This window comes from Oceanobacter kriegii DSM 6294 (assembly GCF_000422845.1).
GTDB lineage: Bacteria > Pseudomonadota > Gammaproteobacteria > Pseudomonadales > Oceanobacteraceae > Oceanobacter > Oceanobacter kriegii.
On the sequence record NZ_AUGV01000008.1, the window covers coordinates 57,672 to 115,342 of the forward strand.

53 protein-coding genes (2 of these 53 cut by a window edge) are annotated in these 57,671 nt (G+C 54.5%); 26 read left to right on the forward strand and 27 right to left on the reverse strand.

The window, feature by feature from the left end; translation table 11 throughout:
- Positions 1–413, forward strand: partial view of a HupE/UreJ family protein gene (locus G516_RS0106640; RefSeq protein WP_028292990.1) — the 3' portion only. It extends 283 nt beyond the left edge of the window; 413 of the gene's 696 nt are visible here — the last part of the coding sequence; its start codon lies beyond the left edge, outside the window; its stop codon occupies positions 411–413.
- 15 nt (positions 414–428) lie between these two features.
- Positions 429–1,004, forward strand: coding sequence for a hypothetical protein (locus G516_RS0106645; RefSeq protein ID WP_051219020.1), 576 nt, complete (start codon positions 429–431; stop codon positions 1,002–1,004).
- A 270-nt stretch (positions 1,005–1,274) separates the two neighbouring features.
- Here G516_RS0106645 and G516_RS24625 read toward each other — a convergent pair whose 3' ends face one another.
- Complete coding sequence (locus tag G516_RS24625) at positions 1,275–1,439, reverse strand: RSP_7527 family protein (protein ID WP_156878974.1); 165 nt, start codon at positions 1,437–1,439, stop codon at positions 1,275–1,277.
- A 703-nt stretch (positions 1,440–2,142) separates the two neighbouring features.
- Between G516_RS24625 and G516_RS0106655 the strand changes: the two genes are divergently transcribed.
- Together G516_RS0106655 and pta are read left to right on the forward strand one after the other, a co-directional pair.
- The gene (locus tag G516_RS0106655; protein ID WP_028292992.1) at positions 2,143–3,360 is read left to right on the forward strand and encodes an acetate kinase; all 1,218 of its coding nucleotides are present in this window, start codon (positions 2,143–2,145) and stop codon (positions 3,358–3,360) included.
- On the forward strand, positions 3,360–5,588 hold the full coding sequence (gene pta, locus G516_RS21380; protein ID WP_084644915.1) for a phosphate acetyltransferase: 2,229 nt from the start codon (positions 3,360–3,362) through the stop codon (positions 5,586–5,588). The genes G516_RS0106655 and pta overlap by 1 nt, the downstream gene beginning before the upstream one ends.
- Before the next feature lie 146 nt (positions 5,589–5,734).
- Here the strand turns inward: pta and G516_RS0106665 are convergent, their stop codons facing one another.
- The 4 genes from G516_RS0106665 to G516_RS24630 all read right to left on the reverse strand — a co-directional run bounded on the left by G516_RS0106665 (position 5,735) and on the right by G516_RS24630 (position 9,220).
- On the reverse strand, positions 5,735–7,045 hold the full coding sequence (locus G516_RS0106665) for a TRAP transporter large permease (RefSeq protein WP_028292993.1): 1,311 nt from the start codon (positions 7,043–7,045) through the stop codon (positions 5,735–5,737).
- On the reverse strand, positions 7,045–7,596 hold the full coding sequence (locus tag G516_RS21385; protein WP_051219021.1) for a TRAP transporter small permease subunit: 552 nt from the start codon (positions 7,594–7,596) through the stop codon (positions 7,045–7,047). Before G516_RS21385 ends, G516_RS0106665 begins: the two co-directional genes overlap by 1 nt.
- A 7-nt stretch (positions 7,597–7,603) precedes the next feature.
- On the reverse strand, positions 7,604–8,611 hold the full coding sequence (locus tag G516_RS21390) for a TRAP transporter substrate-binding protein (protein ID WP_036535045.1): 1,008 nt from the start codon (positions 8,609–8,611) through the stop codon (positions 7,604–7,606).
- Positions 8,612–9,058: 447 nt separating this feature from the next.
- Entirely contained in the window at positions 9,059–9,220 is a 162-nt protein-coding gene (locus tag G516_RS24630) for an RSP_7527 family protein (protein ID WP_156878975.1), read from the reverse strand.
- Between the two features lie 579 nt (positions 9,221–9,799).
- Here G516_RS24630 and G516_RS0106685 point away from each other — a divergent pair.
- Positions 9,800–11,197 carry an aldehyde dehydrogenase family protein gene (locus G516_RS0106685; RefSeq protein WP_028292994.1) on the forward strand — a complete coding sequence of 466 codons (1,398 nt, stop codon included), beginning with the start codon at positions 9,800–9,802 and terminating at the stop codon, positions 11,195–11,197.
- Between the two features lie 165 nt (positions 11,198–11,362).
- Positions 11,363–11,773, forward strand: a complete 411-nt coding sequence (locus G516_RS23775) for a PH domain-containing protein (protein WP_051219022.1) — start codon at positions 11,363–11,365, stop codon at positions 11,771–11,773.
- Here G516_RS23775 and G516_RS23780 read toward each other — a convergent pair.
- The 5 genes from G516_RS23780 to G516_RS0106725 form a co-directional block, all read right to left on the reverse strand.
- Complete coding sequence (locus G516_RS23780; protein WP_169449504.1) at positions 11,755–12,420, reverse strand: TetR/AcrR family transcriptional regulator; 666 nt, start codon at positions 12,418–12,420, stop codon at positions 11,755–11,757. The two genes, G516_RS23775 and G516_RS23780, sit on opposite strands and share 19 nt — an antisense overlap.
- Before the next feature lie 149 nt (positions 12,421–12,569).
- A complete protein-coding gene (locus tag G516_RS0106705; protein ID WP_169449505.1) occupies positions 12,570–13,298 on the reverse strand; it encodes a TorF family putative porin in 729 nt (242 codons plus the stop codon).
- Positions 13,299–13,591: 293 nt separating this feature from the next.
- Positions 13,592–14,905 carry a phosphotriesterase gene (locus G516_RS0106710; RefSeq protein ID WP_169449506.1) on the reverse strand — a complete coding sequence of 438 codons (1,314 nt, stop codon included), beginning with the start codon at positions 14,903–14,905 and terminating at the stop codon, positions 13,592–13,594.
- A gap of 11 nt (positions 14,906–14,916) precedes the next feature.
- Positions 14,917–16,404: a M28 family peptidase gene (locus G516_RS0106715; RefSeq protein ID WP_028292998.1), complete on the reverse strand. Its 1,488-nt coding sequence runs from the start codon at positions 16,402–16,404 to the stop codon at positions 14,917–14,919.
- Positions 16,405–16,778: 374 nt separating this feature from the next.
- Positions 16,779–18,128, reverse strand: a complete 1,350-nt coding sequence (locus G516_RS0106725; RefSeq protein ID WP_028292999.1) for an alanine/glycine:cation symporter family protein — start codon at positions 18,126–18,128, stop codon at positions 16,779–16,781.
- 497 nt (positions 18,129–18,625) lie between these two features.
- Here G516_RS0106725 and G516_RS0106730 point away from each other — a divergent pair, with 497 nt between their 5' ends.
- From G516_RS0106730 to G516_RS0106740, 3 genes are all read left to right on the forward strand, one after another.
- Positions 18,626–19,879: an ABC transporter substrate-binding protein gene (locus G516_RS0106730; protein ID WP_036535050.1), complete on the forward strand. Its 1,254-nt coding sequence runs from the start codon at positions 18,626–18,628 to the stop codon at positions 19,877–19,879.
- 135 nt (positions 19,880–20,014) lie between these two features.
- Complete coding sequence (locus G516_RS0106735) at positions 20,015–20,488, forward strand: NYN domain-containing protein (protein ID WP_028293001.1); 474 nt, start codon at positions 20,015–20,017, stop codon at positions 20,486–20,488.
- Between the two features lie 188 nt (positions 20,489–20,676).
- Positions 20,677–21,204 (forward strand): hypothetical protein, encoded by a 528-nt coding sequence (locus tag G516_RS0106740; RefSeq protein ID WP_156878976.1) that lies wholly within the window; start codon positions 20,677–20,679, stop codon positions 21,202–21,204.
- A 79-nt stretch (positions 21,205–21,283) separates the two neighbouring features.
- Here G516_RS0106740 and G516_RS0106745 read toward each other — a convergent pair whose 3' ends face one another.
- On the reverse strand, positions 21,284–22,027 hold the full coding sequence (locus G516_RS0106745; RefSeq protein ID WP_051219023.1) for a DUF5020 family protein: 744 nt from the start codon (positions 22,025–22,027) through the stop codon (positions 21,284–21,286).
- 654 nt (positions 22,028–22,681) lie between these two features.
- Here G516_RS0106745 and G516_RS0106750 point away from each other — a divergent pair.
- The 4 genes from G516_RS0106750 to G516_RS0106765 all read left to right on the forward strand — a co-directional run bounded on the left by G516_RS0106750 (position 22,682) and on the right by G516_RS0106765 (position 27,082).
- Positions 22,682–23,479, forward strand: coding sequence for a hypothetical protein (locus G516_RS0106750; protein WP_028293004.1), 798 nt, complete (start codon positions 22,682–22,684; stop codon positions 23,477–23,479).
- 64 nt (positions 23,480–23,543) lie between these two features.
- Entirely contained in the window at positions 23,544–24,521 is a 978-nt protein-coding gene (locus G516_RS0106755; RefSeq protein WP_245582629.1) for a substrate-binding domain-containing protein, read from the forward strand.
- Entirely contained in the window at positions 24,518–26,035 is a 1,518-nt protein-coding gene (locus tag G516_RS0106760) for an ABC transporter permease (protein ID WP_028293006.1), read from the forward strand. The genes G516_RS0106755 and G516_RS0106760 overlap by 4 nt, the downstream gene beginning before the upstream one ends.
- A 15-nt stretch (positions 26,036–26,050) precedes the next feature.
- Positions 26,051–27,082: an ABC transporter ATP-binding protein gene (locus tag G516_RS0106765; RefSeq protein WP_028293007.1), complete on the forward strand. Its 1,032-nt coding sequence runs from the start codon at positions 26,051–26,053 to the stop codon at positions 27,080–27,082.
- A gap of 239 nt (positions 27,083–27,321) precedes the next feature.
- On the opposite strand, the gene gpt is transcribed toward G516_RS0106765, so the two are convergent.
- The 5 genes from gpt to G516_RS0106790 all read right to left on the reverse strand — a co-directional run bounded on the left by gpt (position 27,322) and on the right by G516_RS0106790 (position 33,670).
- Positions 27,322–27,822: a xanthine phosphoribosyltransferase gene (gpt, locus tag G516_RS0106770; RefSeq protein WP_028293008.1), complete on the reverse strand. Its 501-nt coding sequence runs from the start codon at positions 27,820–27,822 to the stop codon at positions 27,322–27,324.
- A gap of 169 nt (positions 27,823–27,991) precedes the next feature.
- On the reverse strand, positions 27,992–29,365 hold the full coding sequence (locus tag G516_RS0106775; protein ID WP_036535054.1) for an 8-oxoguanine deaminase: 1,374 nt from the start codon (positions 29,363–29,365) through the stop codon (positions 27,992–27,994).
- 556 nt (positions 29,366–29,921) lie between these two features.
- Positions 29,922–30,848 (reverse strand): ABC transporter permease, encoded by a 927-nt coding sequence (locus G516_RS0106780; RefSeq protein WP_028293010.1) that lies wholly within the window; start codon positions 30,846–30,848, stop codon positions 29,922–29,924.
- Between the two features lie 6 nt (positions 30,849–30,854).
- Positions 30,855–31,985, reverse strand: a complete 1,131-nt coding sequence (locus G516_RS21405; protein ID WP_211225075.1) for an ABC transporter permease — start codon at positions 31,983–31,985, stop codon at positions 30,855–30,857.
- A complete protein-coding gene (locus G516_RS0106790) occupies positions 31,985–33,670 on the reverse strand; it encodes an ABC transporter ATP-binding protein (RefSeq protein WP_084644917.1) in 1,686 nt (561 codons plus the stop codon). The genes G516_RS21405 and G516_RS0106790 overlap by 1 nt, the downstream gene beginning before the upstream one ends.
- Before the next feature lie 187 nt (positions 33,671–33,857).
- Here G516_RS0106790 and xdhA point away from each other — a divergent pair, with 187 nt between their 5' ends.
- Genes xdhA through G516_RS0106830 form a run of 7 tightly spaced genes read left to right on the forward strand, consistent with a single transcriptional unit; the run spans position 33,858 to position 42,278 of the window.
- Entirely contained in the window at positions 33,858–35,408 is a 1,551-nt protein-coding gene (gene xdhA, locus G516_RS0106800; RefSeq protein WP_028293012.1) for a xanthine dehydrogenase small subunit, read from the forward strand.
- Positions 35,401–37,887, forward strand: coding sequence for a xanthine dehydrogenase molybdopterin binding subunit (xdhB, locus tag G516_RS21410; protein ID WP_084644918.1), 2,487 nt, complete (start codon positions 35,401–35,403; stop codon positions 37,885–37,887). The genes xdhA and xdhB overlap by 8 nt, the downstream gene beginning before the upstream one ends.
- Entirely contained in the window at positions 37,884–38,822 is a 939-nt protein-coding gene (gene xdhC / locus G516_RS21415) for a xanthine dehydrogenase accessory protein XdhC (RefSeq protein ID WP_051219026.1), read from the forward strand. Before xdhB ends, xdhC begins: the two co-directional genes overlap by 4 nt.
- Complete coding sequence (gene uraD, locus G516_RS0106815; RefSeq protein ID WP_028293013.1) at positions 38,819–39,322, forward strand: 2-oxo-4-hydroxy-4-carboxy-5-ureidoimidazoline decarboxylase; 504 nt, start codon at positions 38,819–38,821, stop codon at positions 39,320–39,322. The genes xdhC and uraD overlap by 4 nt, the downstream gene beginning before the upstream one ends.
- Positions 39,323–39,348: 26 nt before the next feature.
- Positions 39,349–39,708, forward strand: coding sequence for a hydroxyisourate hydrolase (gene uraH / locus G516_RS24950; protein ID WP_028293014.1), 360 nt, complete (start codon positions 39,349–39,351; stop codon positions 39,706–39,708).
- A 1-nt stretch (position 39,709) separates the two neighbouring features.
- The gene (guaD, locus tag G516_RS21420) at positions 39,710–41,062 is read left to right on the forward strand and encodes a guanine deaminase (RefSeq protein ID WP_051219027.1); all 1,353 of its coding nucleotides are present in this window, start codon (positions 39,710–39,712) and stop codon (positions 41,060–41,062) included.
- A gap of 1 nt (position 41,063) precedes the next feature.
- Complete coding sequence (locus G516_RS0106830; protein ID WP_028293015.1) at positions 41,064–42,278, forward strand: urate hydroxylase PuuD; 1,215 nt, start codon at positions 41,064–41,066, stop codon at positions 42,276–42,278.
- A 128-nt stretch (positions 42,279–42,406) separates the two neighbouring features.
- Here G516_RS0106830 and G516_RS0106835 read toward each other — a convergent pair whose 3' ends face one another.
- The 4 genes from G516_RS0106835 to G516_RS0106850 form a co-directional block, all read right to left on the reverse strand.
- Positions 42,407–42,703: a type II toxin-antitoxin system RelE/ParE family toxin gene (locus tag G516_RS0106835; protein ID WP_028293016.1), complete on the reverse strand. Its 297-nt coding sequence runs from the start codon at positions 42,701–42,703 to the stop codon at positions 42,407–42,409.
- Positions 42,704–42,741: 38 nt separating this feature from the next.
- A complete protein-coding gene (locus G516_RS0106840) occupies positions 42,742–42,978 on the reverse strand; it encodes a type II toxin-antitoxin system ParD family antitoxin (protein ID WP_028293017.1) in 237 nt (78 codons plus the stop codon).
- Positions 42,979–43,254: 276 nt separating this feature from the next.
- Complete coding sequence (locus G516_RS0106845) at positions 43,255–43,902, reverse strand: TetR/AcrR family transcriptional regulator (protein ID WP_028293018.1); 648 nt, start codon at positions 43,900–43,902, stop codon at positions 43,255–43,257.
- A 294-nt stretch (positions 43,903–44,196) separates the two neighbouring features.
- Positions 44,197–45,591, reverse strand: a complete 1,395-nt coding sequence (locus G516_RS0106850) for a uracil-xanthine permease family protein (RefSeq protein WP_028293019.1) — start codon at positions 45,589–45,591, stop codon at positions 44,197–44,199.
- A 478-nt stretch (positions 45,592–46,069) separates the two neighbouring features.
- On the opposite strand from G516_RS0106850, the gene pip reads away from it, so the two are divergent.
- Positions 46,070–47,023 carry a prolyl aminopeptidase gene (pip, locus tag G516_RS0106860; RefSeq protein WP_028293020.1) on the forward strand — a complete coding sequence of 318 codons (954 nt, stop codon included), beginning with the start codon at positions 46,070–46,072 and terminating at the stop codon, positions 47,021–47,023.
- 115 nt (positions 47,024–47,138) lie between these two features.
- On the forward strand, positions 47,139–47,747 hold the full coding sequence (locus G516_RS0106865; protein ID WP_028293021.1) for a Fic/DOC family protein: 609 nt from the start codon (positions 47,139–47,141) through the stop codon (positions 47,745–47,747).
- Positions 47,748–47,753: 6 nt separating this feature from the next.
- Here G516_RS0106865 and G516_RS24635 read toward each other — a convergent pair whose 3' ends face one another.
- Positions 47,754–48,047 carry a hypothetical protein gene (locus tag G516_RS24635; protein ID WP_156878978.1) on the reverse strand — a complete coding sequence of 98 codons (294 nt, stop codon included), beginning with the start codon at positions 48,045–48,047 and terminating at the stop codon, positions 47,754–47,756.
- Positions 48,048–48,117: 70 nt separating this feature from the next.
- Here G516_RS24635 and G516_RS0106875 point away from each other — a divergent pair, with 70 nt between their 5' ends.
- Together G516_RS0106875 and G516_RS0106880 are read left to right on the forward strand one after the other, a co-directional pair.
- Positions 48,118–48,660 (forward strand): HugZ family pyridoxamine 5'-phosphate oxidase, encoded by a 543-nt coding sequence (locus G516_RS0106875; RefSeq protein WP_084644919.1) that lies wholly within the window; start codon positions 48,118–48,120, stop codon positions 48,658–48,660.
- Positions 48,661–48,686: 26 nt separating this feature from the next.
- Positions 48,687–49,388, forward strand: coding sequence for a hypothetical protein (locus G516_RS0106880; protein ID WP_028293023.1), 702 nt, complete (start codon positions 48,687–48,689; stop codon positions 49,386–49,388).
- Positions 49,389–49,486: 98 nt separating this feature from the next.
- Here the strand turns inward: G516_RS0106880 and alc are convergent, their stop codons facing one another.
- The gene (gene alc, locus G516_RS0106885) at positions 49,487–50,497 is read right to left on the reverse strand and encodes an allantoicase (protein WP_036535057.1); all 1,011 of its coding nucleotides are present in this window, start codon (positions 50,495–50,497) and stop codon (positions 49,487–49,489) included.
- 10 nt (positions 50,498–50,507) lie between these two features.
- The gene (puuE, locus tag G516_RS0106890) at positions 50,508–51,446 is read right to left on the reverse strand and encodes an allantoinase PuuE (RefSeq protein WP_028293025.1); all 939 of its coding nucleotides are present in this window, start codon (positions 51,444–51,446) and stop codon (positions 50,508–50,510) included.
- Positions 51,447–51,720: 274 nt separating this feature from the next.
- On the opposite strand from puuE, the gene G516_RS21425 reads away from it, so the two are divergent.
- Positions 51,721–52,257: an ureidoglycolate lyase gene (locus G516_RS21425; RefSeq protein WP_084644920.1), complete on the forward strand. Its 537-nt coding sequence runs from the start codon at positions 51,721–51,723 to the stop codon at positions 52,255–52,257.
- Positions 52,258–52,447: 190 nt separating this feature from the next.
- Here G516_RS21425 and G516_RS0106900 read toward each other — a convergent pair whose 3' ends face one another.
- The 4 genes from G516_RS0106900 to G516_RS0106915 form a co-directional block, all read right to left on the reverse strand.
- Positions 52,448–53,440: an isopenicillin N synthase family dioxygenase gene (locus tag G516_RS0106900; protein ID WP_036535060.1), complete on the reverse strand. Its 993-nt coding sequence runs from the start codon at positions 53,438–53,440 to the stop codon at positions 52,448–52,450.
- A gap of 129 nt (positions 53,441–53,569) precedes the next feature.
- The gene (locus tag G516_RS0106905) at positions 53,570–54,658 is read right to left on the reverse strand and encodes a BMP family ABC transporter substrate-binding protein (RefSeq protein ID WP_028293027.1); all 1,089 of its coding nucleotides are present in this window, start codon (positions 54,656–54,658) and stop codon (positions 53,570–53,572) included.
- Positions 54,659–55,097: 439 nt separating this feature from the next.
- On the reverse strand, positions 55,098–55,445 hold the full coding sequence (locus G516_RS0106910; RefSeq protein WP_051219028.1) for a cupin domain-containing protein: 348 nt from the start codon (positions 55,443–55,445) through the stop codon (positions 55,098–55,100).
- 113 nt (positions 55,446–55,558) lie between these two features.
- Positions 55,559–56,938: a flavin-containing monooxygenase gene (locus tag G516_RS0106915; RefSeq protein ID WP_028293029.1), complete on the reverse strand. Its 1,380-nt coding sequence runs from the start codon at positions 56,936–56,938 to the stop codon at positions 55,559–55,561.
- A 401-nt stretch (positions 56,939–57,339) separates the two neighbouring features.
- Between G516_RS0106915 and G516_RS0106920 the strand changes: the two genes are divergently transcribed.
- On the forward strand, positions 57,340–57,671 hold the 5' portion of the coding sequence (locus G516_RS0106920) for a membrane-bound PQQ-dependent dehydrogenase, glucose/quinate/shikimate family (RefSeq protein ID WP_028293030.1). It continues 2,113 nt past the right edge of the window; 332 of the gene's 2,445 nt are visible here — the first part of the coding sequence; its start codon is at positions 57,340–57,342; the stop codon falls past the right edge of the window.

Genomic DNA, 57,671 nt, shown 5'->3' on the forward strand with positions numbered 1-57,671 from the left:
TGAGTGGTGTGCTGGCCAATATTCAACTCAATGCTTATCTGATCGACGCCATTATCGGTTTGTCGGTGTTCTACAAAGGCTTCGATAATCTGGGCGGCTTCAAGCGTTTGTTGGGTTTTCAGCCCGACACCCGTTTGATGGTGCTGATGTTCGGGCTGTTTCACGGCTTTGGTCTGGCGACCAAGTTGCAGGAGTTTCACATTCCCGAAGACGGCCTGTTGGAAAACCTGATCGCGTTCAATCTTGGCGTTGAACTGGGTCAGTTTGCTGCGCTGGCATTGGTGGTGTTGCTGTTGTCTGCGTGGCGACAGTCGCCGTCTTTTGGTCGCTTTGCGGTCGTCACTAACTCGGCTTTGATGGCCTCTGGCGTGATGCTGGCGGGGTTTCAATTAACCGGCTATTTCACCCAATAACAGGAGCGTCTTGATATGAATGCTGAGATTCATAATGAGGTAAACACAGCGCAGGTTTCCGCAGCCACGCTGTGGAAAGCCACTGCCGCTGCCATATTGGTGGGACTGATTGCCTTGTTTACGGTGATTTTACCGGCCGAATACAATATCGACCCGACCGGTGTCGGCAAGGCGCTGAATCTGACGGCGCTTTCTCCAGAGGCGCTGGAGGCAATGCAAGCGGCGCAAGCACAGGGCGCTAGTCATGCCGAAGGGGGTAACAAGCCGGCCGATACCCGTAAGTCCGTTCAATTAACGCTGATGCCCAATAGCGGATTGGAATACAAAATGACCATGCAGCAGGGCGCTCAGGTCGACTTCCGTTGGATCAGCAGTAGCAGCCAGGTGTACGTCGATATGCACGGTGAGCCCAAGGGTGATACCAGCGGGTATTTCAAAAGCTACGTGGTGGGGCGTTCCACCGAGATGAAAGGCAGCTTTATCGCGCCCTTTGAAGGCAGTCATGGTTGGTACTTCAAAAACGAAACCGATGAGCCTGTACTGGTGCAGCTGATGTTTCGGGGTGACTACGAGAATCCGCACTTGCTGTGAGGCCATACCATTCAGGTGGCAACCAGGTCTGGTTCAAATATTCAGCAAAAAGTGGGGCTTGGAAACGTTTGTATGGATCAGATGTGTGGATCAGGTGTTTGAAGCCGGGTGTTTCAGAAGTGGCTTTTAAGAAGGTCTAGCAGGAGGGGATGTTACGTAGGTCTTGCGAGGATATTACCGCCCCAGGTTGTGCCTGACAGCAAGGAAGAATTGTTGTTGGTTCCTTGAAGTCGGCCGATGACCTGCGGGTAAACAGTCGTTGGTCAGCTCTTAGTGAGCGGCAGCCAGCTTGTCTGCTTTTTTGGAAGTCAGAGCAACTTTGATCTTGGCGAACAGGGAAGAAAAGATCTCAGCCAGGTAAGCATCACGAGCAGCTTTTGCGTCGGCGATAGCCTGGTCAACGTCGATGTAGTATTCGGTGTTTTCAACTTTCATATAGGTCATCCTTTGGATTGGGTCTGTGTTGCTGATGGGTGCCATAGTAGGCATCGGGGTCTTCAGAATAAAGCGACTCTTTTTCACGGTAATGATTAGAAAATCTAACCATTCAGGTTTTTCACCTGCTCTCTTTCGAGAATCAAATCTCATTTCCCGACTTTCAAAAGCTACATAAGCCCCATTAATACGGGGTTTGTGCCATCTCTGCTGTATTTTTGATCAAATGGGCAGCTGTTCCGGGCTGTCATCAAAATGCCAAAAATAATTGGCTTTTAATGTTACATATTGAGGAAATCGATCTGTTCCTGACAGGCAATCATAAAAAGTCAGCCTCCCTGCCTGCTGATTATTCCGTGTACGAAAGTTGCAAAAGCCCTTGTTTCTTTGGGTGTTAGACTAAAGTCTATATTTTCCCGATCCAAAGCCGTACAATCCGCCGCCACGAAGCCACAGCTCACATCGGCGTGACGCTGCGGTGCCGGAACCAGCCTATAACAACGACTCCCACCTGGTTTTCTGATCAAGAACAGCACCTGTTGCAGTTTTGAGCTTGCGCTCAGTGTTCTTGCATCTCCCCAAGCAACCTTAATTGGCCAAGGCTCAACGTTCGCCGAGGGAACGCTCCACGCGCACGGAAAGCATTTGAATTTAGTTTCGGGCACCCATGCATGCCCCCGACATACAAAGGTTTAGGTAACCCATGTCTACCTCACTGGTACTGGTGATTAACTGCGGCAGTTCTTCTATCAAATTCGCCGTGATCGACCCTCAATTTGGTGATGAAGTCTTAACCGGTCAGGCTGAGCGTCTGTTCAGCGAAGGTGCCGAGATTGCGTTCAAGCAAAACGGCGAGAAAACCCGTGTCAGCCTGCCGAATGCTGGCCATGATGAAGCGCTGGTTGCGGTGGTGGAGTTTATCCAGCAGCAGCCAGGTCTGGGTGAAAGCATCAAGGCGGTTGGTCACCGTGTGGTGCATGGCGGCGAATTCTTCCGCGAATCCATGCTGATTACCGACGAAGTGGCCGACAAGATTGGCCAGTGCAACCACCTGGCACCGCTGCACAACCCGGCCAACCTGGCGGGTATTGAAACCGCCCGTAAGGTATTCCCGGACCTGCCACACACCGCTGTGTTCGACACCGCGTTCCACCAGTCCATGCCAGCCAAGTCCTACATCTACCCGCTGCCGTACAAACTGTACGAAGAGAATGCGGTACGTCGTTACGGCTTCCACGGCACCAGCTACCGCTACGTTTGTGTACAGGCAGCGACCATGTTGAAGCGTCCTCTGGAAGACAGCGCCATGGTTATTGCCCACCTGGGTAACGGTGCATCGGTATGTGCGGTGAAGAACGGCGAAAGCATGGAAACCTCCATGGGTATGACGCCAAACGAAGGCATCGTGCACGGCACCCGTTCCGGTAGCATCGACCCAAGCATTCATGAATATCTGGCCAAACAGCTGGATATGAACATCGACCAGATCAACGACATGCTGTGGAAAGAGAGCGGCCTGTTGGGTATTTCCGGTTTGAGCAACGACTGCCGCACCATCGAAGAAGCCGCTGAAGAAGGCCACGAGCGTTCCCAGCTGGCACTGGAAATCTACAGCTACCGTCTGGCCCGTACCATTGCCTCCATGGTGCCAGCACTGGGCCGTCTGGACGGCGTGGTGTTCACCGGTGGTATTGGTGAAAACTCCGACGTAATCCGCGCAGAAACCCTGCGTCAGTTGCAGTTCCTTGGCATTGATGTGGACGCTGCGCGCAACAAGGCCACCATTCGTGGCGGTTCCGGTGAAATCACCACCGACGCCAGCCCGGTGAAAGCCCTGGTGGTTCCAACCAACGAAGAGCTGATGATCGCCCAGGATGCTGTGCGTTTTGTTGAAGCTGCACAACCGGTTGGAGCTGAGTAATGGCACAGGCATTAATGCTGGCTCCGGCCGGTATCGGCGTTGGCCTGAAAACCGCGGTATTGGGCTTGTTCCATGCCATGGACCGTCAGGGCATCAAGGTTCATTTCTTCAAACCGATCGCTGAAAACCAGACCGATGCCGGTGCCGAAGACCGCACCGTCGCCCTGCTGCAAGGCAGCTGCGAACAGCCGATTGGTCAGCCGCTTTCCATGCGTGAAGCCGAGCATCTGGTGTCTTCCGGTCGTGGCGATGAGCTGCTGGAAGAAATCGTTGCCCGCTACGAGCAGTCGCGCCCACAAGGCAGCGAAGTGGTGTTGATTGAAGGCGTGATTCCAACCGCCAACCAGCCATACGCCACTCGTATCAACAAGGAAATCGCCAAGGCGCTGGACGCCCAGGTGGTTCTGGTTGCTGCTCCGGCCGCTGATTCGGTTGAGTCGTTTGAAGACCACATCGAAATCACCGCCGCTGCGTACGGTGGCGTGCGCAACAAGCGTTTGATCGGCTGCTTGCTGAACAAGCTGGGCGCACCGTTGGACAACAATGGCCGCAGTCAGCCAGAGCTGACCGACTACACCGGTAGCCGTCAGAGCCTGACCGCTGAAGAAATGAGCGAGCAGAGCACCATCTTCGGCGACCACTTCCCGGTACTGGGTGAAATCCCGTGGCGTGATGGCATCAACGCCCCGCGCATCAGTGACGTTGCCAAACACATGAACGCCAGCGTGATTAACGCCGGTGACATGGACAGCCGTCGTGCCCGCCGCGTCATCATGTGTGCTCGCACCGTGGCCAACGTCTTGGAAGAACTGCGTCCGGGTACTCTGGTCGTGACCCCAGCCGACCGTGACGACGTGATGCTGGCCGCCGGTTTGGCCGCCCTGAACGGCGTTGAGCTGGCAGGCCTGATCCTGACCGGTGACCGCGAACCTGATCCACGCGTGATCGAACAGTTTGGCGCTGCCAACAGCACCTTGCCGGTACTGAAAGTGCAGACCAACAGCTGGCAGACCGCCATGGACCTGCAACGCATGGACAACGAGATTCCGTTGGACGATGCCGAGCGCCTGAACCGCATTCAGGAAGAAACTGCCCGTCACATCGATGCCGAATGGCTCAACAGTTATGTTGATAGCGAATACCAGCGTCGTTTGTCGCCGCCAGCGTTCCGCTACAACCTGATCCAACGTGCCCGTAGCGCCGCCAAAACCATCGTGCTGCCGGAAGGCGACGAGCCTCGTACCGTAAAAGCCGCGGCCATTTGTGCCAAGCGCGGTATCGCTCGTTGTGTACTGCTGGGCAAGCCGGAAGAAGTGCACCGCGTGGCACAGAACCAGGGCATTGAACTGGGCGACGGCATCGACGTGTTCGATCCGGACGAAATTCGCGGCAACTACATTGGTCGTCTGGTCGAGCTGCGCGCTCACAAGGGCATGACTGAAATCATCGCCGAAGAACAACTGGCCGATAACGTTGTGCTGGGCACCCTGATGCTGGAACTGGGCCATGTGGATGGTCTGGTGAGTGGCGCGGTACACACCACCGCCAACACCATTCGTCCGCCGCTGCAGCTGATCAAGACTGCGCCGGGCACCAACCTGGTGTCGTCTGTGTTCTTTATGTGTCTGCCGGATCAGGTTCTGGTATACGGCGACTGCGCCATCAACCCTGACCCGAACGCCGAACAGCTGGCCGATATTGCCATTCAGTCCGCCGACTCCGCCATGGCCTTTGGCATTCCGCCACGGGTCGCCATGATCAGCTACTCCACCGGTGCCTCCGGTCAGGGTTCTGATGTGGATAAAGTGCGCGAAGCAACCCGTATTGCGCAGCAAAAACGCCCGGATCTGTTGATCGACGGCCCACTGCAATACGACGCTGCCGTAATGGAAAGCGTGGCCCGCTCCAAGGCACCGAACAGTGCCGTTGCCGGTCAGGCCACCGTGTTTGTATTCCCGGATCTGAACACCGGTAACACCACCTACAAAGCGGTACAGCGTTCTGCCGACGTGATCAGCATTGGCCCAATGCTGCAAGGCATGCGCAAGCCCGTGAACGACCTTTCCCGTGGTGCTTTGGTAGACGACATCGTCTTCACCATCGCATTGACGGCGATTCAGGCGGACAGCACCGCCGACCAAACAGTTGCTGCGGACAACAGCGCCGTAGCAGCCGAGGCACAAGCCCAAAAGGCACGTGCCGAGCAGTCTGAAACGACCACCGCGTAAACCGCGGTGATCGGCCGGGCGCAAGCCCGGTCTGGCTGTTTGAAAACCCGACCTGACCGATCGTCAGGTCGGGTTTTTTTATGGCCTGCTGTTTTTGATCGGCACCGCAGAAGCCGTATCAGCCACTACCCATTCCCAAGCCCTGTTTACCCACTCCCTAATTCAGGCAGCCACAGCACAATGCCGGGGAACAGGGTGATCAATAGCGCAGCGCAGCACATCAGAATGAAGAATGGCATGGCAGCCAGTGCGACTTTGCCAAGCTTTTCACCGGTCAGGCCTTGCAGCACAAACAGGTTAAAGCCCACCGGCGGGGTGATTTGACCGAGTTCCACCATGATTACCAGAAACACGCCGAACCAGATTGGGTCGATGCCGGCTTGCAGTACCAGTGGCAGGGTGATCGGCAGGCTCATCACGGTGATGGAGATACCGTCCAGAAACAGCCCTAACACTATGTAGAACAGCGCCAGAATCATCAGCAGTTGGGCCGGGCTCAGGTCCATGGCCGAGATAACGGCAGCGAGGTCTTGTGGAATGTGCAGGTAGCCAACGGCAGTCGCCAGCAGGGCCGCACAGACCAAAATCGAACACACCATCACGCTGCTGAGGATGGCCGAACGCAGTGCGCCGCTGAACAGATCCCAGCTCAGTTGCCGTTCGGCAGCCAGCATCAACAGCGAAGCGCCAAGGCCAACGGCTGCGGCTTCTGACGGCGTTGCCAATCCGGAGTAGATAGAACCAATCACCACAAAAATCAGTGCCAGCACCGGGCTCAGCAGTTTGATGCTTTGCCACAAGGTGACGCTGCTTTCTTCGGTTGTTTGTCGCGGGGCTTTTTGCGGATGCATCACTGCCTGGGCGAACAGGTAAGCGGAGTAGAGCGCGGCGATCAACAGACCCGGAAGCACACCGGCCATAAAGAGTTTGCTGATTGATACTTCGGCCTGCACGCCATAGACGATCATCACAATCGACGGCGGAATCAGCAGCCCCAGACTGCCTGCACCGGCCAGTGAGCCAATCGACAGCTTGCGGTCGTAGCCGCGTTGTTGCAGTTCACGGGTGGTGATTTTGCCGACAGTAGCGGTGGTGGCCGAACTGGAGCCACTGACCGCAGCAAACAGCGTACAGCCAAAAATATTGGTGTGCAGGATGCCTCCGGGAATGCGACGAGCGAACGGTTCCAGCCCTTTGAACAGGCGTTCGGAAATGTCCGAACGGAAGATCAGTTCACCCATGAAGATGAATAACGGAATGGCCGACAGCTCCCACGAGTTACCGGCCCGAAACAGAATCCGCGTCAGGGTGACGCCGATGCGGTGAAAGCTGAAATCCCCCAGCCAGAACAGCGACAGCACCGACACCATAACCAGTCCGGCAAAGACCCAGGCACCGAGGCCCAGCACCAGAAAAATCAGCACCACAACACCCAGGGTGGTCATCAGGGTTTCCATCAGGCCACCTCGCTCTGCTGTGAATTGGCTGAATCGCCATCGGTTTCGTCTGCTTCCAGATAGCAAGGCGGTTGCTGGTAAACCAGCAGGCTCAGCACGCGGGCCAACAAGGTGATACACAGCACAACCATGCCAATGAACACCAGTCCTTCGGGAATCCAGATGGGGGTATCGACCAGCGAATCACTGGTAATGCCGCGCTTGTAGCTGCGCAACACGTTTTGCAGCCAGTACCAGCTAAGCCAGCTGAACAGCACCAGTACTGCGGTAGACACCAACGCATCCAGAATCACCGTCCAGACATGGGGCAGGCGGTCGATCAGCATATCCACCCGGATCAGTCCGGCCCGTTCCAGCGTAAAACCCAGTCCCATAAAGGTCATGGTGGCGACGGCGTAGCCGACAAACTCGTTAAGAATGTAGGTCGAGGTATCGAAGAAACGCAGCACAATTTCCAGCAGGATATGCGCCGCCATATACACAATCAGGCTGCCGGCAATGATGCCGCCAGCCTGATTGATGCGTTTTACCACCCATAGAAACGCAGTCATTGGTGGCTTACTCGGCAGCGAATTGCTGCAACTGCTTGAAGATTTGCTGGCCGGTGTCACCGGTGCTCTTCAGCCACTCATCCAGTGCCGGTTTGCCGGCGGCTTTCAGATCGGCGGCCATGCCCGGGTCGATATCGGTGATGATGTTGACCTTGTGCTGGTTCAGCTCGTCGTAGTTTTGAGCCAGACGGGTGCGTACGGTTTGCCAGTTGTGGGCGTCGGTCAGCTTGGCCGCTTCCAGAATGGCTTGCTGGTCTTTCTCGGGCAGGTCGTCAAACACTTCGCGATTCATGTGCACCATGTTCAGCGGAATGGCGTAACGGATTTCGCTGTAGCTGTTCAGATGCTCCCAGAAACTGCCGTTGGCACCGGACTCAGCCGACGTCAGCACCGCCGAAATACCGCCCGTCGACAGCTGTGGTACTACGTCTGCCCACGACAGCAGCACCGGTGCGGCTCCGGCTTCCTTGAAGGCAATCGTGCCGTTTTTGTCGTAAGTACGAATCTTCAGATTGTGCAGCTCGTCCACCGAGTTCACCGGCCCTTTCGACCAGATACCACTGGCTGGCCAGGGAGAGGCATACAGCAGGATTTGGTCATTATCCTCGAAGACCTTCTCGTAATAAGGACGGGCAACTTCATAAAGGGTTTCGGCATCGTCCACGCTGCTGACCACAAATGGCAGCGACGACAGCAGGAATATTGGGTCAATACCGCCCATGGTACCCGCCAGAGTGTCGGCGATTTGAATGGCGTTATCGGCTACGGCATAGAAATGGTCGGCCGACTTGAAGCCCAGGGCACCGCTAGTGTGCAGGGTGATGTCCACATCGCCACCACTCAGTTTGGACACCTGTTCGATAAAGTAGGCATCGCCCTGGGCGTGGATCGACTTGTCGTTGTATTCGTTGGAAAAATCCAGACTGGCGGCGCTGGCCACACTGGAAACCGCTGCGGTAAGGCCCAGCATGGCGGTCATAAGAGAACGGGAAAGTGCAGAGCGAAGCGGTGTCATGGCAGGAGTCTCCTCGGATGGCTCGCGAATGGTGTCGATGTTTTTCTGCCGGTTAAAACGACCAGAAAAATCGGCTTGCTTCAGCAGACCGGAATTACTGCCATGGCAATTGACTGTTCACGTTCCAGGCTGGCCTGTTTCCGTCAGATTGTCCTCAGTGCATAGCGGGTGTGTCTGACGAACGGAAGATCGTTGCTTTGCGGGGCGCTTGGCGAAGGTGTTGGAATAAAAGATGAAAAAGAAAACAGGGAAAGAGAATTCAGGGAAGGAGAGCAGCAGGGAGGGGGGAAAGCTCGATAGCAGAGAAAACGCGCGAAAGAAAAAACGAAAATAGAAAACAGGGAAGGACCAATGCTTTCCACCTCAGGCTGTGCCTGACAGCAAGAACGACTTATTGTTGGATTCTTGCCATCGGCCGGTGGCCTGACGGGATCAACGACGGCTGGATCAGTGAGCGTGCACCAGCAGCGCTTTCTTCTTCAGCCTGGCTTTGAGTTTGGCCTTGATGTTGGAAACCAGAGCCTGAAACTGTGCCGCCAGGTAGGCATCGCGTTCAGCGCATGCTTCGGCCATGATTTTATCCAGATCGATTTGACTAACGTTTTTCATAGAGCGCCTCCGGTAGATTGTCAGCTTTGTTACGTGTTGGATGGCGCGATAGTAGGGCCGCCTTATACCCTCGTATAGCGAAGCTTTTTCATCTGAATGACAAGTTTCACTCATCCTATTACCCACCGTTATGCTTTCTCTGATGCTTTGGTAGGGGATGCCATTTCTCCAGCTTTCATGGGCTTTAAAGGGCGATTTTTGATGATTTAACGTCGCTTTCAGGGACTGTTTTTGGTGCTTTTAACCATCGTTATTTTTTGTGAGTCGCGTCATTTTTAACAACGTCCGATGGCTTGGCCCAAATTGCCGAATTTCAACTTGTGAATCTCAAAATCCGCAAGAGCCGAACAGGCGTTGATCTTTGTGCTTGTCATCCAGCTGGTGAGTCGTGACCCGCGGCAGAGCATCATCTGTATTCGGCCAAATATGAGGTGTTGCTGGGTTGTTCAGGCACTTTGATATGCTCGGACACTTGGCGAACAAGGCGAATCCCTGTACAAGGCGCAGGAAGACAGATAACTGGCATCGAAGACCATCCAGCGCGGGTGGCGCAGTAAACCGTCCGCAGCAGGAGACACCATGGCGACACAACAGACTCTTACCTCCATTAATCCCACCACAGGACTGGTGCTGGAAACCTATCCGGCCCTCAATGCCGAAGGCATTCAGGCCACCATTGAGCTTGCCGGAAACGCCTGGCTCAAGTGGCGTGAAACCCGTCTGAACCTGCGCACCAAAATGATGATGGAAGTTGCCGCCGAACTGCGTGAACAGCAGCAACCGCTGGCCGAGATGATGGCGATGGAAATGGGCAAGCCGATCACGCAAGGGTTGGCAGAAGTCGAGCAGGCTGCTGATTGCTGCGAACACTATGCCGAGCATGCCCAAGGCTATCTAGAAAGCGACAGCATTGTCTCCGATGCCAAGGACAGCTTTGTTACCTATCAGCCGATAGGCGCATTGCTGGGCGTATTGGGCTGGCAGGAACCGGTTGCACAGGCGTTTCATTTCCTGGCCCCGGCACTGATGGCTGGCAATGCTTGCGTGCTAAGGCACGCTCCCCAGCTGCAAGGCTGTGCCCAAATGATTGTCGAGCTGATGCAAACCGTATTTGGCCGCCTGAAAGTGCCAGACGCCAACATCGTGGTGAACTTGCCGGTCGCTCAGGACGACATCGAACTGGCGATTCGCCAACCGGCGATTCAGGGCGTGCTGTTCCGTGGTGCTGCCAGTGAAGGCGCACAGGTGGCAGGAGTGGCCGCGGCTGAATTCAAACGCACCGTGCTGCAACTGGGCAGCGCCGATCCGTGCATTGTGCTGGTCGATGCCGCTGACCTGGAGAAAGCCGCCGACGCCGTGGTTCAGTCGCGCCTGAATAACACCGGCCAATCCAGCGACGCGGCCAAGCGTATTCTGGTCGAAGCGCCGGTGTACGACGCATTTATTGATCTGTTGAAACAACGCATCGCATCCCCGGTTATTGGTGACCCGTTACTGGACGATACTGTCATTGGCCCCATCGCCACCGGCCAGCAGCTGCACACCATTGAGCAACAGGTTAACGCTGCTATTGATGCCGGTGCTCGTTGTATTTGCGGTGGCGAAACCATTCAGCGCCCGGGCTATTACTACGCGCCGACCTTGCTGGCTGATGTGACACCGGAAATGGAAGTCTTCAGCACAGACCTGGCAGGCCCGGTGATCGCTGTGATGAAAGTCGACTCATTCGAACATGCGTTAGCAACAGCCAACAGCAGCCCGTATGGCATGGCCGCCAGTATCTGGACCCAGAAGCCGATGTACAAACGTCAGGCCATTCTGAACCTGCAAGCAGGTCAGGTGAGCATCAACGGCGTGGTGAAAACCGACCCAAGGTTGCCAAGCGGCGGTATCAAACAGTCGGGTTACGGTCGTTCGTTGGGGCCTCATGGTATTCGTGAGTTCACCAATGCCAAACAGGTGTGGATTGGTAAATAACATCCGCTTCTGCAAATGGTATGGCCGGGCCAATTGAGCAGCTTGCGACACAGATAGCAGAAAAGCACTTTCACCAGGTCGCTTTTTGCGGCTCAATAACCGGCCTTTTGAGGGCACTTTTTGTGGCCCTCAACGTCAACAGCCAAACGGTTTGAGGAGTGATGGATGGCTTACATCGACGAATCCCTGTCCAAAGGGGAACGTATTTATAAAGTGTTTGAATTCCACTGGATCATTCGCTTTTTTCTCGTACTGCACGTCATCCTGTGCGTCACCATCATCTGGATTCCCGTCGCGCTTTATTACTGGTTAACCTGGAAATGCACCGAACAGGGTGTCACCAACAAACGGGTTATCCACAAGAGCGGCATCATTTCCCGCAAAACCGACGAAATGAAACTGGACGCCATTGAAGCCATTGAAATCAATCAGGGCATCTGGGGACGGATTCTGGGTTTCGGCACCCTGACCATCTACGGCCGTGGCGAAGGCGACGTCATTATGAAATGGATGGCCAACCCGGTGCAGGCCAAACGCGATATTGAAAGCGCGGATTATCAGGCGGATGAGGATTGAGTGGATTGAAGCCGTTCCAGTTCGCGGCTGAGCATGTCTGACAACATGCTCAGTTTTTCATCAACATTCTGCTCTACCCCTACCGAATGGTTGAAGGAAATGTACTCAATTCCTGCGTAGAAAGTCTGACTGAGCATTTGAATAAAACGGGTGTTTTCAAATTCCGGGAAATAAACCGTCAGATCCCCCGATCTGTGATTGAATTCAAATACCGGTGTCATCGCCATACGGAGTTGTGGGTTGACTGATATTTCATGCCATACCGCATCAACCGCTTTGAACTCACTGGTTTGAATAAACTGCCAATAGTCCCTGACAATACGGTCGGCGCGGGTATGAATGGAGGCATTCAGGACGTTTTGTTCAAGGGATTGAAGGGCTGCGCTTCGGGCTTTTGCTTCCGTATAAAAGACCATCGCTGCAACCAGAGTGTCTTTTGACGGAAAGCGTTTGAACAAGCCTCCTTGTGACAAGTCGGCGCGTTTTGCAATCTCGACAGTGCTAGCTCTGGCGAACCCATATTCAGCGATGACTTCCTGTGTTGCCAGCAGTATTCGTCCAAAGCTTTCCAGACTTCTTTGTTGTTTGGGCAAAGGAATAGAGAATGCTTCCAGTGTACTTAGAATGAAATCTGCTTCTGTCTTCAAGTAAACACCAATATCGGGATTATGGATTTGCTATGTGTAATTGCGCCGATGGCTGCATAGTGAGTGTACTAACGACTGGACGTTCATGAAAATACTGATTTGTCCGGCTGGGCGTTGGTCATTAAGTGATCTCCCGCCGGACTGTTTTGTCAGAATGTATAGCGAACCCTGCCGATCAGTGTAGAACTGCATACATCGTCAAAGCCCAAAGCATAGTAACACTCGGTTTCTGTCAGGTCGGTATCGACATAACTGATGGCCCAGTTCAGGCCTGATATATCTTTGGAAAAGCGTACTTCCCAATCACTGAAATGCTGTCGGACGTCTCCGTTGTCATTGTAGAAAGCATCCATATTCACATCGGTATAGCCATAGCGAATGACGGTTTTACTATCAAAGGGTGTGTGAAATGTGTAGCTGGTCTCATACGCTGATGAGTCGGCAATATATTGTCCTTGGTTGTAGTTATATGAGAAGCCAATGTAAAAATCCTGTATTCCTCCACCGATGAAGTATTCGTTGGAATTTTGAGATCCATCGCCGCTATAAATGTATCTTCCTATGTATGTGCTTATATAAGATGTTTCCGTGAAATATAGATCAAAGCCTGTGTAGAACATGTTTTCACGTGAGGCATCGCCGCCGTCGTCAATGTTGCTTGAAAATAACCCAAAGTATGCGCCGCTCTCATGCCAAAGCATGGATTCAATCTGAAGTGCAGGATTGTTTTGAGTTTGTGATATTCCAGAGAATCGGTAGTCGCTAAGGATATCAATATTGGTGTCCAGATTAAAACCGCCACCAATTTCGAATGAATTGGATTTTGTTGGTATTAAAAAAATCAAGGTAAATAGCGTAATTATATAGTGGGTTTTCATTTTTAAGTCCATGGGTGATGCTTCTGATTGTTGATATGGTTGTAACCGGTTTTCAGAGATATTATTTTTCTTACTTTTGACGCTTCAGGCTATTTCTTCTGATCGTTATTGCAGAGGGAGACTGAAGGGAACATCTATTTAATCCGGTGCTCACTCTGGGCTGCCGGATGGTTTCGAATCACGAAGCCGACTTGCAGGCCTGACGGGTCCTTTTCAAGTTCGCCATCCCCGTCCTGGCGGGCAGCAGGCCGCCAGAACGGGGATGGCAGGGCACCGAGTTTTTCAGAGGGTCCCTAGAACGCCAGCATTCTTGCCGGGGTATGTATCATTATTTGGTCAATCTCTTGTTGGGTCAGGCCATTCTCCAACAATGTCGGAACAACAAAGTTGAGAATATGAGCCATACCTGCCCCCCCGTTTTCACGGGTTGAGTTGCGCATCCATACATCTGCACCCAGAACGATGCGGTCGCCATAACCCGCTTTTACGTATTGGTAAATGGCTGAGAAAGATACTGGATCATAGGTCGGGACCAATCCGGCGGAAGTATCAGCCCAGGCATGCCCTGAGCCGAACAAATCAAATGAAAGCACATGCCCCTGATCCATGGCCCAGTACCCAAGGTCCAGGTTAGGCAGAAAGCCTTTAGGGTTTTTCATCAGGTCTCGATAGTGCATAGGACGTAGTAAGGTAGGAAAGTGCGAAATGATCATCCGGCCTTCAGGTACGCCAAAAGAATCCACCTTGCTGAAAAAAGCCCGAAATACCTCTTCCTTGAGCAAGTATGCGTGCAAAGTGATGGGAACTCCTGAGTTTCGGCTGATTGCTGCAGCGGCCTGCAACCCATTTAACAGCGGAATGTCTTCTGTTGCCTTAACCCCGAAATGTGAGCTTTCGGCCAGTAACTTGATATTTCCGCACTGGATTCCTGTATCACCGATACCCACTTCAATTTCGTGCTCAAAGAAGTCGGCGAGGCCGCTGACGGTCATTTGTTTATATTTCTTGGGAATCAAAACGTGAGAATTGATCCCGGTACTCATGATTACATTGACGCCAGTTTCTTCGGACATTTGTCTGATTGTTAGTGGGTTGCCCCGCTCGTAGGTCGGGCTGCAATCCAGTATGGATTGGCCCCCCAAGGCAGCAAAGTCCTTCAGCTCACCCATCATCAAGTTTTTGTCGAGCAGAAATTGGTCTGGGGCTGAGGCATAGAAATGCGTCAGGTAGTGCCGGTTTCTAAGTGTGATTGGGTTGCCTGGCTCCGGAAAGAATTGCTGTGGTACTTCGCCAGGGTCGCTCAGCATTGCCATTTCCTGAAGCGTTTCATCGTCAAACATGACCATGGCATCTTCTTCTGATGGCAAATAATCCCTCAGGACGTGCTCGTGCATGTCGGTAACACCGAGGTACTCAGGTGCCATAAGTCCGCGAACTGTACGAATGTTTTTTCCATTCCGGGCGGCGATAGGGGCTGGGAAAGCAACGCTTTTGGACGTGTTTACCGCCGTGGCGCATCCCGCTATACCCAAACCGCCTGCGGCTAATGCGAGCCCGCCACCGTATTGCAGGAATCGGCGTCTACTTTGTGTATTAACCTTGTTCATGTCCGCTTTCCTCATTGTTCCAGTAGTTTGTCTTTTTGGAATGTATCCACAGGGCTGTGGTGCATGGATTCAAGCAAATCGGCCAACAGCAGTGCCGTTGGCTGCAGCTCATCAAAGGCAACCTTGTCCAGCGTGTCTGCCATGTCGTACAGATAGGCGGGAACAGAAATCAGACTGACGACAGGGATATCGGTCAGCAATTGGATTACACCAACGTCAGTGGGGAGGCCGTAGTCGTCTGCGAAGACTGCAGTGGGAATTACCATTGATCGGTCGTATTGATGAGACTTCACTGCTCTGGCAGTCATATTCAATAGCGATGGTGAGGTGATGAATAAACGAGGCTCTACTTCCCCCGAGAGTGTTGCCTGGCCATCGGTTATTTCTACTTCTCGGGCGATATGTTCAACAGTGACATTCGCCAGTACGTTTAGGTTGTTCTCCAGAATAACCTTGGTGGCGAGGTCTTCGTGGGCTGCGTAGTCTGTGAAGTGTGTGTCCATGGTCACGAACATCATGCTTTTATTTCGTTGGCTTTGCGGCTGTTGGGAGAAATACTTGGCGAGCGCCAGGACTTCTGCGACGCCACTAGCGTCTTCGACAGCACCGAAAAAACCGGAATCGTGGTGGGACTGCACCATCAGGATATCGTCCGTCTGACCTTTCAGGTGGCCAACAACGGTACGGTACTCGACTTCTTCTACCAGACCTTTCATGACGATTTTCGCCTGGGTGCCGGGGGATCGTTGGATCAGTGCTTTAAGGGTGTCTCCATCGCGTTTTGATAGCCATAATCCGGGAATGTCAAAGTGATAGTCTTCAGAAATAAAGTAGGAAATATCTTCATTGTAAAAACGGTTGCTATCGAAATAATTGCTCAATATTCCAATAAATCCTACTGCTCCACCTTCAATGGCAGATGCCATATTGTAAGGATAGTTGTTGGGGGTGAAAGGGTTTAACTTTTCGATACCTTTTATGCTGTTTTCAGGGTCGTAAACGAAGCTTGAAACATCTTGTAGTAGCTCGGTATCAATATCCCCGAGAACTATGTCAGCAACAACAATTTTACCTTTTACATCCATGCCGCTTAAGTCTTTTGAATTTCCAACATAGACAATGTCGGCGTTCAGGCCTTTTTCAGGCGTGGAGAAAGAACCCGTTGTGCCATTGTAGAAAGTATGGCGCATATAAAACGAAGGGATCGTTTCATTGCCAAAGGATAAACTCCAGTTTTCAATTCTCCACTGTTGGCTATTTCCTTTCAGAATATCTACATTCTCAAGACCAAACTCGGAAAACTTCCCTGAAATATAATTGGTGGTGTTTTTCATTGCTTGGCTACCAGTATGGCGAGAACCAAATCCAACGATATCCTCGATGTAGCTGTATATTTGACGATTGTCCGGCATACCAACTGGTTCCGAAAAGACACTCAAGGACATGAAAATACTAACTATCACCGCTGTGGTTTGTTGAATCGGCTTGTGTAGGTTCATTATTTTCTCTCTGAAATATCATTGATGCGTTATGAAGTGAGCGAGTTTTTTGTTGTGTTTTTCACCATATAGTCATCCCTTTTTAAAAGAAAGTGATTGATCGCTTTCTTTTTTGTGATTGGCAGGTTTTGTAGCGCTTTGGCCTGAATGACCATATTTATGCATCAGGGAATCGGAGTGAGCGGGGCCTCTTGGCGCCTATCTGTCCAAGGTGGAGTGCGGTTATGTCGCCTGTAAACTTCGCTCAATTGAGCTGCTTGGGTAGCAGCTGGACAGGATGTTTAACGTAGTCAGGCTGCCACCCGTCTGGCGGCCTGGGATCACCTGCAAGCAGGTGGATGGAGGAGCCTCTCACGCCCCTCCTGTTGCACTGATCAGTGCTTGTCGAAGTATTCGCGAGTCAGCTTGAACACCACCGGACTTAACAACGCCAGTGCCACCAGGTTCGGCAGCGCCATCATGGCGTTGAGGGTGTCGGCCAACAGCCAGACGGTATCCAGACTCACCACGGTGCCTACTGGCACGGCAACGATCCACAGCACCCGGAATGGTCGAATGGCTTTAACGCCAAACAGGTATTCCGCGCAGCGTTCGCCGTACAGGCTCCAGCCCAAAATGGTGGTGAAGGCAAACACCGCCAGCGCAATCGCCACCAGATAATTCCCCACACCCGGCAAGGCCGTTGCGAAAGCAGCCGACGTCAATGCAGCACCGGAGACGCCGGATGTCCACTCACCGGAAGTGATGATCACCAGACCGGTAATGGAACAAATGACGATGGTGTCGATGAAGGTGCCCAGCATTGCAATCAGGCCCTGACGGATCGGGTCCTTGGTTTGTGACGCCGCGTGTGCGATTGGCGCTGAACCCAAACCGGCTTCGTTGGAAAACACACCGCGCGCCACACCAAAGCGAATCGCCGCCCATACCGCAGCACCGGCAAAACCGCCTTCCGCAGCCGATTCGGTAAAGGCATAGGTGAAAATCAGCTCCAGCGCGTGGGGAATTTCAGCCGAGTTAATCGCCAGTACGATCAGACCAATCACCAGATAGCCCAGCGCCATCAATGGCACCAGAGCACCCGCAACCGAGCCAATGCGCTTGATGCCGCCCAGCAGTACCGCAGCCGTCAGCACCATCAATACCAATCCGGTTGCCCATGCAGGCACCGAGAAGTTAGCTTCCAACACTGAGGCAACCGAGTTGGATTGCACGGTATTGCCAATACCAAAACCGGCAATGGTGCCGAAGATGGCGAAGGCGGCACCCATCCAGGCCCAGTTCTTACCCAAACCATTCTTGATGTAGTACATCGGGCCACCAACGTGGTTGCCTTCTTCATCTACCTCGCGGTATTTCACCGCCAGCACGGCTTCGGAGTATTTGGTCGCCATACCCACCAGTGCTGTACACCACATCCAGAACAAGGCACCCGGACCACCCAGGAATACCGCGGTGGCCACACCGGCGATGTTACCGGTGCCCACGGTCGCCGACATGGCGGTCATCAGCGCCTGAAACGGGGAAATATCCCCCTGTTGTTTTTCGCCCTCAGGGGCATTGCGGCCACTCCACATCAGGCTGAACCCTGTGCCCAGCTTGCGGATTGGCATCAGCCGTAATCCCAGTTGCAGGAACAAGCCCACACCCAGAATCAGCACCAGCATCATGGGGCCCCAAACAATACCGTTTACGGCTCCCACCCATTCGTTAAACAGCTCCATTTAACAGTCCTTATCATTATTGGTTTGTCTTGGGACCTTTTGAACAACCCGGTGCCCGCTCTGGATGACAGAGCTGTGCAGGGTTATTCAGATAGTCCCTTGCTTCCAGCGTGACGGGCCAAACCAGAAGACCATTCAATTTTAGCCAAATAGATACAGACCTTTTCTCTGAATAAACGCATAAAACAGGCGAAAGTCCTTCAAGTGATGACGGTCTGCTTCATTAAGTTCATCGCTGCAATCGGGCTTTGTTTTTATAGGGTATTTTTGCCGTTTGGGTGTTTTATTCGCGAACAAGCAGGGCTCCCTCTATCCGAACATCGGCCTCTGGATCAGCCATAGCGGGCTGTGGGGCGTATTCTTTGCAACCAGCAGCTGACGAAATTGATATATATGGCACCAGCAATATCATCCTTGCGTCAGACGGTTTTCCCTTAACCTGTAGCAACAATAATAAAAGCAGCGCCACATTTGCCGGTGTGGCCACAGGACAGGGTATGAACACTTCTTTGAAACTGATCGCCGCGACGGCACTGCTGTTGGGTGCCACAGCCACATGGGCTGCCGACACCATCAAACTGGGGCTCAACTATCCCCTCAGTGGTCGCTACAAATCCCACGGTTTTGCCCAGGCAGAAGGGGCCTTGTTGGCCATTACCGAAATCAATGCGCAAGGCGGGGTGTTGGGTAAGCAACTGGAGTTGCTGACGACCGATACCAACTTCGATCCGGCACGCGTGGCGGGTAACGTCAGCGAGTTGGTATCGCAGGGGGCGCAAATGATCATGGGCGGTGTTTCCAGCGAAGTGTCCCGTGCCACCGGGCGTGAGGCCCAGCGCCACGGTGTGCCGTACTTTGCGGTGCAAGCCTATGCCAATGAACTGACTGGCAAGCGTGGCCACAAGTTGTTCTTTCGGGAAAATCAGAGTGCCCGTATGTCGGCTGCGGCATTGGCCAGCGTGATGGCTGATTCCCTGCAAGGCAAAACCTTCTTCTACATCACCGCCAGTGGCCCGTGGGGCACTTCTACCGAAGACTCCATGCGGCGCTTTACCAACACCGGCGATCGTGGCCAGCACGCCAGTATTCCCACCCAATACCCCAAGCCTCGCAAACAAGATCTGGAGATGGCACTGGCAGCCGCTGATAACTCCGGTGCCGATGTACTGGTGCTGATCCAGTTCGGACGAGACCTTGCCAATATGTTGCAGCACGCCCGTCAGCTGGGCTTGCATGAGCGGATGACCATTGTGGTTCCCACGCTCGATCTGGAAACCGCTCAGGAAATAGGGGCATCGGCGTTAACCGGAGTGCTGGCCACCATGCCGTGGAGCTGGAATGCCCCGGCCAAATTCGGCTATCAGCGCGGTCAGGCATTCGTCGATGCCTATAGTACGCTGTACCAGCACCGCCCGTCGGCAGCAGCGGCCTCCGCCTATTCGGTGGTGTACCAGTACGTGGACGCGGTCAGACGGGCAAAATCGGTATCACCCAAGCGTGTGGTCAAAGCGTTGGAAGGACATCGCTATCAGCTGTTAAAAGGAGAACAGCAATGGCGCAGCTTCGACCATCAGAACGAGCAGTCCGTGCTGGTGGTGCGGGGCAAACCAAGGGCCGACGTATTGAAAGGTGCTTACCGCAGCGATTTCTTCGAAATTCTGGCCGAAGTTCCCGCCAGTCAGGTCGTGCCTGACTACAACGAGTGGCTGGCCGAACGTCAGGACTACGGCAAGCCGACGACCTTGCAGTAAACAGCCTGGGGCGTCTGTACCTGCACAAGCACGCAGAGGCCCGAGCAGGTGCGAAATGAAATAGATGCCCCAAGAGTTCGCCAGCGGCGGCTGGCTGTGGTTGGATACAGGGAACACCGAATCAACGAGCCAGCCATGACCACCGTCGCCATCTTCGTAGACGTTCAAAACGTCTACTACACCACCCGCAGCGCCTTCAAACGCAACTTCAACTACAACCGCTTCTGGGCCCAGGTCACCGATGGCCGCGAAGTGATCAAAGCCGTGGCCTATGCCACCGACCGTGGCGACCCCAAACAGCGGGAATTCCAGAACATACTGCGGGCCATTGGTTTTGACGTACGCCTGAAGCCCTTTATTCAACGCTCCGACGGTTCCGCCAAAGGCGATTGGGACGTCGGCATTACCATTGATGCACTGGAATACGGCTCTGAAGCCGATGTGGTGGTACTGGTATCGGGTGACGGCGACTTCGATTTACTGGCCAACAAACTGCGAGTGGGTAAAGGCAAACAGGTAGAGGTCTATGGCGTCACCAAACTCACAGCTTCGTCGCTGATTAACGCCGCCAGCGAGTTTTACCCGATTGAGGGTGGGTTGTTGTTGTAAGTCGAATGGATGAGCCTTTTGGGGGTTGCACGGTATATCGCGAGCGACGGATCAAACAGATAAAATTTAGGAGAAGCATTTTCCGTTCGGCTGGCAACGTATCCTTGAAATCATGGGTTTTTATACGATTTCTGAGTTAATGCCAAGATAGGTACTTATTTGTTGAGGTAGTATTCGAAGAACTCTAAATGACACGCATCAATGGAATGGATATGAATAAAATAGCAGTTATTTCGTTAATAGTGCTCGGTCTCAGTGGATGTTCGACAATACCCGGTCATTTATCTGGGGAAAGCAAAATTAAAGATTATGAGGATATCACTACCCGTCCATCGGACATTGCCTTGTCTCTTGTTGGAGAATGGAGAAGTGTTCAACCATACGAAGGTGGTGGTTCGCACGAGAGCATCGAGTTACTTAGGCCTGACGGAACGTTTATCACGACGTTCAAAAAGGAATATCCTGATGGAACGACAAGCGAATCAACAGAATACGGATTATGGGCTGTTAGTGGAGATATATACCATAGTTTCACACTGGGGCAGATCAAGAATGGGGCTATGAAGCCTGCGCAACCTCTAGGCCCGGAGTTAGGCGCGGCGTATAGAATTCTTAAGCTCGAAGCTGATCTCTTTGTTTATCAATCGGCTGAGACAGGGAATATATATAATTCGAAGAGAATAAAGAGCAAAAACCAGACCACCAAATCTCCATGATGGCCTGGCCGTTTTTTCTTGCCTGTTTCCAACGGCTTTCTTGCAACTGTTAAAGCCGTAGTTTTACAGGCGCACTCTTTTACAAGTGCACTTTAATAATCGCGCTGACGGTATCTTCGTCGAATTCGGTACCGTACTTGTTGTGCCATGAGCTGACTTCTACGCCTACTTTGACCTTGTTGTCGTAGCCCAGCATTGGGCCGAGGTTATAGGTCAGCTGCGGATTGAAGTTAAAGCTGGCTTTGTGGTCGTCGGCACCGGTGGAGTAGTCGATGTAGCCTTCCAGTGCGGCGTTACCCCACGAAGCACCGTAGGTGAGGGTGATCTGGTGATCGTTTTCGACGTCGTTGTCGTTTTTGCAGTAGTACCAGGTGGCGCTGGCGTAGTTCATGCCCGGAATGGCCAAATCGGCTCCAACGCCGTAGAGGTAGTTGTCCTGGCTGAAGCCGGAGGAGGTGGAGCCGGATTCTACGGTGAAGGCGAGGTTGACGGTTTTGATGATGCTGTCGTCGAATTTGGCGACGTAGAACTTGGGTGAAAATTCACTGTAGGTGGCGCGGAAGTTGTCGTCGCCCTGATCGCGGTCCATAAAGAAGAACAGTCCGCCCCAGCTGTAACCGGACACGTGTTCAACCGTGTAGGTGGTGAGGCCGTAGTCCTTGTTGGTTTGTGGCCAGTCGTTGGTGTCCACTTTGAAGTCGCCGCCCATCAGCACGGAAATGCTGTTGTCGGAAAAATAGCGTTCGGCGTGGGCTGCGGGCATGGTTGCGGCGGCTGCGGTGCTGGCGGCAAGGGCCATGATCAGTGTGCGTTTGTTCATCATCTTCTCTCTTTTACCTCTGTCTCTTTCAGTTAAATGATTAGGTCGCGGGTCGGGATTTTATGGTGCTAAACCTGACCGAGTGGACAACTGGCGTTTGAGATAGCAATTAGCTGACCACTTGGGCAGAAAATTTCCATGCAGCAAGAAAACAAGAGCAATCGACGGCTTTGGCCGATGGGATCAGGGTGGATTGCCTGAGTCAGATCAGTCTGGCGGTGAGCGTATGCAATGGCATTGATGTGCTGCGGGGCGTGTGTGGTTGGGCTGTTTACTTGGCGTGACGTAAATTAGTGCGCCTGACCATGTGGTCAGCACTGTGCTGGCGCAGCGATTTCAGTGTTCCCTGGTGTGATCAGAAAATGCACTGGGGCGTCGCTTCCGTGAACGGGGCCGCTGTTTTCAGTGACAATTGACGTGCAGAAGCAGAACCCGGGTTCTGGAGCGGTTGATGTGCGACGGTTTTTTGGTCAAGAGCTCTATTGCGGTCTTGTGACACCAATTGAGAATCAATATCATTGTTCACATTAACAGCTTCTCGACCTTTGATTGGTTTACACTTGCAAGCTGTCAGTCGGTTTCAGTGTTGTGGGCCTGCCCTGATGCTGGGGAATTCATTCATAAAAGAATCAAATCAGGATAGTTATGAAAAACCGTATGAACTCTTTGGTATGTGCTGGCGCTGTCAGCCTGATGGCTGCCATGTTCAGCCCATTGGCGGCGGCAAACGGCGCAATCGGTGACCACGTAAACGACATGAAAGCCCACATGGATCAGTACACTCAGGAAGTGAACTGGATCATTGGCAAGATCGACGGCATCGTTGATCGCTATGAAGAAAAAGGCCAGAAGGCAGCCAAGGCTGAAACCGTGGTTGATATCTGGGAAGAGGTGGATTTCCACTCTGCCATTGAAACCAACTATGTGCCTATCTACGCTTCTATCTGGCAGGGTCTGTTTGGCATCAAGGGCAAGATCGATGCAAAAGCGCCGGTAGCGGACGTTCGCGCCGAGCAGGAAAAACTGGAGCAAACCCTGTGGCAAGCACTGGGTGCGGTTCGTTTGGCGGCTCACTACCAGGCTCAGAACCTGCTGCCTGAAATTCAGACCACTGAAAAAGAACCGACTACTCCGGTTGAAACCGTGGACGACATCTCTCATCGTCTGGACCGTGTGGTTGCCAAGTACGCCGAGCAGCTGAGCGACGTTGCGACGACGCTGGTTCACGATACTTACCTGTACCGTTTCGAAGGCATCGAAGGCATGCTGATCGAGAAGGATGCCAAGCTGGTAACCGACATGGAGAAGTACTTCAACGTGACTTTGCCGCTGGCAATCAAAGACAACAAGTCCGTAGATGAGGTACGCTCCGTGGTCGAAGAAATGAAGACCAAGCTGGAGCGTGCTCGCACGCTGCTGGAAGAAGTTGAAAAAGAACGTAAGGACGTATTCTGACGTGCAACGACGTACCCTGATACAGGCGCTCGCTTCGATGGGCGCACTTGGCGGATTGCCATTGATGAGCAATCCGGTTTTCGCCCAAAGCAAGCGCGACCCTGAGTCGGTCAATGATTTGCCGCAGTTGAAAGGCGAATTAACCCTGTATCTGGGGCGTGGTGAAGGCGGCCTGTACGAAAACGTACTGGACGCCATTCAGAAGCGTAACCCTGAGCTGACGCTCACCATTCGCCGTGGTGCTACCGCGGCGTTGGCCAACGCCATTATGGCGGAGGCCAAAGCCGGTATTCAGAAAGCCGACCTGTTTTGGGCGGTGGATTCCGGCGCCATTGGTGTGGTGGCAGACAACGGTCAGGGCCAGGCGTTGCCGCCAAGCCTGACCGACCTGCTCGACACCAGTTTCCAGTATCCAAACTGGGCACCTATTACTGGCCGCATTCGTACCCTGCCGTACAACCCGTCAAGGGTAAGCGCCGACAAAATTCCTGACAGCGTATTGGCCCTTGCCGATACCGACCTGAAGCTGGGCTGGGCGCCTGCCTATTCCTCGTTCCAGTCGTTCCTGACCGCCATGCGTATTCAGGAAGGTGATAAGGTAACGGGCGAATGGCTCAAGGCCATTAACGCCAAAGCCACCAAGTACGCGGGTGAGCTGGGTGTGGTGATGGCAGTTGAGCGTGGTGAAGTGGACCTGGGTTTTGCCAACCACTATTACACCCTGCGCCTGAAAGCCGGTAAGCCGGATGCCAATGTGCAACTGGCCTTCACCAAAGACGACGCCGGTTGTCTGGTTAACGCCTCGGGTGTGATGGCGCTGACCGAAGGCGATCTGCCAATTAACTTCGTACGTTACCTGCTGAGCAAGGAAGTGCAGAGCTACCTTGCTCGCGAAGCGTATGAAATTCCTCTGGTCAACGGTATTGAACCGCCTGCGGGCATTCCGCCAATGACCGAACTGTCGCCGCCGGACATCGATCTGTCGAAACTGTCCGACCTGCGACCTACGCTGAGATTGATGCGCCAGACCGGCGTGTTATGAAGCGCATCCCGGCCCCGTATCCTCTTGCCCTGATCATTGCCATCGCAGCGGTACTGCCGCTGCTGGTACTGTTCGACCTGGCATCAGACGCCAGTGACATGATGGGCGACTACAACCTGCGCATCCTGTGGAACTCGCTGCTGCTGACTGGCCTGACGGTATTGGGCTCGGTGTTGATCGGCGTGCCACTGGCGCTGTTGACCGCTTATGTGCGGCTTCCCATGCCCTCGTTATGGCTGGTGATATTGGCCTCACCGCTGGCGATGCCCAGTTATATTGGCGCGTTTACGCTGTATGCGGCCTCTGGCCCCACCGGTGAATTGGCGCAGCTGTTTGGCATCTCCACGCCGGTGCTGGATGGCCTGACCGGTGCGACATTGGCGATGGTGATCTATTCCTACCCCTACGTCATGCTGACCACCCGGGCCTCGCTCAAGAGTCTTGATGGCAGTCTGGTGAACGCCGCCCGAACCCTCGGTATGTCGCTGCCAGCGAGCCTTTGGTACGTGGTGCTGCCACGGGCGATTACCGGTATTGCTGCCGGCGCCTTGCTGGTGGCGCTGTATACCTTGTCGGATTTTGGTACACCGGCGTTCATGCGTTTCGACACCTTTACCCGGGTTATTTTTGTGGAATACAACGCCTTCGGTCTGGCCGAAGCAGCGATGTTTTCATTGCAGCTGATGGCCATTGTGGCGGTGGTGCTGGTGTTGGAATCGCGGGTGAAAGGCGCTCGGGAAAAGCCCGGCAAGCATCTGGAGCTGTGGCCCAAGCGCTGGCATTTGGGCCTTGCTGCGGCGTTTGTGACCCCCATTCTGATTCTGGCGATTGTGATTCCGCTGCTGGTATTTGGCATCTGGTTGGCCCGTGACGGCATTGATCACTTTGATATGACGTTGGCCTGGAACTCCGGCTATGCCTCCTTGCTGGCTGCGGTAGCAGCGGTGGTGATCGCTTTGCCGGTGGCGTTTGCGGCCATGTCCGGACGCTTTGGCAAACTGATGGAGCGCATTACCTTCCTCGGCTTTGGTTTGCCCGGCATTGTGATGGGTACGGCCATGGTTTACGTTGGCTTGCAGCTGCCGGTGCTGTATCAGTCGCTGGCCTTGCTGGTGTTTGCTTACGTGTTCCGCTTCCTGCCATTGGCGGTGGGCTCAGTGCGTTCGACCGCTGAAGGCCTAGACCCCAGTCTGGTGAAAGCCGCACGGGTATTGGGTGCCAAACCCAAAGAAGCCTTCTGGCGAGTGACCATGCCGCTGTCGATGCGTGGCATGGTAGCCGGTGCGGCACTGGTGTTTCTGGAAGCCATGCGGGAAATGCCCGCCACCCTGATGCTGGGGCCAACCGGTTTTGAAACCCTGGCTACCTACCTGTGGCGTGTGTACGAAGCGGGCTATTTTGGCCGTGCCGCTATTCCGGGTTTATTACTGATTCTGATCTCTGCCATCGGTCTGGCGTTGATGCTGTCTGGCGAACGCAAGGCAGACCTGACGGTGGCCAAAGAGCCAAAATAAGGAGTTCGGGCAGCCATGCTGAACGTATCCAACCTCTGTATTAACTACGGCAACCACCGGGTGGTGGATGGCGTGGACTTCACCTTGGGTGATGACGAAATTCTGATGCTGGTTGGTCCTACCGGCTGCGGTAAAACCACCATTCTGCAAGCGCTGGCGGGGCTGATTCCGGTCAGCGACGGCAGCATCAGCGTTGGTAACTGGACGGCGTCATCCACCAAAATGGTGCCGCCGGAAAAGCGTAACGTCGGCATGATGTTTCAGGACTTCGCCCTGTTCCCGCACCTGACCGTGCTGGAAAACGTCAGCTTCCGCCAGAAAGACATTAGCCTCGCCAAACATTGGCTGGAGCTGCTGGGACTGTCGCAATTCTGCGACGTCAAACCAACCCAGCTGTCGGGTGGCCAAAAACAACGTGTGGCACTGGCGCGTACCCTGGCGCATCAGCCGTCTTATGTACTGCTGGATGAACCGCTGTCGAACCTCGACGCCGCACTGAAAGACACCCTGCGTTGGGACATCCGTCAGGCCTTGAAAGAAGCCGCCGTACCGGCCATCTGGGTTACCCACGACCAGCACGAAGCGCTGTCGATTGGCGATCGGGTTGGCATCCTCAAAGCCGGTAAAGTGCAGCAAATGGCCTCGCCTGAAGAATGCTTCAGCCAACCGGCCAACCGCTTTATTGCAGGCTTCCTCGGCGAAGCTGCCTTCCTGCCTGCTACCCTGACAGGCAATCAGGCCACCACCGAACTTGGCCCCGTGCTGGTACAACCGCACGGCAGCGTCAAAGACGGCGGCAACATCGACGTCCTGATACGCCCGGACGACCTGGTGATCAACCACAGTGGCGCTGCGCCGGCTAATGCCAACGTTAAGTGGTCCCGCTTTGAAGGCGGCAGCCGCCTGCTGGCCGCCGAACTACACGGCAGCCAACGGGAACTGCGAATTCGGGTGAACCACGAAAACAGCGTCAAACCTGGCGCTCAGGTGAGTTTGGCGATTGACAGCTCCGACCCGTTGGCAGTGTTTACCGAAGGGGCCGAGTAGACTTATTCCTGGCATCTGAACTGTAGCAGCAGGCTTGCCTGCGAATCAGCTATGCCTGTGTGGGAGGTAGCTTGCTACCGATTGAATTGATGGGCGCAAGCGCACCATCCTATGCAGCTTTGCCATTGAGCTATCACAGAGATGTTAAATGCCCACACAACCGTAGGAGCTGGCTTGCCTGCGAATGGGCTTTGCCGATTGGATAGGGTGGGCACTGGTGCCCACCTCACACCTGATTGTTACCGACGCTCAGCCAACGGTGTTGAGAAGGTGTACTCCATATCCCACGGGAAGCGAATCCAGGTGTCCTGGCTGACTTCGGTGATAAAGGTATCCACCAGACCAACGCCTGCTGGCTTGGCATAAATCGTTGCCAGGTGAGCCTTCGGCAGCATGTCGCGCACATAGCGGGCGGTTTTGCCGGTATCGACCAGATCGTCGATCAGCAGCATGCCTTCGCCATCACCTTCCACACCTTTTAACAACTCAATCTCACCCTGTTTGTTCTGGGTCGAATCGTCGTCGCTGGATGGCTTGTAGCTGGTGACACAAATGGTGTCGATCAGGCGGATGTTCAGCTCGCGGGCGAGAATGGCTGCGGGTACCAGACCACCACGGGTGATCACAATCATGCCTTTCCATGGGCCTTTGTCGAGCAGGCGCAGTGACAGCGCGCGGGCGTTACGGTGCAGTTCTTCCCAGCTGACGGGGTAGTCCATGGAGTAGGTGAGGTTAGACATGAGGGGCCTGTTTAAGCAAAAAGTTGACCAAGTGGTCACTTTATTCAATCGGAGCCTGTGGATCAAGTAGCAAGGAAGCGGAATACTGACCCGAACGAGCAATGCTGACGAATGATGCGAATGTGTCTGTCGTTGAAGTGGCGGGCGCCGCCCGCCACTGGCTCAAGCTTTAAACTTTGGCAGCCAATTGCTCGGCGGCTTGCTGATGTTCAGCCCGCAGCTTGCGGATATCCACACCCAACACTTCGCCGTTTTGTACTTTCCATTCGCCGGCCACCATCACATGGTCGGCGGTATGAGCGCCACACAACAGCAGCGCCGCCAATGGATCGTGACTGCCAGAGAAGCGCAGCTCGTCCAGATTAAACAGCGCCAGATCCGCTTGTTTGCCCACTTCCAGCGTGCCGATATCCGCTCGGCCCAGCACTTTGGCTGAGCCTTGTGTGGCCCAGCGGATGGCATCCTGATGGGTGACGTTGGACGAACCGTATTTCAGCCGCTGCAGGTACATGGCCTGGCGGGCTTCCTGAATCAGGTTCGAGCAGTCGTTAGAGGCGGAGCCATCGACGCCAATGCCCACCGGGCTACCGGCGGCTTCGAGGTCTTTCACCGGACAGATACCGGAAGCCAGCATCATGTTGGAGCTTGGGCAGTGGCAGATGCCCACGCCTGCTTTACCCAACCGCTGGATTTCGGATTCATCAAAATGAATGCCGTGGGCCAGCCAGGTGCGGTTATGCAGCCAGTTAACGCTTTCCAGATAATCCACTGTACGCAGGCCGAACATCTTTTCGCAGAAGGCTTCTTCGTCGAGGGTTTCGGCCAAATGCGTATGCAGTCGCACATTGTGTTTCTGCGCCAGTTCGGCACTGGCGATCATGATGTCGCGGGTTACTGAAAAGGGTGAACAGGGTGCCAGCGCAATCTGCACCATCGAGCCTTCAGAGGCATCATGATAACGGCCGATCAGGCGCTCGCTGTCGGCCATAATGGCGTCTTCGGTTTGCACCACATGCTGCGGTGGCAGGCCGCCGTCGTCCTGTCCCAGACTCATGGAGCCTCGGGTTAGAGTGACACGGATACCGACTTCCTGCGCTGCTTGCACCTGTACATCGATAGCGTCGGTCAGCGTCTGCGGGAACAGGTAGTGATGGTCGGCCGCGGTGGTGCAACCGGACAGCAGCAGTTCTGTTAACGCCAGCTTGGTGGCCTGATGCAGCATCTGCGGTTCCAGCCCGGCCCATACCGGATACAACGTTTGCAGCCACGGGAATAGCTCTTTGTTCAGCGCGGCGGGCAGGGCACGGGTCAGGGTCTGATAGAAGTGGTGATGGGTGTTGATCAAACCGGGGATCAGCACCAGTTTGCTGGCATCGAATTTCTGGTCGTAATTACTGGTGGGTTCACAGCCCGCTGCGACCAGTTCAATGATCTTGCCGTTCTGGATCACCAGACCGCCAGCAGCGCTGTTATCAGAGTCTGCTTCGGTGTTGGTTTGGATCGCCAGTGGGTTGGCGATCCACAAAGTGTTTGGGTTAGACATATATTTCGGCCTTGTCAGGTGGTGCTGGGCTTTGGGTACTGAGAGTTGCTGTTTTCAAAGGTACTGCGGCACCAGATGAATCCGACCTACGGTTTATTCGGATGGATCAGGCAGGTTGGGTAAAACCTCACCGTTGGATCGCGCGTCAGGAACGCGCTGGGCCAACCTGCGGTGGTTCAAACGGGAAACAACCTTTGCCTCTTGGGGAGAACTTCTCTCCCCGGCGGCTGGCCACCCCCTCTGCTTTGCGCTTCCGATTCGCGATTCAATATTTTCTGCATGCTCTCTCGTACACGCGAAGATTCAACCTCCCTGTTTCAACTTCGCTAACCAGCCATCCATGGCTGGTTGTCCGGTTCGCTCTTTGAAAATATCGGCTCATCTTGATGCGCGATTCTCGAATACGCAAAACCGAGCGCGGCTACGGCGGTATTTTGTAGGAGGGAATTCATTCCCGAAAATCTATCGGGAATAAGACTACGCGTCCCGATTTCTCCTACACCAGGATGCTGGTGCGCTGTGCGCACCCTACAGTCAGGATTCCCGACGCCCGAGCTCAGCTCTTGGCATAAAACGGTTTGCCGAGCGACACTGGTGCTACCAGTCGGTTACGGCTCTGGTTGCTGGACAGCACCACCAGTACCAGAATCGTTGCCAGATACGGTAGGATCGCCAGCAGGTTGGGTGATACCGAGAAGCCAAGCCCTTGGAATACCAGATGCAGAATGGAGGCAAGGCCAAACAGCCAGGCACCTAGTAGCACCCGTTCGGCTTTCCAGCTGGCGAATACCACCAGAGCCAGTGCAATCCAGCCGCGACCGGCGCTCATGTTTTCTACCCACAGCGGGGTGTAGGCCAGCGACAGGTAACCACCGGCCAGACCGGCCATGGCACCACCAAAGACAATCGCCAGATAGCGGGTTTTGAACACTGGCAAACCAATGGCGTTGGCTGAGTGAGGATTCTCGCCGACGGCTTTCAGAATCAGCCCCGGACGGGAGTGGTTGATAAACCAATAAACGCCGCCAAACAGTGCAAACGACAGGTACACAATCAGGTCCTGACCAAACAGCATTCGGCCAATGATGGGCAGGTCGGTGAGTACCGGAATATAAATCGGGTCGAGGCCTTCAACCGGCTTGCCGACGTATCCGGCGCCAATAAAGGCCGACAGGCCGGTGCCAAAAATGGTCAGCGCAAGACCGGTAGCCACCTGATTGGCGCTCAGTTCCATGGTGATAAAACCAAAGATCAGCGACATCAGAATGCCCGCCAGAATGGCGACAAAAAAGCCCAGTGCCAGGCTGCCGGTGGTGAGGGTGACAATAAAACCCACCACGGCGCCCATCAGCATCATGCCTTCCTGACCGAGGTTGAGCACGCCGCTCTTTTCGCAAATCAGTTCGCCCAGCGCGACGATCAACAGCGGGGTGCCGGTGCGCACCATGGCATACAGAACGTTGGTAATCAGATCGATATCCATGGCGACTTATCCCTGTGCTGAGGTGTTTGTAGTGGAGAGTGGTTGCGCCGGTGCCGTGCTGCTGCCTTGAGCACCGGGTGTGTTGCTGATCCAGCGCAGACGGAAGCCAATCAGAACGTCACAGGCCAGCAGGTAAAACAGCAACAGACCCTGGAACAGGCTGGTCAGCGCCAGCGGCAGGCCCAGTTCGATCTGTGCCATTTCACCGCCCATGTACAACAGCGCCATCAGGAAAGTGGCCAGCACAATGCCGACCGGATGCAGACGACCAAGGAAGGCCACGATAATGGCGGCGTAACCGTAGCCCGGTGAAATGCTTGGAATCAGCTGGCCAATCGGCCCGGTGACTTCACTAACGCCCGCCAGACCGGCCAGACCACCGCTCAGCAGCAGGGCAAAAAATGCCAGTCGCTTTTCCTTGAAACCGGACAGCCTTGCGGCACTGGCATCCAGACCCATCACGCGAATCTGAAAGCCCATAAAGGCGCGGCTCATCAGTACCCAAACCGCCACTACGGCCAGTAGCGCCAGCGCCAGACCAAAGTGCACGCGGGTGTCTTCAATCAAGATTGGCATCAGCGAGGAATCACCAAACATGGCGGATTCCGGGAAGTTGTAGCCGTCCGGATCTTTCATTGGCCCGTGCACTGCCCACAGCAGAATATTCAGGGCGATGTAGTTCATCATGATGGTGGTGAGGATTTCGTTAGTGTTGAATTTCACCTTCAGCAGCGCCGCGATACCGGCCCAGAACAAGCCGCCAATCACACCGGCCACCAGTACCACAGGCAGCACCCACAGACCTTCCACGTCGATCAGTTGCAGCGCCATAAAGCTGCCAAACAGGCCGCCCATCAGCAGCTGACCTTCGGCACCGATGTTCCAGATCTGGGCTTTGAACACCACGGAAAGCCCCACCGCACAGAGCAGAATCGGGGTGGCTTTAACGGCCAGTTCGGTCCAGCCATAGACGTCAGAAATTGGCGTATACAGCAGTGTTACCAGTGCGTGCCATGGGTCAATGCCCAGCAGACTGAACAGAATCACGCCGGTCAGCATGGTCAGCAGAATCGCCAGTACCGGCGACAGGTAGGCCATCAGGCGGGAGCGTTCGCCACGAGGTTCGAGTTTGATCATCAGAGGGTGCTCCCTTCGGTTGCTGCGGCGGCGCCAGTGGATTCGTCAGCGGCAGAGAAATCACCGGCCATCATGCGGCCCAGTGCTTCAATGGATGATTGCGGGGTCGGGGTTAAAGGCGACAGCTGGCCATCACAAATAGCGCCGATGCGGTCGGAAATCAGGAACAGTTCGTCGATATCCTCCGACACCACCAGAATCGCCGCGCCCTGATCACGTAGCTCGATCAGGGCCTTGTGAATGGCAGTGGCAGCACCGATGTCGACCCCCCAGGTCGGGTGGGCGGCGATCAGCAGTTTCGGGTTCTGCATGATCTCGCGACCGATGATGAATTTCTGCAGGTTACCGCCCGAGAGGCTGTCAGCCTGAGCGTGGCGGCCGGCGGTTTTCACCTTGTAATCACGGATGATCTGGTCGGCGAATTCTTCGGTTTTCTTCCAACACACTAACCCCTTTTGAACCAGCCTTTTTCCTCCAACCTTGGTCAGGAAGCCGGTCAACAGGGCATTTTCGGTGAGGCTCATTTCCGGTACTGCGCCACGGCCCAAACGCTCTTCCGGTACAAACGCCAGCCCTTGTTCGCGGCGCTTTTCCGGGGTCAGTCTGGCGACATCGACGCTGTTAAACACAATGCTGCCAGCCGGACTCAAATGTTCGCCGCTGAGGCTGGCCAGCAGTTCTTCCTGACCGTTACCGGCGACGCCGGCAATACCAACGATTTCACCGGCATTAACAGTCAGATTGAGGTTTTTCAGGTGCACGCCGAATGGATCGTCGCTGGGCAAATCCAGCTTGCTAACCTGCAGGGTCGGTTTGCTACCGAGGGTTTTTGGATAGGTGGTGCTGACCGGCGTGTCGTCACCGACCATCATTTTCGCCATGCTGGTGGTGTCTTGCTCGGCCGGGATGCAGGAACCGGACACCCGTCCAGCCCGCAATACCGTTGCCTTGTGACACAGGGCTTTTACTTCATGCAGCTTATGGCTGATAAACATGATGGAGCAGCCTTCGCTGGCCAACTGACGCAGGGTCACGAACAAGGTGTCGACTTCCTGTGGCGTCAGTACCGAGGTGGGCTCATCCAGAATCAGCAGCTTGATGTTCTGCACCAGACAACGAACGATTTCGACCCGCTGGCGCTCACCCACCGACAGGGTATGCACTTCGCGGTCTGGCTGAATCGCCATGCCGTATTTTTCCGATACCGTACGAATCTTCTCTGCCAGCTCGTCGAGGTCTTTGGCGTCGTCGCCCAGTGCCAGAGCGATGTTCTCGGTGACGGTGAGGGTGTCGAACAGCGAGAAATGCTGGAACACCATGCCAATGCCCATCTTACGGGCGTGGGCCGGGTCTTTTACATCCAGTGGCAAACCATCCCACAGCAGCTCACCCCGGTCGGGCTTTACCAAACCGTAGATGACTTTCATCAGGGTGCTTTTACCCGCACCGTTCTCGCCCAGAATCGCGTGGATTTCAGCGGGAGCAATGTCGATGTGGATGTCGTCGTTGGCCAAACAGCCGGGGTACTGCTTGGTGATGCCTCGCAGGCTCAGGCGCGGCGGTTGCGGGTGGGTTGGCACAGAAGCGTCCTCTCTGGTGTCGGTCCAGATTCGTTGTCGTTTTGGGTCGTCCCAGCTGCACAGCAAAAAGCTGGCCAATTGGTCAGAAACTTTTTTATCGATCATCCTGATTGGCTGGTATATTAAATGCAATACATGACCGATCGGTCAGGTTTTGCCGGGTCTCAGGACCTTTTACAGCGCATATTTGACGAAGCCCTTGGGAAAAAACGGAACAAAGAAAAATTCCCAATAAAAATCAAAAGCTTATGGATTGTTTGGTGATGCTACCGGGCAATTGGAGGACAACCGTGTGATTCGTTTTCTGCTGAATGACCAGATTCAGGAAATTGAAAAACTTGCTCCGGATTTGACCATTCTGGAATACCTGCGCACCGTCGAGGTGCAACGCGGCACCAAGGAAGGCTGTGCATCCGGCGACTGTGGTGCCTGTACTGTGGTCATCGCTGAACCTTCTAATGTTGAAGGAAAACTCAGCTATAAAAGCGCCAACAGCTGCATCACCTTTGTTGGCAGCTTGCATGGTAAACAGCTGATTACGGTTGAGCACCTGAAGCAGGGTCGCCAGCTGCACAATACCCAGCAGGCGATGGTCGATTGTCATGGTTCCCAGTGTGGATTCTGCACGCCGGGGTTTGTGATGTCGCTGTTTGCGTTGCAGAAGAATCAGTCTGCTGCGTCAGGTCAAGCGGTGCAGTCATTTGATCCTGCCAATCCGGTAAATCCAACTCAGCAACGTCACCAGATCGAACTGGCGTTAGGCGGAAATCTCTGTCGTTGTACCGGTTATCGGCCAATTATTGATGCGGCTGCCAATGTGTTGAGCGAAGCCCGCTCGGATTCGTTTGAAGGCGATCAATTCGACCAGCAGGAAACCAATACCTGGGAGCAGCTGATGGCGCTGCGTTCAGAAGATCCATCTTCCGGTTCGGTCAGTGAAGCTTCAGAAAGACACTCTTCAGAACGACATTTTTTCTCTCCCAAATCCATTAACGAATTAACCGGTCTGCTGGCGAAATATCCACAGGCGCGGCTGGTTGCAGGCGGCACGGATCTGGCGCTGGAATACACCCAGATGCTCAAACCGCTGGATGTGCTGGTGTACACAGGCTCAGTAGCAGAGATGAAGACCGTCTCTTTGAACGACGCGTCCCTGACCATTGGCGGTGCCGTGTCGCTGTCGGAAGCCATGCCGTATATCCAGCAAGTGTTGCCGGAATTTGCCAACATGATGGAGCGCTTTGCGGCGTTGCAGGTGCGTAATCAGGGCACCATGGCAGGCAACGTCGCCAATGCCTCGCCCATCGGCGATACCCCACCAGTGCTGCTGGCGCTGGACGCCTTGCTGCATGTGCATTCCGCCGAAGGGAAAACGGTTATCCCTGTGAATGGCTTCTTTACCGGCTACCGCCAGACCACCTTGCCAGCAGGCGGGGTGATTACGGAGATTGAAATTCCGCTCAATAAAACCGACTGGCATCGCCGGGTCTACAAGGTGTCAAAACGCCTCGAAGACGATATTTCTGCGGTGCTGGCGGCCGTTATGTTCAAGGTTGAAGACGGGCTGATCGTCGATGCCCGACTGGGCTTTGGCGGCGTGGCCGCAGTGCCGTTACGAGTGGAGTCTGCCGAACAGGCGCTGATTGGTCAGCCCGCCACCGTGGATGGCATCAAGGCGGCGCAGGCCGAGTTGGCCAATACCCTCAAGCCACTAACGGATGTTCGAGCCACGGCGGAATACCGGCTGCAACTGGTTCAGAATCTGCTGACCCGCGCCGTGCTGGAATATCAACAGCCGGAACAAGCCGTGACTGTCTCAAGCGAGGTATCCGCCCATGCGTAAGGTTGAATTGGCGTCTACCCAGAACAATGAACCGAACCCACAGGCGCTGGGTTCGGCAACCTCTCAGCAGGAGCGTGCCGGTGTCAGTCTGGTGACTGGTGCTGTTGGCAAGCCCTCAAAACACGAAAGCGCGGTGCAGCACGTTAGTGGCAGCGCCCGCTACGTTGATGACCTGATTGAACCGGCCAACGGCTTGTACGCCGCGGTGATTCGCAGCCCGATAGCCAAAGGTACTCTCAGCAAGCTCGATTTGAGTGCCGTCAAAGCCAGTCCGGGTGTGGTCACTGTGATGACCATCGACGAAGTGCCTGGTCATAAAGACATTGGCCCGGTGTTCCCCGGTGATCCGTTGATGACCTCCACCGAAGTGAAATTCTTCGGACAGGTGTTAGCTGTTGTGGCCGCCAGCACTGAAATGCAGGCACGCCGAGCGGCGCAGAAAGCCGTGATTGAATTTGACCCGTCGGCCGCTGGATACAACCAGCCACTGCTGGACCCTCGCAAAGCCGTGGCCAAAAACAGCCTGGTGCGACCCAGCCATTACATGACGCTTGGTGATGTCGATGCCGCCTTTGCGCAATCGGCACAGGTGCTGGAAGCCAAACAGCATGTCGGTGGTCAGGAGCACTTCTATCTGGAAGGGCAGGTGTCGCTGGCGATGCCAACCGAAGAAGGCGGCATGCTGGTGTATACCTCCAGCCAGCATCCCAGCGAAGTACAAAAGCTGGTGGCCGAAGTGCTGGATATTCCGCTCAATCGGGTGACGGTGGATATGCGCCGTATGGGTGGTGGCTTCGGTGGCAAGGAAAGTCAGGCGGCCCAGTGGGCCTGTTTGGCGGCGCTGCTGGCCGACAAAACCGGCCGGGCGGTGAAGCTGCGGTTGCCTCGTCAGGACGACATGATCATGACCGGCAAGCGCCATCCGTTTGCCAACCAGTACCGCATTGGCATCGACGCCGAAGGTCTGATTCAGGCGGCAGACATTGAAGTGATTGGCGACTGCGGTAACTCGCCGGATTTGTCCGACGCCATTGTCGATCGCGCCATGTTCCACGCCGACAACGCCTATTTCCTGCCTAACGCCCGTATTGCCGGTCATCGTGCCTTGACCAACACGGTATCGCACACGGCCTACCGTGGTTTTGGTGGCCCACAAGGCATGATGATTATCGAACGGGCAATGGACGATATTGCTCGCGCGGTGGGCAAGGACCCGCTCGACGTTCGTAAGCTCAACTTGTATGGCACAGATTCGGTTAACCCTGAGCGTTCGATGACGCCGTATCACCAGCAGGTCGAGTTCAATTACCTTCCGGAAATCATCGAACAGCTGGAAGACAGCAGTGACTATCGCGCTCGCCGCACGGCCATCCGTGAGTACAACAAAACCAGCCCTATCCTGAAAAAAGGCCTGGCGCTGACACCGATTAAATTCGGCATTTCTTTCACCTTGCAGCATCTGAATCAGGCCGGGGCGCTGATTCATATTTACACCGACGGTTCGATTCAGGTGAATCACGGCGGTACCGAAATGGGCCAGGGCTTACACACCAAGGTTGGCCAGATTGTGGCGCAGACCCTGGGTGTGAAACTGGAGTCCATTCAGGTCACCGCCACCCGCACCGACAAGGTGCCGAACACCTCGCCAACCGCGGCGTCCAGCGGCACCGACCTCAACGGCAAGGCCGCTCAGAACGCGGCACTGACGCTGAAACAGCGGCTGGTGGAGTTTCTCGTTGCTGAAAAATCGACAGCGGAAAACCCGCTGACGGCAGAATCCATCGTGATGGAAGACGGCATGGTGAGCTGGGGGTCTTCTGACGACTCAAACGAACCTGAAACAATGACCTTCGCCGAGCTGGTTCAGGCCGCGTACGTCGGCCGTATCTCGTTGTCATCAACCGGTTATTACCGCACTCCGAAAATCTGGTACGACCGCGATCAGGCCAAGGGCCGTCCGTTCTTCTACTTTGCTTTGGGCGCCGCGGTGTCTGAGGTGCTGGTGGATACCCTGACCGGCGAATACAAGGTCACTCGTGTGGATATCTTGCACGACGTTGGCCGCAGCATTAACCCGGCCATCGACCGTGGCCAGATCGAAGGCGGCTTTATCCAAGGCATGGGCTGGCTCACCACCGAAGAACTGGTGTGGCACGAAGACGGCCGTTTGCTGAGCAATAACCCGGCGACCTACAAGATTCCGGCCATTGGCGATACGCCGCCGGTGTTCAATGTTGAACTGTACGAACACGCCAACGACGAAGCCACGGTGTACAACTCCAAGGCCGTGGGTGAGCCGCCGTTTATGCTGGCCATTTCCGTTTGGTCGGCCCTGCGCGATGCCGTCAGCAGCCTGTCGGATTACACCATCAGCCCGGACCTTGATGCTCCGGCCACGCCAGAACGGGTGCTAAAAGCCGTGATGGATGTTCAGCGTCAGCTGGCGGAAACCAGCCTGAATCAGGAGGCTGAACTATGAAAATCTGGTCCGACTCATTGGCCGAATGCCAACGCAATGGTACGCCGCATGTACTGGTCACAGTGATCAGCACGGGGGGCTCTACCCCAAGGGCGTCCGGCACCAAGATGCTGGTGCTGGCTGACGATGTGATCGACACCATTGGCGGCGGCCAACTCGAATTTCAGGCGGTGCATCAGGCCCGTGAGCTGCTGATCGACCCAACCAAAAATCACCAAAACCAACAGCTGATCAAACAGGTGTTACTGGGTGCCGACGCTGGTCAGTGCTGCGGCGGTTACGCCACCTTGTTATTCGAAAGCTATCCCGCTCGTGCCGCCGAGTTGCTGGTGTTTGGAGCGGGCCATGTGGCCAAGGCGTTGATGACGATTCTGGGGCAGCTGCCGGTGGCGACACGCTGGATCGACAACCGCCCGAACATGTTTCCACCACAGGAGGCGTTGGCAGCTCATATCGACTGTGTGTTGGTGCAGGAGCCAGAGATTCCCGAGCAGCTGCTGGAACAGGCTCCGGCGGGTGCGCGGGTGCTGATTCTGACCCACGATCACGCGCTCGATTATCGTCTGGCCGAAACCGCGCTGAAGCTGAACAGGTTTGCTTCTGTCGGTGTAATCGGCTCCGACAACAAATCCAAACGCTTCCGTCACCGCCTGCAGGCCAATGGCATCAGCGAGGAACAGCTGGCGTCGATGCAATGTCCGGTGGGCTTAGCGGAGGTGGGCGGCAAGCTGCCGATGGAAGTGGCGGTATCGATTGCTGGCCAGCTGATTCATTTTTATCAGGCAGAGCAGCAACCATCCGCTCGTGGCTGTTCAAGAAACCACGGGGGAGTACCACTGCCAACACTCAAATCCCTGATGAAAAAAGACAAACTCGAACACGACGCGCTGCCCGGTTTACCGGATACCGCTACCACAAAGGCCACTGAATCATGACCCTCGAACAACTGAATCAATTATCCACAGCGGAAGCGACCACCGCCTTTATGCAATGTTGCGTGGCGGAACGCTGGGTTCAGGGAATGGTGGCGGCGCGGCCGTTTTCTTCTGTCGAACACCTGTATGATGCCGCCGACAAAATCTGGCAAGAACTGGAAGAAGCCGACTATCTGCAAGCCTTCGAAGGTCACCCAAAAATCGGCGATGTGACCTCGCTGAAGCAGAAATACGCCAGCACCAAACAGCTGGCCGCTGGTGAGCAGTCGAGCGTGAACCAGGCCTCCGATGACGTGATACAGGCGCTGGCGCAAGGTAACGCTGAATACGAACAACGTTACGGTTTTATTTTTATTGTCTGCGCCACTGGCAAAAGTGCCGCAGAGATGCTGGCGTTATTGAAAGCCCGTTTATTTAACGAGCGAACGTTGGAGCTGCAAAACGCTGCCGACGAACAAGCCAAAATCACTCATATCAGAATAGAAAAGCTGCTGGGCTGAGGCCCAACAGATAGCAGGAAAACACCATGATTAGCACACACGTACTCGATACCGCCAAAGGCGCACCTGGGGTTGGCATTCATGTCAGCCTCAGCATCCAGAGCAATACCAGCAGCGACGATAATGACGCCGCGCCGGTGTTCACACCGGTCGCCAGTGGCACCACCAACGACGATGGTCGCTTGCCCGACTGGCTGGATGGCAAGACCCTTAACCCGGGTACTTACCGCATTCACTTCGATCTGGAAGATTACCTGACCCAGAACCGTCAGCCGGTGTTTTATCCACACGCTGATATCGTGTTCGTGGTGGCCGACCCGGCCCAACATTTCCACATTCCTTTGCTGTTGAGTCCCTACGGCTACTCAACCTACCGAGGCTCCTGATATGACCACTGCGTTTCGTGGCACTTTGTTGTACTTCACGGATGATCCCTTATCTTCAGGAAAGAGTGCCGAAGGGGGAGATGCTGTTCACCATATACAGGACGGCCTGTTGCTGGTGGGCGAGGGCGGTTTTATCGAACGGGTGGGAGAATATTCCGAGCTGATCGGTGAGCTGCCGTTTGGCGTCGAAGTGGTCGACCACAGCGGCAAAATCCTGATGCCGGGTTTTGTGGATTGCCACATCCACTACCCGCAAACCGAGATGATTGCCGCCTACGGAACGCAGTTGCTCGACTGGCTGGAAACCCACACCTTCCCGGTGGAGAGCAAGTTCAAGGACTACGACTACGGCGTCAAAATTGCCGAGCGTTTCTGCACTGAGCTGCTGCGCAACGGCACCACCACCGCACTGGTGTTCGGCAGTGTGCACCCTGAATCGGTCGATGCGTTCTTCACCGTCGCCCAACAACGCAAGCTGCGCATGATCGCCGGTAAGGTGATGATGGATCGCCACGCGCCAGACACCGTGCTCGATACCGCCGAAACCAGCTACACCGAATCGAAAGCCCTGATTGAAAAATGGCACGGCAAGGATCGGCTCGACTACGCCGTTACCCCGCGTTTTGCACCGACCAGCACGCCGGAACAACTGCAGCTGGCTGGACGCTTGTTAGAAGAGTTTCCGGGTGTGTACTTGCACACGCATCTTTCCGAAAACAAGGATGAAATCGCCTGGGTCAAACAACTGTTCCCGGACTCCGAGCACTATCTGGATGTTTACGATCAGGCCGGTTTGCTGGGCAAACGCAGTGTGTTTGCTCATGGCATCCACCTGTGTGACGACGAATGCCAGCGCATGGCCGACAGCGATTCCGTGGTTGCTCATTGTCCGTCGTCGAACCTGTTCCTTGGTTCCGGCCTGTTCGATTTGCAGAAAATGGACGACTACGGCATTCGTGTGGGTATTGGTTCCGATGTTGGCGGTGGCAGCAGCTTCTCAGCCTTTGATTCATTGGCCGACGCCTACAAAATCCAGCAGCTGCGCGATGTGAACCTCGATCCGTTCCGGGCCTTGTATTTGGCCACCCTCGGTGGTGCTAAAGCACTGTCGCTGGACGACCGTATCGGCAGCTTCAAGCCGGGCATGGAAGCCGACTTTATTGTGCTGGACCCTAAGGCAACGGACTTTCTCGCTTTCCGCACCCAGCACTGCAAAAGCCTCAAAGAACTGCTGTTTGTGCTCAATACCCTCGGTGACGACCGGGTTGTTAACGCCACCTACATTCTCGGCGAGCTGGCACACACCACAGATATGATTGTCGACGCTGAACAGGCGTCAGAAGGAGCATACTGATATGGAAGCCTACCTGGTGGATTGGCTGCACCTGCTGATCCGTTTTTTGCACGTACTCACCGCCATCGCCTGGATCGGTGCGTCGTTTTATTTTGTCTGGCTGGATAACTCGCTGGAAAAACCACCGCAGTGGAAAATCGACAAGGGCATCAAGGGCGACCTGTGGGCGGTGCACGGCGGTGGCTTTTATGAAGTTGCCAAATACCAGAACACCCCGGAACAACTGCCAAAAACCCTGCACTGGTTCAAGTGGGAAGCCTACTCCACCTGGCTGACCGGCATGGCTCTGCTGATTGTGGTGTTTTACGTCGGTGCCCAAAGCTACCTGATCGACAGCACCAAGGCCGACCTCACCAGCTGGCAGGCTATTGGTATTGGTGTGGGCTCGCTGCTGGCAGGCTTTGCCGTCTACGAAGGTGCTTGCCGCACACCGCTGATCAAACACAATCTGGCCTTTGGCCTGGTAATGCTGGCGCTGGTGACCTTTATGGCCTGGGCATTGAGTCAGGTGCTGGGTGACCGCGCGGCTTACATTCATGTCGGTGCGCTGATCGGCACTTGCATGGCGGGTAACGTATTCAACACCATCATGCCGTCCCAGCGGGTGATGGTCGAAGCCGCCGCCAAGGGCGAAACCCCCGACCCGTACTATGGCAACAAGGCCAAACTGCGCTCCACCCACAACAACTACGCCACCATTCCGGTGCTGTTCATTATGCTCAGCAACCACTTCCCGATGACCTACGGTCACGAATACGGCTGGCTGATTCTGGGTGCACTGGCATTGGTCGGTGCCTGGGCCCGTCACTTCTTCAACCTGCGCCATCACGGCAAAGTGAAGCCGATGATCATTGTCTCGGCGCTGGTGGCCTTCTTTGCGATTGCCTTTATCGCCATGCCATCGAATGTGCTGTCGTCAGGTAAGTCTGCTGACCTGCAAGCGGGTACTCAGGCATCAGCATTGCCAAGAGTGACCGACGTACAAGCCCTCAACATCGTTGGCCAGCACTGCACCGCGTGCCATAGCGCCACCCCGACCGACGACATCTTCAAAGTGTCGCCAGGCGGCGTCATGTTCGACAACCTCGACCAGATCAAAGCCATGAAAGACCGAATCCTGGCCCGCGCGGTTCACACCCACGACATGCCGTTTATGAACAAAACCGGCATGACGGAAGAAGAGCGGGAAGTGTTGGGCAGGTGGCTGGAGCAGTAACCTGCTCAAGTTCTCGAAATGTGGGAGGTAGCTTGCTGCCGAGGCGTCGTTGATGGGCGCAAGCGCACCATCCTATGCTCAGGTAATGTCTGCGGATTGGTGTGGGAGGTAGCTTGCTGCCGATTTCCTTAATCCAGCCAGTGGCCCACATCCATTCGCTTGTGCAATATACGTACAATCAGGATTTCGTTGGGTAAGGTGTTTTTATAGAAAATCACATGGCTGTCGTGACGCATTTTTCGGTAGCCAGGTTTTATTTCGTCACAGCGGATACCCGAATCCGGGTGGCTAGCCAATTGCTGAAAAGCACGGTCTAACTGCTGCAAATAACGGTTCCGCTGCGTTTTTCCCCAATGCTTTTCGGTGTGTCTGGCAATGCCAATCAGATCTTGCCTGGCGCTGTTCGTTAGCTTGAACGTCGACATTCCTTTGCCTCTCCATTTCCAGCAGCTGCTTTTAATGATCAGGAGCTGCTATCCAACTCCTTGATCACCGATTCAAGGCTGTATTCAGCAATGCCGCTGGCTTCACCTTCATCGAGTGCTTTGCGTAAGGTATCCAGCTTGGTCTGTTCGCTTTCCAACAAGCGCAGTGCCGAGCGAATTACCTCGCTGGCGGAACCGTAGCGGCCGCTTTCAACCTGCTTGGCAATAAAGCCTTCAAAGTGTTCACCCAGGCTAATGCTGGTGTTTTTGGCCATAAGGCTGACTCCAATACCAAAATCTATGTAGATTATGGTATCAGGTGGGCTGTATAACAAGTAGACAGCAGTGGTGCCGTTACTTGTCAGAATCAGGCTGATTCGGTTTTGGCGTCGTTGATGGGCGCAAGCGCACCATCCTATGTTCGGGTAATGTTTGCAGTAGTGTAGGAGGCAGCTTGCTGCCGGGGTTTTCTCTAACCAAACCTTGTAGGTCGGATAAGGCCGCGAAGCGGGCCGCCATCCGACACCAGCGTAATGAGCGTGATAACGGCCTTACCTAACCCCACATCCCTTCAGGATGATGTGCGTCAGCGAGCGGGCGGCTGCGCTGTAGTCTTCCTCGACCAGCTCTTCCTTGTTCAGCGCTGAAACAATCTGGAATTTGAAGTCGGCGTAGTGCTGGGTCGATGACCACAGCAGGAAGATCAGGTGTTCGGCGGTGATTTCCTTGTCCATCTTGCCGCGTTCCTGCCATTCCTTGAAGACGGCCACTCGGCCGTTGAACCATTCCACGTAGCCTTCGTTGAAATAGCCTTCCAGGTTCGGGCCGCCGCTGATGATTTCGCTGGCGAAAATGCGCGAGGCGACCGGGTGCTTCCAGGAGAATTCGATTTTCTGTTGCAGGTATTCCGCCAGTACCTCGGCGGGATCGTCATCGGCGGTCATGCGGGTCAGCGAGCCGTCCCACAGGTCAATGATGTCGCTTAATACGGCCAGGTACAGGCCTAGCTTGTTCTTGAAGTAGTAGTGAATATTGGCCTTGGGCAGGTCGGCCCGCTTGGCAATTTCACGCATGCTGGCGCCCTTGAAACCAAAAGCCGCGAATTCCTGTTCTGCTGCCGCGATGATCACCTTTTCGTTACGCTGACGGATATCGCCGGCGGGCTTTTCACTGCGGTGGGAGGCAACGTTTAACGTCATGGGCATCTCTGATCATTCCTGTGAGGGGGCATTATAACGGCACATTCGCACCTTGGGAGGCCAAAAGCGTTGCTGAGCAAAAGGAAACACTGCGAATGTTTTGGAAATAATTGCTTCGCTGTTGGCAAAAGCGGTCTGGAAGGCAAAGGACAAGGTGGTGGCAAAACGAAAGACAAGAAGGCAATAAAGCCGCCGAGAAAAAGCCACCAGCAAAAAAGCCGCCGGGAGTCATCCGGGCGGCAAGTGATGAAGGTGGTGCAGAAACTACAGAGCGCAAGGCCGGGCTATCCCTGCTCAAGCGGTAATGGAGTTACGGGTTTCTTCATGCGCAGTGGGCTCTGCGGGAGTGGCCAGTGGCTTTTCTTCAGGCAGTAGCACGCTCAGAAGAATGGCCGACAGACCTCCGGTGGTGATGGCGGAACCAAAGATGCTTTGCACCAGTTTGGGCATTTGCGACAGCATGTCCGGCACCATCATGGCACCCAGCCCCATACCGAAAGACACCGCCATAATCAGCATTTTGCGACGATCCAGTTGCTCGGTTGCCAGAATCTTGATGCCCGCCGCCGCAACCGTGCCGAACATCACCAGTGTGGCTCCGCCCAGTACCGGCTTGGGAATGTTTTGCAGCACACCACCAATGATCGGGAACATGCCCAACACAAACAAAATCGCAGCGATGTAATAACCCACATGGCGGCTTGCAACGCCTGTTAGTTGAATAACGCCGTTGTTCTGACTGAAGGTGGTGTTTGGCATGCTGTTGAAAAATGCCGCCAGCAGTGAGTTCAGACCATCGGCCAGCACGCCGCCTTTGACCCGTTGCAGGTAGCCTTCGCCCTTAATGGGCTGACGGGAAACAATGCAGTTGGCGGTAATGTCGCCGGTGGATTCAATGGCGGTGATCAGGTAAATCAGCGCAATTGGCAGGAAGGCTGCCCAGTCGAACGAGAAACCGTACTTGAACGGTACTGGAATACTAACGACTGGTAGAGTCGCCAGATTGGCGAAGCTGATTTTGCCCATAAAGGCGGCAACCACAAAGCCAATCAACAGGCCCAAAACGATCGATGACAGACGAATCCAGCTATTGGACGAGCGGTTCATCACAATGATGCTGACCAGCACCAGTCCTCCCAAGGCCAGATTACCCGGTGCACCGAAGTCTGGTGCCTTGAAGCCACCCGCCAGGTCGGTCATGCCGACCTTGATCAGACTGACACCAATGATGGTAATCACAATTCCAGTCACCAGTGGGGTGATGACGGCTTTCAGCTTGTGCAGGAACTGGCTGAGGAAAATCTCAACGAACGCCCCCAGAAAACAGACGCCGAAAATCAGCGACAGAATTTCTTCCGGCCCGCCACCCTGGCCCTTGGCGATAAAGCCTGCGGCCAGTACTGAACTCAGGAACGCAAAGCTGGTGCCCTGCACACAGATCATGCCGGTGCCAATGCCCAGTGGACGGCGGGCTTGCAGAAAGGTCGCCACGCCAGACACCATCAGCGCCATGCTGATCAGGTAAGGAATATGTTCACCCAGACCCAGCACGCCACCGACGATCAGGGTTGGGGTAATGATGCCAACAAAACTGGCGAGTACGTGCTGGATGGCGGCGAAAGTGGATTCCATCGCGCCGGGTTTGGCGTCGAGCGGGTATAGCAGCTCGGAGGGTTGTTGTTCTGCCATGGGACTCTCCCTGAAGTCAGGCCCTGTGTCAGGTTCGGGACAGCATCCGTGCGCCTGAGGGGTTGGGTCGCTTGTTAAGTAATCGTAGTTAATGGGGTAGAACGGTTGACCAAATGGTCAGATGGCAGAATAAAGAGCAAAAAGTTGGCCAAGTGGTCAGGGTGTGGGTCAAGAAACTGTCGGGATTGTTGGGCGCTGCCTGTTAGTTAATAAAAACCCTATAAAAATCATTGGTTTATATTTCCACAGGGTAAGCGTCATGTTCGACACCCGAAAGAAAGTGGGCTCAATACACGGCGAAGCGATAAAGGCGATGCCCTTGGTGCTGCGCTTATACGCACAGATACGCACAGAAAAGCAGCCGATGGGTTAAAACCGCACAGAAAGTGGGCTTGTATTCCATCAGTGCGAAACCGCGCGTCATGGTGATAATCTGAGCCATACCAGCCAACTGAACGGCCTTTGTGAAGGAAACACCATGAGCACCGAACTGCGCACCCTTTACCCTGAAATCGAACCTTATGACTCCGGTATGCTGGACGTCGGCGATGGCCACACCATCTACTGGGAGCGGGTGGGCACACCGGGTGCAAAACCGGCGGTGTTCCTGCACGGTGGCCCGGGTGGTGGCTGCAACGAATCCCATCGTCGGGTGTTTGATCCGGCCAAATACGACGCTGTGCTGTTCGACCAGCGTGGCTGTGGCCGTTCGACGCCTCATGCCAATCTGGACGCCAACACCACCTGGCATCTGGTGGAAGATATTGAACGCCTGCGCGAAAAATTCGGCATCGACCAATGGCTGGTGTTCGGCGGTAGCTGGGGTTCTACACTGGCACTGGCCTATGCCCAGACGCATCCTGAATGTGTGTCCGAGATGGTACTGCGCGGCATCTATACCCTGACTCAGGCCGAACTCGACTGGTACTACCAGTTTGGTGTGTCGGAAATGCATCCCGAAAAATGGCAGCACTTTATTGCGCCGATTCCGGAAGCCGAGCGCGACAATATGATGCTGGCTTACCACAAACGCCTGACTGGCAGCGATGACGCTGAAAAGCTGGCCTGCGCCAAAGCCTGGAGCCAGTGGGAAGGCGGTACATCGACATTGCTGCCCAACCCAGACATGGTTGAAGACTTTGGTGGCGACCAGTTTGCGCTGGCGTTCGCCCGCATTGAAAACCACTTCTTTATTAACGCCGGTTGGCTCGAACCCAACCAGCTACAGCGCGATGTTCATAAGCTGCACGGCATTCCGGCGGTGATTGTTCACGGCCGTTTTGATATGCCATGCCCGCTTAAAAACGCCTGGAACCTTGCCAATGCGTGGCCGGATGCTGAGCTGCACATCATCGAAGCCGCAGGTCATGCCATGAGCGAACCGGGGATTCTGGACCAGCTGATTCGGGCAACTGACCGGTTTGCAGGCTGACCTGTGTTTTTTGATGGGCGGCGAGCGCCCATCCTATGGCCTTGTGCCCATCTAAGCCTGGGAGCGCGGGCCGCTGGCCCGCAACGCATGCCGTATTTCATCAGGAGTGACTGATATGGCCAAGTACGAAATCAGCACGGACGAAGGCTCTGCACAGCCTGATGGTGAAGACGGCGTTCTGAAAAACAGCCTGGGACTTACGCTCAAGGAAGATATTGATATTGCAGAAACAGAGTTGCTGGAAGCTCTGTATTTTGGAGTGCTCAACGATGTTCCTGATGAATTAACCTTCAGCGATATTTGCACATGGCATCGCCGATGGCTTGGCAACCTTTACGAGTGGGCGGGCAAGCTTCGTTCAGTAAACATGTCCAAAGGAGACTTTCACTTTGCTGCGGCTGGCCAACTGCAGCGTCTTTGTGAGGGCTTTGAATCAGAGTATCTGCAAAACTTTGGTTCTCTTTTTCAAATGGACGATGACAGTCTGGTTGGATACCTGGCTCGATCTCATGTCGAGTTTATTCTTATTCATCCATTTCGAGAGGGAAACGGTCGTTTATCGCGTTTGCTTCTGAATGTGCAGCTGGTTCAGGCTGGGTTGGAGCCAATGGACTTTCAGCTATGGGATGACCATAAGGATTTCTATTTCAGGTCAATTCAGGCCGGGGTAACTGGCGATTACCAGCATATAGAGCGTTTGATTCGGGATAGCCTGCCAGATTAGTCAGGCTTAGCTGGCAAGAGTCAGATCGGGAAAACGGCGCTTGCCGGATTTCAGCCGACTTTCAATTTTGAAACTGCTTTCGCCAGTTTCAATGGCCGTAGAGCTGGCGACAGAACGACGCACAGCATCTTTGTTTACTGGCTGGCGGCTGTCTTTGGATCGTCTTTGCATAATTACTCTCCTGATTTGTTCATTGTAGCCTAGCTGGAAGTTGGATGACATGGCTTGTTGGGCCCGTTCCGACAACGCAGGTAAGATGCTTTTTGAGCGTGGTGCTCCTGGGGTTGGTGTAATCGTCATGTGGGGATAATTTCCATCGAAACCAGACCGGAAGCGCGGGCCGCTGGCCCGCAAAGAAAAGGATTCAACGATGAGTAATACCGAAAAACCGGTTGAGCCAACTCAGCCACAGCCTTCGCAACCAACAGCAGAAGAGTTGGCGCAAATCCGCGACGATTTTCACGCCTTTATCGGCGGCTTTAACAGCCTGACGATGGCAACGGTGAACGCCAACGGCGAGCCGGAATCCAGCTACGCGCCCTTTATCCAGCAGGACGGCTGCTTCTACGTGTTCCTGTCCGAGCTGGCCAGCCATACCCAAAATCTGAAGGCTAACCCGAACGTCAGTTTGTTCTGGATCGAACCGGAAGATCAGGCCCGTAATATCTTCGCCCGCACCCGCGCCACGGTATTTGCCAACGCCGATGTCATTGACCGCGCGTCAGACGATGGCCAGGTCATTCTGGATGCTATGGAAGAACAACTCGGCAACACCATGCAGGTGTTGCGCGGATTGGGGGATTTTCATTTGTTCGAACTGACGCCACAACACGGTGCTTATGTGACTGGCTTTGCCAAGGCATTCAGGTTGGAAGGGGAAGGGTTGCAGCAAGTGGTGCATCAGCAAAAATAGTTAATGTGAAACATTGGGGGTGAGGAGTGCATAATTATGAATTTATATTTGATTGGTTGAATAATAATCAGGGTGTCCTGTCGGTAATAATTTTTATTGTTACTATTTTGATCGGTTGGGTAAGCGGAATAATTGGCGCTTTGAGGAAGAAACCAAAATTTAAAATATCAACTATTTTGGGGCCTACGATGGTGGTTACATCTACGGTTCCTGGCTTTCATAATGGGCTACCAAAACATAAAACAGCCATATCTCTTTACCTTGGTATATCTAATGTCGGTAGTGCTCCAAGTCAGTTAAAATATGCTCATGTCGGATACCACTGGAGTACCGTTCGGTTCTCTTGGAACTGGCTGAAGTACTCCGTCGGATGGTTTTGGTTAAAGAATCAAACAGCAGTGCTTGAGGATTTTCAGTGCCAGATTGGTGAAGGCAAAGTAAAATTTTTTCCTTTTCTTTTCCAAAAGAGCCCAGTTACTGGTTTAGGAGGAAACACATACTTATTAGAAGGACAATCTATTAATGGGCTTGTATATTTTGAACAAGCTGAAAGCTACGGTGCGTGTTTTCCGAAAGTTAAAGATGGAAAGACTAAGCTAAAAATTGTTCTACTAGATGCCGAGGATAGAAAGCATGCTAAGTCTGTCTGGGTTGATGTCACGTCTATAGAGCAAGCTAAACAGTATAATCCTGCGTTTGGTGATACGTTGTCTCAATTGGGATCGTAGGATGTATTAGCGGAACGCGTAATACATCACACCCAATCGGCAGCAAGCTACCTCCTACAAAGAAGCGGCAGCTTGCTTTCAATGAACGATTTTCTCTATTAGCCGCTGACTTTCCCCATCAACCGCACGCGGCTAATACCGCCATCCGGGAAGACGTTGATTTTCACATGGGTCACAGGGCCCAGATTTTTTACTTCGGCCTTGTAGTTGTGTTCCTGATTGGGCTGCATTTTTTGCGGTGGTAGCAGTTCTTCCCAGTACAGGCTTTGGGTTTCGATCTGGTCGTCGGTGCCGCCGGTCACGTAGGCGGCCTGAATCGAACACTTGTCCGGGTAGTTGCCCTTGAAGTGGTGGGTGTCGATGAGGATTTCTTCAATGCTGCCCGCGTGGCCCAGCGCCAGAATCACCCAGTCGTTGCCCGGTGTGCGGCGGCGGGCGGTTTCCCAGCCATCGCCCATGTTGATGCCTTTGCCTGGTTGGATGATGTTGCTCATATGGCCGAAGTGCTGGTTATTGCAGGCCAGTGCACGGCCGCCGTTCAGCGCCGCAGCAAGGTCGACCAGTTGATCGGCTGACTGGTTGCTCCAGTCCTTGAATGGCACTCCGTACACTCTTAAGCGAGCGACGCCGCCGTCGGGGAAGATGTTCAGGCGCAGGTGAGTCCATGGCTGATCGGCGAATTTATCCACAATCGAATGGATGTGGTGGCTGTCTCCTTGCAGGTTGACCGCAGGCAGGATTTCGGTCCATTCGGTCTCAGAGGTTGGATCACCGTTTTCAATAAAACAGGCTTCCAGTGAGGCCGATGGCGGGTAGTTACCGGTGAAGTAACGGGTGTCGATATCGACCGCCTTGATGTTACCGGCGACGCCGAGTTTGACGACGGCATGGTCGTATCCGGCTTCGCGCTTGCGGCGCGACTCCCAGCCGTCCATCCACTTGCCGTTGTCGTCGTAGACGCCTTCTTTCCACACCGGTTCGTCCGGGCTCAGCATGCGGTTGGCTTCGGCGAACCAGTCGTCGGTAACGTAGATCACTTCGGTGCCCAAACGACTGTTAGCCAGGTTTACCAGTTGCTTCAGTTGTTCTTCGTTGTATTGCTTGGTCATCAGGTATTCCTTATTTCCCGGCTGGTTGCGGATAGTGGTGCATATGCCAGTGGCGGGCGATGTCGATGCGGCGACAGAACCAGACCTTGTCGTGCATCGAGACGTATTCGATAAAGCGTTTCAGGGCCGCCAGACGACCGGGACGACCGATCAGGCGGCAGTGCAGGCCAATCGACAGCATTTTCGGGGCGGTGGCGCCTTCTTCGTACAGTACGTCGAAGCTGTCCTTGAGGTACTGGAAGAACTGGTCGCCGCAGTTAAAGCCCTGCGGAGTAGCGAAGCGCATGTCGTTGCTGTCGAGGGTGTAGGGAATCACCAGATGCGGTTTTGCTGGCCCTTTGACCCAGTAGGGCAGGTCGTCGTCGTAGGCATCGGAGTCGTACATAAAGCCGCCTTCGGCCATCACAATGTCACGGGTGTTAGGGCCGGTGCGGCCGGTGTACCAGCCTGCCGGACGTTCGCCGGTGATATCACGGAGGATATCGATGGCTTTCATCAGGTGTTCGGTTTCTTCCTCGATGCTCATGTGCTGGTAGTCGATCCAGCGGTAGCCGTGGCTGCAGATTTCGTGGCCGTCGGCGACCATCGCTTTGATCACGTCCGGGTGGCGTTGGGCGGCCATGGCGACGGCAAAAATGGTGAGCGGAATGTTGTGCTTTTTGAACAGTTTCAGAATGCGCCAGACACCGGAACGGCTGCCGTATTCGTAGATGGATTCCATGCTCATGTGGCGCACATCGGCCAATGGCTGGGCGGCGGGCATCTCGGACAGGAAGGCTTCGGATTCCTTGTCGCCGTGGAGGATGCAACGTTCGCCGCCTTCTTCGTAGTTGAGTACGAACGACAGGGCGATGCGGGCATCGTCGGGCCAGTGCGGGTGTGGTGGCTCGCTGCCGTAGCCAATCAGATCGCGCGGGTAGTCGGCGGACTGAGGGTGTTCAATGGACATGGTGTCTCCGGGGAGTTGGCCGTTCCTGGCAATCGCCGACGGGGATCAGCGCAAGGTACAAGGAAGCGGTTTGTTGACGCGCTTGTGCTTTGATTGGGCCAGATTAGTCGTTTATTTCTGGCCCGACAATGGATTTTCCTGACCGAGTGGTCAAAGTGTGCATTTACGGTCAAAATGGCCAAGTTTTAGCGCTAGGATGGCGTTTCACACAGGCTGTTTTTTAGTGCCCGTTTTCAGCCAGCTTTTACCGGTAATCACAGAGAGAGAATCCTGAATGGACAGCGAATCCACTTTGCCGCAGGCCGCTTTTCAGCTCACGCCACAGCCGCTGACCCGTGAGGCGTTTGTGCCGTTCGGGGATGTGATTGAAACCGAGGGGCGTGACCACTTCACCATTAACGATGGCTATGCCGAACGCTTTCATAACCTCGCGGATGTCGATTTGACCGAGGCCGATGGCAAGGTGCTGATCAGTATTTTCAGGGCGCGCCCACGGCCAAGGCCGATTCAGGTGGAAATGATGGAGCGCCATCCGTTGTCGAGTCAGGCGTTTATTCCGTTGTCGTCACAGCCGTTTCTGGTGCTGGTGGCTCCGGCAGGTGAACAGCCTTCGCAGGATAACCTGACACTGTTTCGGACTAACGGTCTTCAGGGTGTGAATTTTGCCAGGGGTGTGTGGCATTTTCCGTTGCTGGTAGAACATGAGAATCAGGAGTTTTTGATTGTTGACCGCGGTGCGCCAGCGGCCAATCCGGGCGAGAAGAATTGCGATCTGTTCTATTTTGATGGCGTGCGTGGGGAGATTGCCTGAGCGGCGTGATTGACCGGGTGGTGCGCAGTGCGCACCCTGCAGCCAGGTTTCGCGAATAAATTCGCTCCTACAATAAGCCTCGGTGACCAAGTACCAGGTTGTAGGAGGAGGCTTGCCTCCGAAATATCTGATGCGCAGTGCGCACCCCCTACAATGCGGATGGGCAGAGCTGCCCATCCGGGGTTTTGTATCACGCTTCTTCTTCCTGCCGGTAGGCGTAGGTGTTGTTGAAGCAGTAGATCATCCAGTCACCGGCTGAAATCGGTTGGTATTTAGGTGTTTCACCTTCAGCGCAGCAGTTTGGCAAACAGCTGACGTCAGTATCGAAGTCCGGTTCCACAAAGAACGGCATGGAATAGCGTTCGGCGCCGGATGGGCTGTAAACCCTATGTGGCGTTGATTTATAACGGTCGTTACTCCAGCGCGCCATCATGTTGCCAATGTTGATCACGAAGCTGTCTTCAATCGGTGGGGCGTCGACCCAGTTGCCGTTCACGTCCTGTACCTGCAAGCCACCGATTTCGTCCTGCCACAGAATGGTGATGCAGCCGTAGTCGGTATGTGAGCCCGCGCCTACTGGCGGCACGGCGTTGCCGTCGGCGTCGAGTAGCGGCTCGCGTGGCGGGTAGTGCAGGAAGCGCAGCACGCTGAGCGGGTGTTCGAATTTGTCTTCAAAGAAGTCTTCGTCAATCTTCAAAGCCAGCGCCAATGCGCTGAGTACCTTCTTGCCCAGTGCCAGCATGTCCCAATAGTGGGTTTCCATTTTTTGCTGGAAGTCGGCGATGGCATCCGGGTATTGGTTAGGGCCGTACAGTGGTCGCTCGGGGCCAATCAGTTCGTGACCCTTGGGCAGGTTGAGGCCCATGTCGAAGGATTCTTTCCAGTCGCTCGGGGCCGTTGGGTCGAGCTGTTCGGCTGCGGTTTCGCCATAGCCACGGTGGTTGTCGGACTGGGTGATGGGAATTTTCTGCTTTTCGCTCATCGGCAGGGCGAAGAAGTCTTCCGCCAGCTGGCGCATTTCGCTCATGCGTTCACGGCTGATGGGGTGGCCGGTGATGTAGAAGAAACCGCTTTCCTGACAGGCTTTGTCGATGGCGTTGGCTACGGCGAGTTTATCGGCAGTGTTGCCGCTGTAGAGTGGGGTTATGTCAATTTGGGGGATGTTGATCTGAGGGATGTTCATGTTGGTTGAGTCCAATGGAAGCTGTCCTGCTTTTCGTCAGGACAAAGAGCTGCGCCGGGGAACCCGTTCCCGGCGGCAACCTTTGTTCGATCAGGGGCGCGTTTTACGCCCCTGATCGGGTATCGCAAATTACTTCGGCAGTTTGGCGTCGATGCCTTCGACGTACCAGTCCATTTTTTCAAGGTCGGCGAAGGTCATGGCGCTGCCAGCCGGTACTCGGACGGTGCCTTGCTGATCCTTCAGCGGGCCGGTGAACGGGTAAACGCTGCCGTCCTTGATGCCTTCAATCAGTTCTTCGGCGTGGGTCACGACGTCGGCCGGGATGGATTTGTTGAAGCCCGGAATCACGATGGCACCTTCTTTCATGCCTTCAACCATGGGCTTGGATTCCCAGGTGCCGTCCATAACGGCCTGTACCTGGTGGATGTAGTGTGGGCCCCATTCGTCAACCACGGACAGCAGGTGGGCGTTTGGACCGAAGGCGGACATGTCGGATGCCTGACCCACGGCGAATTTGCCACGGCGTTCAGCGGCTTGCATAGCGGCCGGGGAGTCGGTGTGTTGCAGGATGACGTCGACACCCTGGTCCATCATGGCGTTGGCGGCGTCGGCTTCCTTACCTGGATCGAACCAGCTGTTTACCCAGATGATTTTCAGTTCGGCGTCCGGGTTGTATTCGTTCAGGGCCAGCTGTACGGCGTTGATGTCGCGGATAACTTCCGGAATCGGGAAGGAGGCGATGTAGCCGATTTTGTTGGATTTGGTTACCTGGGAAGCAACGTAACCCGCGACGTAACGGCCTTCAAAGGTTTTGGATACGTAAGTACCCATGTTCTTGGCCAGCTTGTAACCGGTGGCGTGTTCGAATTTGGTTTTCTTGAACTGCTTGGCGACCTTGAGGGTCGGGTTCATAAAGCCAAAGGAGGTGGTGAAAATGATGTCGTTACCGGCTTTGGCCAGGTTGCGAATCACACGTTCGGCGTCGGCACCTTCGGCGACGTTTTCAACGTAGGTGGTTTTTACCTTGTCACCGAAGTGCTTTTCGACGGACAAACGACCCTGATCGTGTTGGTAGGACCAGCCGTGGTCACCAATCGGGCCGACGTACACAAAGCCAACTTTCAGTGGCTCGGCGGCGAAGGCTGGAATGGACAGGGCTGCTGTCAGGGCACCGGCCGCAAGGCCAGTCATCAGTTTGTGAAATTGACGTCGTTTCATCCGTCTCTCCTTGTTTGGGCGGGCGCGAGGGATTATTGGGTGCGTCAGCCGATATTATTAATTTGACCGTTTGGACAGTATTTCGGTTAACCATCTAAGCAAAATGCTGACCAAGTGGTTTTCTGAGTCAGGTTTTTATGAGATTCGAGCGTATTTCGGTGATTCGGCAAGCAGTTCAGCACAGCTGCGTCCGGGATACATTGATCCATTGGTCAAAAACGTGCGTTCTGCTGGTGCATGGCCCGTTCAACCGGGCACCCTTTTGCGTCAGTGTCTTTTAAAGCCACACCTTTGTTTTTCGGGCTGATCATGGTTTTCGGGTTGATGGTGGTTTGCTGGATGGCTTCATGTTGTCTGGATAAACGAGCGCCATCCGACCGTTCGGAGCGTCGGATGGCGCAGGCTGATCGACCTGTGCGAACAGCAGTGCAGGGCGGGCTTACTTCAGCTTGATGGTGAAGTGTTTCTTTATCGGCTCGATGATTTTCCAATGGCCTTTGAAGTCAGCCTCGAATACAAAGGCATCGCCGGGGCCTACGGTGACGGTATCGCCGCCGTCCGGAGTGATTTCAGCCTTGCCTTCTATCAGGTGTACGAACTCCCATCCGGAGTATTCGGCGTAATAGGTACCGGGCGTGGCTTCCCACCAACCGGCGATCATGGTTTCGTCCGGTGAGGTGTATTCAATCCAGGTTTTCATGGAAGGCTCGCCTTCCACTTTGGTCCAGCCAGCAAGGTCGTCGGTGATAACGTCGACGGACGGGGCAGGGATTTTGGTGATGGTCATAAAGATACTCGCTAGGTGTCGGGTGTCGGGTGTCGGGTGGGCCGTGTAGGCTCGGGTGTTGGCGCCAGGCAGGCCGGGAGCGCCAGACTCCAGACCCCTGGCTCCAGACCGTTTTATTCCCCCGCCGCTTTCTGAATTTCTTCCGGCTTGGGCTCGTCGGCCAAATAGGCTTCCAACGAATCGTCCAACGCATACAGCCACGGGGTGTGGTGGGCTGGCGACGGCGTGCCGGTCATGACGGAAGGGAAGGAGTAGTCACGGAAGGTCATGATGTTCTCCTTCTTGTGCTTCTTCCATTTGAGGAAGGTTTCGTTGACCGCCGGAATATCGAAGTTCGGATAGTCGGTGTCGTCGATCAGATCCTGAATGTAGGAGCCCTGGTATTCGTAGGCTTCCTTGTCGTTGGCGATTTTCAGTTCGTTGTCGCGCCACATCTGGCTGTGTTCTTTCATGCCTGCAGGATCTGGCAGCTCGATGCGCTCCATGATGACGTCACGGGCGAACCAGGCCTGGGCATCAAACATGTTGAAGCTGTACCACTGGTCCTGCATGCCGATGTACAGCAGTTTGGGGTTGTCTTCCCACACCACGCCTTTGTAGAGGTTCATTACCCACAGGCGGTTGTCGGTTTTCAGGCGCAGGGATTCCGGCAGGAACGGGAAGTGGTGGATGTAGCCGGTGCACAGAATAATGGCATCGATTTGTTTGCTGCTGCCGTCAACGAAGTAGACGTTATCCACATCGACGTGGGTCATGGCCGGCTTTTCTTCCCAGTTGTCTGGCCACTTGTAGCCCATCGGTGCGCTGCGGTAGCAGGAGGTGACGGTTTTGGCGCCGTATTTGTAGCACTGGGAACCGATGTCTTCGGCCGAGTAGCTGGAGCCAACCACCAGTACGTTTTTGCCCTTGAATTCCAGCGCGTCACGGAAATCGTGGGCGTGCAGAATGCGGCCGCCAAAGCTTTCGAAACCCGGATATTGCGGCACGTTAGGGGTCGAGAAATGGCCGCTGGCGACCACCACGAAGTCAAACTCTTCGGAGTAGACCTTGTCTTCGTTGTGATCGTGAACGCTGACGGTAAATTTGCTGCTGGCTTCGTCGAATTCGACGTTACGAACAGCAGTATTGAAACGGATGTACTTGCGTACGTCGGCTTTATCCACACGGCCCTTGATGTAATCCCACAGCACTTCCCGTGGCGGGTAGGACGCGATGGGCTTGCCAAAATGTTCATCGAAGCTGTAGTCGGCAAATTCCAGTGCTTCTTTCGGGCCGTTGGACCACAGGTAGCGATACATGGAGCTGTGTACCGGTTCGCCGTTTTCATCGAGGCCGGTGCGCCAGGTGTAGTTCCACTGGCCGCCCCAGTCGGCTTGTTTTTCAAAGCATACGAGTTCAGGAATATCCGCCCCTTTGGCCTGGGCTGACTGGAAGGCTCGCAGTTGGGCCAGGCCGCTTGGGCCTGCGCCAATGATGGCTACGCGCTGGGTCATAAGTGTCTCCTCGTTCTATTTTCGCGACAGAAAATTTCTTATGAGGAAACACTAGAGCGAGTGTAAAGGCGGGAACATTCCCCAGTGAGGGTAGTCTTTGGCTAGTCCCTCAAGGCCAGCTTATACCAACTGGGTAGATGAGGTGGCTGCGAGTGCAGTGTCAATAAGCGTCAAATAACAAGAAATACTTGCCAGTAGATTAATAAATCTAATCATTTGAGATGTTATATATCTTTTTGGGTTTATTTAATAATTGATATGGAATGACCTTGAAATTGGAATATTCCGTTTCGGTTTATTTTGATGAACTATCCCTCGTCTATTGTTATCTGTCCCGTTAAAGGCAAAGGTCTTTGGCTTAATGACCTTTTTCTATCTTTGATCTCTTTCTGGGTATTTCTATGACGGACTCCAACGTATCTGGCTGGGCGCGCGCCTTGCTATGGCTGGTGGGCGCTGTGTTTGCGCTGGCTGGCCTGGGGCTAACTGTGGGCGGTGTGGTTTTGATCACCGAAGGCGGTAGCTGGTACTACTTGCTGATGGGCCTGGCGGTATTGGCCTCGGGTGTTTTATTAATACGCGAAAATATTATGGCTTTGACCGTATATTTTATAGCGTATGCAGTGACGGTTATTTGGGCAATATGGGAAGCCGGCTTTGAATTTTGGCCATTACACGCCCGTTTATATGCCTTTACCGTAATGGGCTTGTTGTTGCTGCTGGTGAATCCGAT

Bases quoted from the DNA above. Each gene is read 5' to 3' on its own strand.
- G516_RS0106645 (WP_051219020.1), top strand. From the start codon at position 429: ATGAATGCTGAGATTCATAATGAGGTAAACACAGCGCAGGTTTCCGCA.
- G516_RS24625 (WP_156878974.1), bottom strand. From the start codon at position 1,439: ATGAAAGTTGAAAACACCGAATACTACATCGACGTTGACCAGGCTATC.
- G516_RS0106655 (WP_028292992.1), top strand. From the start codon at position 2,143: ATGTCTACCTCACTGGTACTGGTGATTAACTGCGGCAGTTCTTCTATC.
- pta (WP_084644915.1), top strand. From the start codon at position 3,360: ATGGCACAGGCATTAATGCTGGCTCCGGCCGGTATCGGCGTTGGCCTG.
- G516_RS0106665 (WP_028292993.1), bottom strand. From the start codon at position 7,045: ATGGAAACCCTGATGACCACCCTGGGTGTTGTGGTGCTGATTTTTCTG.
- G516_RS21385 (WP_051219021.1), bottom strand. From the start codon at position 7,596: ATGACTGCGTTTCTATGGGTGGTAAAACGCATCAATCAGGCTGGCGGC.
- G516_RS21390 (WP_036535045.1), bottom strand. From the start codon at position 8,611: ATGACACCGCTTCGCTCTGCACTTTCCCGTTCTCTTATGACCGCCATG.
- G516_RS24630 (WP_156878975.1), bottom strand. From the start codon at position 9,220: ATGAAAAACGTTAGTCAAATCGATCTGGATAAAATCATGGCCGAAGCA.
- G516_RS0106685 (WP_028292994.1), top strand. From the start codon at position 9,800: ATGGCGACACAACAGACTCTTACCTCCATTAATCCCACCACAGGACTG.
- G516_RS23775 (WP_051219022.1), top strand. From the start codon at position 11,363: ATGGCTTACATCGACGAATCCCTGTCCAAAGGGGAACGTATTTATAAA.
- G516_RS0106705 (WP_169449505.1), bottom strand. From the start codon at position 13,298: ATGAAAACCCACTATATAATTACGCTATTTACCTTGATTTTTTTAATA.
- G516_RS0106710 (WP_169449506.1), bottom strand. From the start codon at position 14,905: ATGAACAAGGTTAATACACAAAGTAGACGCCGATTCCTGCAATACGGT.
- G516_RS0106715 (WP_028292998.1), bottom strand. From the start codon at position 16,404: ATGAACCTACACAAGCCGATTCAACAAACCACAGCGGTGATAGTTAGT.
- G516_RS0106725 (WP_028292999.1), bottom strand. From the start codon at position 18,128: ATGGAGCTGTTTAACGAATGGGTGGGAGCCGTAAACGGTATTGTTTGG.
- G516_RS0106730 (WP_036535050.1), top strand. From the start codon at position 18,626: ATGAACACTTCTTTGAAACTGATCGCCGCGACGGCACTGCTGTTGGGT.
- G516_RS0106735 (WP_028293001.1), top strand. From the start codon at position 20,015: ATGACCACCGTCGCCATCTTCGTAGACGTTCAAAACGTCTACTACACC.
- G516_RS0106740 (WP_156878976.1), top strand. From the start codon at position 20,677: ATGACACGCATCAATGGAATGGATATGAATAAAATAGCAGTTATTTCG.
- G516_RS0106745 (WP_051219023.1), bottom strand. From the start codon at position 22,027: ATGATGAACAAACGCACACTGATCATGGCCCTTGCCGCCAGCACCGCA.
- G516_RS0106750 (WP_028293004.1), top strand. From the start codon at position 22,682: ATGAACTCTTTGGTATGTGCTGGCGCTGTCAGCCTGATGGCTGCCATG.
- G516_RS0106755 (WP_245582629.1), top strand. From the start codon at position 23,544: ATGAGCAATCCGGTTTTCGCCCAAAGCAAGCGCGACCCTGAGTCGGTC.
- G516_RS0106760 (WP_028293006.1), top strand. From the start codon at position 24,518: ATGAAGCGCATCCCGGCCCCGTATCCTCTTGCCCTGATCATTGCCATC.
- G516_RS0106765 (WP_028293007.1), top strand. From the start codon at position 26,051: ATGCTGAACGTATCCAACCTCTGTATTAACTACGGCAACCACCGGGTG.
- gpt (WP_028293008.1), bottom strand. From the start codon at position 27,822: ATGTCTAACCTCACCTACTCCATGGACTACCCCGTCAGCTGGGAAGAA.
- G516_RS0106775 (WP_036535054.1), bottom strand. From the start codon at position 29,365: ATGTCTAACCCAAACACTTTGTGGATCGCCAACCCACTGGCGATCCAA.
- G516_RS0106780 (WP_028293010.1), bottom strand. From the start codon at position 30,848: ATGGATATCGATCTGATTACCAACGTTCTGTATGCCATGGTGCGCACC.
- G516_RS21405 (WP_211225075.1), bottom strand. From the start codon at position 31,985: ATGATCAAACTCGAACCTCGTGGCGAACGCTCCCGCCTGATGGCCTAC.
- G516_RS0106790 (WP_084644917.1), bottom strand. From the start codon at position 33,670: ATGATCGATAAAAAAGTTTCTGACCAATTGGCCAGCTTTTTGCTGTGC.
- xdhB (WP_084644918.1), top strand. From the start codon at position 35,401: ATGCGTAAGGTTGAATTGGCGTCTACCCAGAACAATGAACCGAACCCA.
- xdhC (WP_051219026.1), top strand. From the start codon at position 37,884: ATGAAAATCTGGTCCGACTCATTGGCCGAATGCCAACGCAATGGTACG.
- uraD (WP_028293013.1), top strand. From the start codon at position 38,819: ATGACCCTCGAACAACTGAATCAATTATCCACAGCGGAAGCGACCACC.
- uraH (WP_028293014.1), top strand. From the start codon at position 39,349: ATGATTAGCACACACGTACTCGATACCGCCAAAGGCGCACCTGGGGTT.
- guaD (WP_051219027.1), top strand. From the start codon at position 39,710: ATGACCACTGCGTTTCGTGGCACTTTGTTGTACTTCACGGATGATCCC.
- G516_RS0106830 (WP_028293015.1), top strand. From the start codon at position 41,064: ATGGAAGCCTACCTGGTGGATTGGCTGCACCTGCTGATCCGTTTTTTG.
- G516_RS0106835 (WP_028293016.1), bottom strand. From the start codon at position 42,703: ATGTCGACGTTCAAGCTAACGAACAGCGCCAGGCAAGATCTGATTGGC.
- G516_RS0106840 (WP_028293017.1), bottom strand. From the start codon at position 42,978: ATGGCCAAAAACACCAGCATTAGCCTGGGTGAACACTTTGAAGGCTTT.
- G516_RS0106845 (WP_028293018.1), bottom strand. From the start codon at position 43,902: ATGACGTTAAACGTTGCCTCCCACCGCAGTGAAAAGCCCGCCGGCGAT.
- G516_RS0106850 (WP_028293019.1), bottom strand. From the start codon at position 45,591: ATGGCAGAACAACAACCCTCCGAGCTGCTATACCCGCTCGACGCCAAA.
- pip (WP_028293020.1), top strand. From the start codon at position 46,070: ATGAGCACCGAACTGCGCACCCTTTACCCTGAAATCGAACCTTATGAC.
- G516_RS0106865 (WP_028293021.1), top strand. From the start codon at position 47,139: ATGGCCAAGTACGAAATCAGCACGGACGAAGGCTCTGCACAGCCTGAT.
- G516_RS24635 (WP_156878978.1), bottom strand. From the start codon at position 48,047: ATGACGATTACACCAACCCCAGGAGCACCACGCTCAAAAAGCATCTTA.
- G516_RS0106875 (WP_084644919.1), top strand. From the start codon at position 48,118: ATGAGTAATACCGAAAAACCGGTTGAGCCAACTCAGCCACAGCCTTCG.
- alc (WP_036535057.1), bottom strand. From the start codon at position 50,497: ATGACCAAGCAATACAACGAAGAACAACTGAAGCAACTGGTAAACCTG.
- puuE (WP_028293025.1), bottom strand. From the start codon at position 51,446: ATGTCCATTGAACACCCTCAGTCCGCCGACTACCCGCGCGATCTGATT.
- G516_RS21425 (WP_084644920.1), top strand. From the start codon at position 51,721: ATGGACAGCGAATCCACTTTGCCGCAGGCCGCTTTTCAGCTCACGCCA.
- G516_RS0106900 (WP_036535060.1), bottom strand. From the start codon at position 53,440: ATGAACATCCCTCAGATCAACATCCCCCAAATTGACATAACCCCACTC.
- G516_RS0106905 (WP_028293027.1), bottom strand. From the start codon at position 54,658: ATGAAACGACGTCAATTTCACAAACTGATGACTGGCCTTGCGGCCGGT.
- G516_RS0106910 (WP_051219028.1), bottom strand. From the start codon at position 55,445: ATGACCATCACCAAAATCCCTGCCCCGTCCGTCGACGTTATCACCGAC.
- G516_RS0106915 (WP_028293029.1), bottom strand. From the start codon at position 56,938: ATGACCCAGCGCGTAGCCATCATTGGCGCAGGCCCAAGCGGCCTGGCC.